Raw genomic sequence first — 57,671 nt, 5'->3', positions numbered from 1 at the left:
GAAATGCCTGCCAAAAAGAAAGGAATATAGTTGCTGGTACACGAAAGTAAAAATGTATAAAAATCTTTGTCTTTGCGTTTTCGTAACTAAATCGGAATATGCCGGCGCTACCATTCAATTATCTTTGTAAAAAACCTTGTTTATGTGGCTCAACAATATTCTGGAAACCATTGGCAATACACCACTGGTAAAGCTGAATAAAATAACGGAAGACCTGCCTTGTACAGTGTTGGCTAAAGTGGAATATTTTAATCCTGGCAATTCCATCAAAGACAGAATGGCTGTAAAGATGATTGAGGTAGCGGAGCAGGAAGGAAAGCTAAAACCCGGCGGTACCATCATAGAAGGTACGAGTGGTAACACCGGAATGGGCTTGGCGCTGGCAGCCATTATCAAAGGCTACAAATGTATTTTTACTACTACCGATAAGCAAAGCAAGGAAAAGGTAGATATATTGAAGGCGGTAGGTGCTGAAGTAGTTGTTTGTCCTACCAATGTAGAGCCCGAAGACCCGAGAAGTTATTATTCTGTCTCCAAAAGATTAGCCACCGAAGTTCCCAATTCTTTTTATATAAATCAATACGATAATCTGGCTAACCGGCTGGCGCACTACGAGCAAACCGGTCCTGAAATCTGGGAGCAAACCGAAGGTAAAGTAACGCATCTCGTTGTAGCTACCGGCACTGGCGGAACAATAAGCGGCGCAGGAAAATATTTGAAAGAAAAAAATCCAAATATTAAAGTGTGGGCAGTGGATAGCTACGGCTCTTTGCTAACCAAATACTTTGAAACCGGTGAGATTGATATGAAAGAAGTGCACCCATACATTACCGAAGGAATAGGGGAAGACTTTGTGCCTCAGAACTACGATATGAGCGTGATTGATAAGTTTACAAAGGTAACTGACAAGGATGGTGCGGTAATGGCAAGGCGCATAGCTAAGGAAGAAGGTATATTTGTTGGATACAGCGCCGGCAGTGCATTGCAGGGCTTATTTCAACTGAAAGACAGCTTGAAAAAGGATGATGTGGTCGTAATTATTTTCCATGACCACGGCAGCCGCTATGTAGCAAAAGTGTACAACGACCAATGGATGATGGAGCGGGGCTTTTTGGATGTAAAAACATTTAAAGACATTATTAATGGGCGCGGTACAAAAAGATTAATAACTGTGCAGCCAACCAATACGGTTGCCGAAACCGTAGAACTGATGCAGCAATATGATATAGAACATATCCCGGTTATGAATGGCAATGGACCAATTGGTTCGGTGAGTGAAAATGGCTTGTTTCAAAAAGTGTTTAATAATCCGGATATTAAAAGCGAAGCAGTTGAAAATGTAATGGAAAAGCCATACCCGCTGGTAGCTTTTGAAACGCCGGTAGAAAGATTAAGCAGCCTTATTACTAAAGAAAACGGAGCAGTGTTGGCAAAAGACGAAAAAGGCGATTACCACATTGTAACGAAATATGATGTGCTGCAAAGCCTGGCGAAATAGCGTATTATTAATACAGTTTTACATTCAGCCTGTCATTCCTCAATTGCTGCCAGCAGGAAGACAGCTTCAAAATCACCGCAACGGCGGCTTTGTGCGGAATTTGTGGACTGTAGACTGTAGTAAATTCAAATTGGATGCTACAGTTAAGTGCACATTTTAGCGGCATTTGTGCAATGATGGGCTGATTGCGCTGAGACTACTTTTATTAAAGTGTATTCAGGGGATGTTTTATAAAACATTCAGTATGGTAAAACGATGTACCCCATTAGTTGCATCATAAGTAATATGCAGATTATTCGTATCCACAATTTTCTTTACAATGGCTAACCCAAAACCATTGGACGGTTCTTCGCTGTTGTTGGCACTGTTAAAACGGGTAAATAATTTTTCTTTTGGAATAGATGGTTGCATACTGGTGTTGCTGATAGAAAAGCTATTTGTATTGGTTTTAATTTCAATTGTTCCACCTTTATAATTGTATTTAATAGCATTACCCAAAAGATTGGAGATGAGTGAGTCTGCCAGCAATGAATGCAAAGCTGTTTTAAAATCTTCTTCAAAGTTTGTCTTTATTATTATTTGTTTATCCTTAATAAAAGCATCAAAAAGTGATAAATATTTCTCACTTACTGCTTTAAAAGATACGGCTTCGCCCGTTTCGTATTGATTATTTTCAATTTTTGCCAGTAGCAGCAAGCTTTGGTTTAATTTACTTAACCGGTTTAAGGCATCCGTAGCCTGCAAAATAGCTTGCACCTGCTCTTCTTTTAAGTTGGCATCCTGCAGCAACAATTCCAATTTGCTTTGTGCACCTGCAATAGGCGTTTGCATTTCATGTGCTGCATTCTCTGTAAATTCTTTCATATTTACAAAATCCCTGTATATTCTGCCGGTCATATAGTTTAGCGCTGTATTTAACTCGTTAAACTCCTGTGTGCTGGTTTCTTCAAAGTAGATGGCTTGCATTTTTTGCAGTTCGGCGCCTCTTATTTTATGTAGCGAGCGCCGGAATGGCGCCCATAATTGCTTGCTGATTGCCCAATTGAAAATTAGAGTAGCAATAAACAGTCCTGCAAAAACGAAAAACATAATGCGGGTAACATCGGTCACCAAAGCTGCTTTTTGCTCCTGCGATTGCCGTATCGTAATGAGGTAAGGAATATTGCCAATAGCTATTACCTGCGACAACTGCCGGAACGGAATTTTTTCGCCTTGTGCATTATAGCCATATATGTTGGTAAGTGTGGCATAGGGAGTAGCGGCAGCATCGGTAGGGAAAATGGTGATATCGGGCGATTTTAAAATAAAGCTCGTTCCGTTTGCTGTTTCAGATTCCAGGTATTTTATCCATTCATATTCTTCGCTTATCAACTCTTTATCGCTGCGGCTGTTTATTTCTTTGCTAAATTTATTAAACAAATAAAAGCCGGCTACCGCCAATAAAGGAACCATAGCGGCTAAAAAATATAAAGTGGTTTTTGTAAGAAGCTTCATAAACGATGGAACTTAATGAAGTGAAAATGATGAAATACGCCCTTAAACCCACAGGACATAAAGCAGCACATTTTCTTTAAAGGATAGTTTATACATTAAGATTCTAAATACTTATTATACAAGCCTGTAAGCCTTTGTTCTTTCTGCCAAACGTTATCTGTTAGCTATTATCCTGATATCCAGACTATTATATTGATTTCAGATTAATGGCCAAACATCATGTATCTGTAAAACGATAGCCCGCACCATACGCCGTTTTTATATAATCGCCGCTGCCGGCATCTATCAGTTTTTTTCTTACATTTTTGATGTGGGTATAAATGAAGTCGTAATTACTTACGTGTATGTATTCATCGCCCCACACATGCTCGGCAATAGCTGCTTTGGTAAGCAGGCGGCGCTGGTTGGCAATAAAATATTCCAGCAACTGATATTCTTTATCGGTAAGCTCAACCGGCTTGTCGTTTACCATTACCCTTCGCGCTTCCGGTTCCAGTTTTATTTCATTAAATTTTATTGCTTTGCTGCCGCTAAATGTTCGCCGCCGGATAATAGCATTAATACGTGCCGTAAGTTCGGATAAATAGAAAGGTTTGGAAAGATAATCATCGGCGCCCAGGTCTAACCCATTCAGTTTGTCTTCCAACGAATTTTTGGCTGAAACAATAATAATTCCGGCTTTCGATTCCATGTACTTCAGTTCTTTTACAATATCCAAACCGCTGCCATAAGGCAAGCCAATATCCACTACAATACAGTCATATACAAACTCAGCCACTTTTTCTTTTCCTGTTTTAAAATCACTTACTGCCTCGCATACAAAACCCTGGTGTTCTAAGTATTGCACCATAGATTCCCGCAAGGTTGTATCATCTTCTATAATTAGGATTTTCATCAGTAAAAATTGCTTCGTTTCTCAATAACAAAAAACCCGCCTTTTATAGGCGGGCTTCATGGTTGCAGTATTCCTGTTTAATAAGAAAACCAATATTGCTGTCTTTACCTATTTCATCTTGCTATCGAACAAAGCCTTTAAACAAAGAATGAAACTGCTCATTTATTTATTCATCTCCCTCGCTGTTGAATTCATTTCTACCTCTATCTGGCTGCTGTTGATAATTGCCTGCAGCACCTTGCAAGGTAACCGTAGTTGTATTTTCGGCACCATTGCGCTTATAAGTTACTTCTATCTTATCGCCAGGACGAAGCGAAGAAATCTTGCCAACCATTTCAGTTCCGGTGTTAATAGCAGTGCCGTTGATAGCTGTAATAAAATCACCTTTTTCAATACCTGCTTTTTCGGCGGCGCTGCCTTGCGCAACTTCCATTACATATACGCCGTCACCATCGGGAATATTGTATTTTTTACGATCAGCATCGCTCATCTGGTCGCTACCAAATTGCACACCTAAATACGCTCTTTTCGCGCTGCCATATTTCACAATATCACTTGCAACACGGCGTACCAGATTGGATGGAATAGCGTAAGAATAACCTGCGTATGAACCCGTGGGCGAAGCAATAGCGGAGTTAATACCAATTAATTCACCACCGGTGTTTACCAATGCACCGCCACTATTGCCGGGGTTAACGGCAGCATCGGTTTGAATGAATGATTCTATAGGCGCCTCGCTATTTCGGCCGTTAATACCAATACTTCTTGATTTGGCACTTATAATGCCCGAAGTAACGGTGGTTTCGAGGTTTAAAGGATAACCAATTGCCAATACCCATTGACCAACCTTCACATCATCGGAGTTGGCGAAAGAAAGATAAGGGAAGTTGTTGCCTTCAATTTTGATAACTGCCAGATCGGTACTGGGGTCGGTACCAATTACTTTGGCTTTATAATCTTTTTTATCATTCAATGTAACGAGCAAACCATCGGCTTTCTCCACTACGTGGTTGTTGGTAACAATGTAGCCATCTTTGCTGATAAGCACGCCGGAGCCAGAACCTACCTGCCGTACATTGCTACCAGCATCAGCATTATCTTCTCCATCTTTGTACGACATGCCACCAAAACCATCAAAAAAACCGCTACCGTTTTGCGCAAAAGGATTAAAGCTTTGCTGCCTTGGCTGTTGCATTACTTTGATGTGTACTACGGCCGGCGTTGCAGATGCCGCTGCATTCTCAAAATTAACGGATGGCACTATGGCATCTTTTTCCGTATATTTTGCAGGCTGAAAAATGTAATTAGCCGAAGGTTTGATGGAAGCCAGCAAATCTCCATTTTCATATTTGCCATACACCCATACGCCGCTAATGGCAGTGGCTGCACTTATCGCGGATACAGCAATCAATTGTTTAAATGTCATGTTTCTAATAGTTTTTTGTTTTGTACACCAAAAGTGAGTGGCACTTATGAAGCAATTCTGTAGAAAACTGTAAAGCTGGTGTTAAACGTGGAGGGCAGGGAAATGAAGTGTTTGGAGAATAGGGTATTGATGCAAAAAGAGTTTGTAGTAAGAGGAAAGCGATTTATATAAAAATACAGGTAGATATATAAGTATTAACCCAGATATACCTGATGCCATCAGCTAACCCCCGAAGCATTTAAGTTCCGGATTGTTTTTGTTTAATAAAAAATGGTTTAGAAATTTTTGTTTGGCAATAGTTGGCGCATGAACATCATCCTGCTGTAGCAAAGCGCTGACAGGATTTAGAACCCTGTCAGCGTTTATTTTTTCTGAAAAACAGCTTTTTAGTTAGGCTTTATCCAAAGCCTGCATAATATCTGCAATAATATCATCGGCATGTTCCAGACCTGCGGATATTCTTATTAAACCGGGTGTGATACCTACTGCCAATCTTTCTGCTTCGGTAAGTTTAGAATGGGTGGTACTTGCCGGGTGCGATGCAATACTGCGCGAATCGCCGAGGTTAGATGTTAAGGAAAGCAGTTCCAAAGCATCCAGAAAATTTACGCCTTTTTCAATGCCACCCTTTATTTCAAAACACAAAATACCGCCACCTGCTTGCATTTGCTTGATGGCAATATCGTATTGCGGATGACTGGGCAGAAAAGGATATTTAACCCAGGCTACTTTATCATTTTTTTCTAAGACCTGCGCTATTTTTATTGCATTTTCGCAATGGCGTTGCAGGCGTACGTCCAGTGTTTCCAGGCTTTTGCTCAATATCCATGCATTAAAAGCCGACATCGCCGGACCTGTATTGCGGCAGAACAAATAGATTTCTCTTATTAAATCTTTATTACCAACTACAACGCCACCCAGCACACGCCCTTGCCCATCCATCCATTTGGTGGCAGAATGTACTACGAGATGCGCTCCATAAGCCATAGGCTGTTGCAACAGCGGTGTAACAAAGCAATTGTCCACATTGAGAATAATGTTGTGTTTTTTTGCAAATTGTCCCGCCCATTCCAGGTCTATAATTTCCAACTGCGGATTGGTAGGCGTTTCTAAGTACATCATTTTGGTGTTGGGCTTCACCGCTTTTTCCCATGCTTCTTTGTCATTTGCCGGCACCATCGTGTATTCAATGCCATAGCGCGGAAAATATTTGGTAACAATAGTAAAGGTGCTGCCAAATACCGAACTGCAACACAGTAAATGATCGCCTGCCTTTAGCGGCGCAATAAGGCTGGCAAACACGGCTGCCATGCCCGAAGCCATTGCAAAGCCCGCCTCTGCGCCTTCCAGCGCGCATACTTTAGCTACAAATTCATCTACTGTTGGATTGCTGTAACGACTGTAAATATTGGCATCATTTTCTTCGGTAAAGGCGCCGCGCATAGTATCCGCATCCTCAAACGTAAAGCTGCTGGTGAGATACATAGGTGCAGAGTGTTCCATGTGCTGCGTCTGGGTAGATCGCATGCGTACAGCTTTTGTTTGCGGATGCCAGTTGTTTTTATCCATTCTTTATTATGAGTTGTTAAATTGTGAATTGTTAGTTGTGAGTAGTGAATATGAGTGTGGAGTTGTGAGCAGTGAGTACTTTATGTGAATTGCCAATGGTGAATGGTGAGGAAAGCCTGTTCTCACTTTTTACCTTTTATTGCTCACCCTATTCTTTTACTTACAATTAATAATTCTCACTACTCACAAACCTGCCATTCCCGTTCATGCTGTTTGTACAGCAGCTACATCATTCACTAATACTTTGTACTGAATGTTGGTGCCGGCTGCAATTAGCGTAGCCGCTACGCTGCAATACTTTTCTATAGATAAGTTGGCTGCACGCTGTGCTTTGGCCGGTTCTACATCACCATAAATATGAAATTCTACTTCAATATCCTTCCACAAAGATGGTTCTTTGCCGTGTTCGCGCTCACCGCGCACTACCATTTTGTAGTCAGTAACTTTTTGTCGTTGTTTATTTAATATACTAATCACATCTATAGCGCTGCAACCTGCAAGCCCCATCAGTAATAATTGCATTGGACGCGCACCATAATTTTTACCCCCACTTTCGGGGCTGGAATCTATTTGCACGCGGTGACCATTGGCATCTGTAGCTACAAAGCCATACTCCAACTGCTCGCGTGTAAGTTCTATTGTTTGCATATAAATACAGAATTTGGTGTGCGAAGTTAGGCATTTAGCGCCTTTGCTCTTTTATCGTGCAAATGCTGCGCTATTTTTGCAGGCTTTTTTACAATTGTTTGATATGGATTGGCTTCTACTAATTATTGCGGGTCTCCTGGAAATAGGTTTCAGTATTTCGTTGGCAAAAATGAAAGATACCACCGGCTCTCCATTTATTTTCTGGACGGTACTATTTTTAGTATTCCTTTTTGTAAGCCTTTGGCTGATGTATAAAGCAGTGGATACCATACCGGTAGGCACCGCTTATGCAGTATGGACCGGCATCGGCTCGGTAGGTACGGTGATTGTTGGCATTCTATTTTTTAATGAACCCGCCGACTTCTGGCGGCTGTTTTTCATTTTTACGTTAATCGCTTCTGTTATTGGGTTAAAAGTCGTTTCAGATTAATGTTGTTTGTTCAGCTTTATTTCAAACAGCGCCGGCCAGCGCTTGCCGGTAATGTATAAAGCATCTTTAGTGCTGTCGTAAGCAATGCCGTTCAATACATCCTCATTAGGATCGTTGAGTGTAATGCCACTGTTTTGTACTAAGTTCTGCAAGTTTATTTGTCCAACTACCTGACCGCTTTGAGGATCAATTTTTAGAATAATATTCTCAAACCAAACATTGGCGTAAATGGCTCCGTTTACATATTCCAGTTCATTTATTTTTCCCACCGGACCATAATTGTTAGTAACGCTTACTGTGTTTACTATTTGAAAATTATCCGGGTTTACAATGTACAGATTGCTGCTGCCTGTGCTGATAATGAGGTGCTTGCCATCTGTAGTCATGCCCCAGCCTTCGTAGGGCCAATTAAACTCCTGAATTTTTTTGAAGGTTGTTAAATCGTACACATATACTTTGTGCTGCTGGTAAGTAAGCTGATAAATTTTACCGTTTAAAATGGCTATGCCCTCACCAAAATCTGTTGGCAGCATTTTAGATTCCTGTACAATTTTTCCATTGTTGAGGTCGGTTTTTACCAGGCGGCTTTTATTTTCCAGTCCCGTACTTTCGTACAGGTGATCATTATGCCATATCAATCCTTCGGTGAAGAAGGAAGTATCGTGCGGATACATTTTTACTACGGAATAATTAATAGCCGGCGGGGGCGGATTGCTGTTATCTTCAACAGAAATATTGCCGCTATTAGTATCGTTGTTGTTGCATGCAACAAAGAGGAGTATAGAAAGGGCTGCCAGAAATTTTTTCATACAAAAAAATGAACGGGGCAAATGTAGCAATGCAAGTATTAATATAATGTTGGAAATTTATGGTTCTATTGAACTGAAGATTATCCGGTCATTCTTTACGAACAGGATTATTTTCTTTTTTCGATTCTTTCAATTTTCTCTTAGCTGCCAAAATGTATATGCTTAAGTTTAATTCATAGCCAATCAACAGCATTAATGAATTAAGAAAAATAAGCAGCATGATGATGATCAGCGAGCCAATCGAACCATATACTTTATTGTAATTGGACATGTTTTGCGCCCAAAAAGAAAAAAGAGAAGTAATTGCGATCATAAGTATGGCGGCAATAACAGCACCAGGTGTAAACAACTTGCGCCTGATGGTATAAGAAGGCGCATATTTATAAATATAACCAATAGCATATACAAACAAAAAGAAGCCGACCAGTAGCCGGGAATTTTGAATAATAGCTTGCAATGTGGCATTATGGATATTGAGCCACGACATGATTTTACCAAACATATATCCTTGTCCCACCGAAATAAGGATGGTGCCAATAATCAGTCCGATAAGCATACTGATCAAGCGAATGGCACGCAACCTTTTTTTGATGAAATTGGTCTTCCTTTTTTCATTTAGCGAACGGTCAAAAGCGCGAATAACGCCCATCATGGCGTTGGATGCTGTAAAGACCACCAGTAAAAAGCCTATAGAAATAAGTCCGGTAGTATTATTTTTAAAAAAGTCATTCAAAAGCTGAACCAGCACTTTTTTAGTGTCGGAGCTAGGTGTAAAATCTCTTACAAAATGCAGCAATTCTTTGTACACCTGCTGCGAGCCGGGCACAATAGGTACCAGGGTGCATAAAAAAAGCAGAATGGCCGGAATGGCCATTACTAAATTGAAGGAAATAGCTGCGGCGCGGATGTTTAAACCATGTTGTTTTATTTGTGCAGCCAGTACAGAAAATACATCGTATAAGCAGATGCCCTGAAAGCCTGGCAGCGTATGCCTTTTGCTCCATTCCCTGATGAATGAAACAGGACCCGAAGTGAATAATATGCGTTCCAGTTTTATCAAGGCTTATTGTGCTTTTTGCTTCGCGGCTACACGCTCGTTCAGCGCCTGCTGGTACTGCTTGGCATACTGCTGGTGCTGGGCATAATTGCTGCTGAACTGGTGATAGCCGCTGAAATCGCTTTTAGCTACAAAGAAAAGATAATCTGTGGAAGGAGCATTCAATACCGCATCAATCGTTTTTTCCGAAGGCGTGCAAATTGGCCCGGGCGGCAAGCCAGCATTGCGGTACGTATTGTAAGGCGATGCTACCTGCAAATGCCCGTACAAAATTCTTTTCAATGCAAAATCTTTTAGCGCAAATTTGATGGTCGGGTCGGCACCCAGTGGCATGCCTTTTTTGTAACGATTGATATAAACAGAAGCAATTTCGCCTTTCTCATCATTTTTATTGGTTTCTTCTTCCACAATAGATGCAAGCGTATAAACCTGTTTTGGTGATAATCCCAGGCTATCGGCTTTTGCAAGGCGGCGGTCTTCGTGCCAGAACTTGTCTCTTTCTTTATCGAGGCGCTGCAATATTTTTTTTACCGAACTATTCCAGTTGATAATGTAAGTATCCGGGATAATAAGCGTAAACAAGGTATTCGTATCCACACCTAATGGCTGCAAAGAGTCATTACTGGTTAAAAATTGTAAGGCTTGCGCCGAATCGGTAGAAAAATTTTTGCCAACCAGTTTTGCCAGGTCGTTTGAGGTGCGCAATTTATTAATGACCAACCGGGCAGGCGCCTGCACATTGTTGCGCAACCGGCGTGCAAGGTCTATCAGGCTTTCCCCTTTTTCTATTTCAAAGCGTCCGGGCTTCAGCCGGTTCCAAACATTCATCCGGTCGGCGAGTATATTGAAGAGCCACAGGTTTCTTATATAATTACTATCCTGCAACTGCTGCTCAATTTGCTGCTTCGGCGGCAGAGAATCGTACGCATATATGTACTTCGATTTTGCATCAAATGTAGTGGCACTGCCAAACACCATCCAGGCGAATATGCAGCCTGCGATAATAGTTACAATAAACAGTAGGAGAATAATTTTTTTCATGCTAAAAAAATATAGCAAATAACAGGCAGTAAAAGTAAATTAGTTGTTATACATAAACTATTTATTGCGCTAATGTAACAACACATAATAATGCAGGTAAATAAAGCTCCGGCAACTAATAGTTTATAGACCTATATACCTGAATACCGCAGCATCCGGACTAGTGAACCTGTAAACTTATGCTTACTGCTTATTTCCATAAATAGATTGCCGTACGGGTTCGGGTACAAAGGAACTGGCGTCGCCGCCGTGGCGTATTACGTCTCTTACCAGGGTAGAGGCAATTGAAGTAAACTGTGGTGCGCAGGTAAGAAAAATAGTTTCGATATTGTGGTCGAGGCTGCGGTTCATATCAGCAATTACTTTTTCGTATTCAAAGTCGCTTACATAGCGAATGCCGCGGAGTATGTAGGTAGCATTTACGCTTTTGCAGCAATCCACAGTTAAACCTTCATAAATCAAGGCATCTACACGCGGCTCGTCTTTATAAATTGTTTTTATCCATTCCAGCCGCTGCTCCTCACTGTACATGGGCTGTTTATTGGCATTTTTACCAATGCCAATAAACATTTTATCAAAAAGGCTAAGGCTACGGTTAATAATATCTATATGCCCCAAAGTAATGGGATCGAAAGTGCCGGGAAATAAACAGATACGCGACATGTGATGAGTTTGTGAATGGTGAATTATCAGTTGTGAGTAATAATGGTGAATAGCGAATGGTCAATAGTGAATGAAAATGGATAAAATGCTATTGTAGATGTGGGACATTTGGTTGAATAAAAATGTAAATCAACCATTAATTAAACTAACCTTCTAAGCGCGCTCCTGTGGAGCGGACTTGGGTGAGGTCTTAATCTCTGTCTGCCAGCAAATACAAAGCCGCCATGCGCACCGCTACCCCGTTTTCTACCTGGTTGAGAATAATGGAATGTGGGCCATTGGCTACATCGCTGTCCAGTTCCACCCCGCGGTTGATTGGTCCCGGATGCATAATCACAATTTCTTTGTTGAGGCTGTCCAGCATTTTTTTATTAATACCATACGCCAAACTGTACTCGCGCAAGGAAGAAAACAAGGGTTGGTTCATGCGTTCTAATTGAATACGAAGCACATTAGCCACATCGCACCATTGCAATGCCTTTAGTACATTGTATTCTACCCGCACGCCCAAGGCTTCGCTAATGTATTTTGGAATGAGTGTTGGCGGTCCGGCTACGGTTACGTCAGCGCCCATTTTAGTAAGTAAATAAATATTGCTAAGCGCTACACGGCTGTGCATAATATCACCAATAATTGCCACTTTCAAACCTTCGAGCGAACGATTGAGTTTCTCCTGCATGGAATACGCATCGAGCAATGCCTGCGTGGGATGTTCATTAATCCCATCGCCTGCATTGATGATGGCTGCCGGTATGTGTTTTGCCAAAAAATGCGGTGCACCGCTGGCGCTGTGCCGCATTACTACCATATCTACCTTCATGCTCAAAATATTGTTGACAGTGTCCAGCAACGTTTCGCCCTTGGCAACAGAAGAAGCACTGGCAGTAAAGTTGAGCGAATCGGCAGATAAGCGTTTTTCTGCCAGTTCAAAAGACATGCGTGTGCGTGTAGAGTTTTCGAAAAACAAATTTACCACCGTTACATCGCGCAACGACGGGACTTTCTTTACAGGACGCTGTAAAACTTCTTTGAACTGTGCAGCGGTAGATAAAATAAGCGCAATATCTTCTTTGGCAAGATCTTTAATGCCCAGCAGATGTGGCGTGGATAGTTTCATTAAAAAGCGAAGATAAAAGATTTAAGAAAACAAGAAGCAAGATTCAGGAAACAAGAGAAATAATGAACAAGAGAGGAGACAAGATTTAAAACAAGGAGCAGGTGAAGAGGAAATATTATACAGGTTTTTTAATAATGGCAGAAGGAATTTTCCTTCTTTATTCTGCTTCATCAGGCAAGGCTGTTCTGTGCTTCTTCATATAATAAAATCAATTTTAGCAGTGTATGCTTTCCTTTTGCTTCACGGCGGCGATCCTGCGGTTCATTTTTTCATCTGCAATGCCTAAGCTATCAGCAGGTTCTATGTAATTGGCATCAGCAGAGTTACTAGCTCTTACCAGGTTTATTATATTCATTATTAATAATGTCCCATTTTAACTGCTGCAAAAAATGCTTATCCTTTCCGTGAATTTACAAAACCTGTCCTCCAACTCTTGTGACATAACTTTTAGCTGGTGAAATGTGTTAATTTTTAAATTTTATTTCTTTGACTATTTTCCCCGAACTGAACAGTCTTACACCTTATGACTTGCCTCTTGTATCTTCACATCAACACCACCTCATCTACCTCATGTTTTTCTTTCCAGTGTACCAGCACTTTTTGTGAAGGAAAAGTGTCTATGGTTTTGCCAACATAATCTGCCTGAATGGGAAATTCGCGGCTAAAGCGGCGGTCTATCAACACGCACAACTGCACTTTGGCGGGGCGTCCAAAATCCTGCAATGCATCCAAAGCAGCGCGGATGGTTCTGCCCGTCCACAGCACATCATCTATAATAATAACCTGTTTGTTTTCTATGCTAAAAGGAATATCGGTGGCATTGGGAATATGCAAATTGCTGCGCACATCATCGCGATAAAAAGTAATGTCCAGCTTGCCATAGTGAATAGCTGAAGGGGTTACTAAATTTTTTAATTCATACACAATCCTATCGCTCAGGTAAATGCCTCTCGGCTGAATGCCGATAAGCACCGTTTCTTGCAAGCTGAGGTGATCTTCCAACACCTGGTGCGCCAGCCGCTTTACGCTCAACGCTACCTGCTGTTCGGTTAATATTGATTTCAAAACGGTATAAATTTTTGGATAAAAGTAAAGGAAACAAGAGCAACGAGCAAACGAAGCGCCGCATAAATAAAACAGGTGTCATTTTTGTTCTTTCTACCAGATTACATGCATTTCTATTTTTACAGCATAAGTATTACGTTGGATCGTAAGTAGTTTTTTATCTACCTTATTACCTTAATAAAAAGGAATAATACACTATTCAATGCTTTATTGGCTTGTAGTTATTGGAAATAAGGTTGGTCTTCTTCTTTGTAATGGCATTTTACTAAGGCAATAAGGTCTTTTTCCTTATGAATTGCATCTTCAGGGAGAAGTATTAGAAACGTAATTGAAAATGCATACATTTTACACAGTTTATCACCTTATTTGCAATTACTTAAATATCTTCAACTAAATTTTTATCGTATGAAAAACATCATTCAATGGTTGCTTTGCCTTTTGCCAATTGCTGCTTTAGCACAGGACAAAGGGGTACATTTTGAGCAAGGGCTTACGTGGCAGCAGGTACAGGCAAAAGCCAAAGCTGAACATAAATATATTTTTATGGATTGCTTTACTACCTGGTGCGGTCCCTGCAAATATATGAGTGCGCAGATTTTTCCGCAGGAGGCAGTCGGCGATCTGATGAATGCCAATTTCATCAATGTAGGTGTGCAACTGGACACTACCGACAGCGATAATGAGGAAGTAAAAAGCTGGTATGCCGCGGGACACGATATTGCCAAAGAATACGGGATAATGGCTTATCCAACATTTTTAATTTTTGACCAGAATGGCAAGCTTGTTCACCGCATTGTGGGTGCTGCGCAAACGGGTGACGAATTTATAGCTAAAGCTAAAGAAGCATTAGACCCTGCAAAGCAATATTATCCAATGCTGGCTAAATACAAAGCAGGACAAAAAGATTCAGCCTTCTTATACAACCTTGCTATGGCTGCCTTACACGCTTACGACGATAAAACCGGTTCGCAGATAGCAAACGACTATTTAGCAACGCAAAGCAATATTTATACCCCTAAAACACTTAACCTGCTGCAGGCTTTTACACAAAGCAGCAAGGACAAAGGTTTTCAGATAATGCTTCAAAACCCTGAAAAAGTAGATGCAGTATTGGGTAAAGGCGTTGCTGAAAATGGGGTTAACCGTATTATTTTTTATGAAGAAGTGGTGCCCGTATTATTTAACCGGTATGCACCTATTGCCGGCGAGCCGAACTGGAATAAGCTGAAAGATAGTGTGCAGTTAAAATATCCCGCCAAGGCCAATGAAGTGATTGCCTATTCAAAGGTGCTTTTTTATATGAATCGCCAGCAGTGGAATGACTTTGGCCCAGCCATCGTTGCATATATGAAAAGCTATGGCGATAATGTATCGCAAGGCAATTTGAATGAATATGCCTGGACTGTTTTTCAAAACTGCAGCGATGAAAACTGCCTGCAAAGTGCGCTGGAATGGAGCAAACGTTCTTTTGAGAAGGAACAAAACCCGGCATATATGGACACATATGCCAATATCCTGTACCGTTTAGGACGTAAAGATGAAGCGATAGAATGGGAACAAAAAGCAATGGATTTGGTGGTAAATGAAGCCGAGAAAAAAGGCTATCAGCAAACTTTAGACAAAATGAAAGCCGGCGAGAAAACATGGAATTAAGTTTTTTCAAACCGCAATGGCGCTGAGGTGCAAAGGTGTGTTTGGAACAAAAGGCAAGTTGCTTTTTCATAAACGAGTCTATGGGCTGAGTTTTGCCCGGATAATTATTCTCGTATTCTTATTTACTGAATACTTGAATACTTGTTCCTTGTATCTTGTTTCCCGACTGTTATCTTTGCGGCTCTCAAATATTATTGCATGAAAATATTAGTTTGTATAAGTAAAACACCGGATACTACTTCAAAGATTGCTTTTAAAGAAAACAATACAAAGTTTGACGAGGCTAGTGTGCAATGGATTATCAATCCATACGACGAATGGTATTCGCTGGTGCGTGCTATTGAGTTAAAGGAAAAAGATGCCTCTATAACTATCACGCTTGTTCATGTAGGCGGTGCAGATAGCGATCCCATTATCCGCAAAGCATTGGCGTTAGGTGGCGATGAAGCCGTTCGCATCAATGCGCAAAGTGATGATACCTATTTTGTAGCAGCACAAATAGCCGAAGTGGCGAAACAGGGCAACTATGACTTAATTTTTACCGGTAAAGAAACAATAGATTATAATGCTTCTGCTATTGGCGGCATGGTAGCAGAATTATTGGATTTGCCCTATATATCATTAGCTACCAAATTTGAATTGAACAGCACAACGGCTGTGGTGACCCGCGAAATTGAGGGTGGCGAAGAAGTGGACGAAGTGGCTTTGCCTGCTGTTGTTAGTTGTCAGAAGGGGGTTGCCGAGCAACGCATCCCCAATATGCGCGGCATTATGGCTGCCCGTACCAAACCGCTAAAAGTGGTAGAACCTACCCCCATAGAAGCACTCACCAAAATAGTAAGCTACGAATTACCGCCTGCCAAAGCCGGTGTTAAAATGGTGCCTGCTACCGATATGGCAGAACTGGTGCGGCTGCTGCACGAAGAAGCAAGAGTTATATAAAAATGAGAAGCAAGAAAAAGATATTTAAGTTACAACTTATTTCTCACCTCTTATAATTGGCAATTCACTATTAAATACGCTCTTTTCATTTCCTTCACCATCTGCGGAGAAGAGTAGGGAAGAGGGCACAAATTCACAAAAAATGTCTGTTCTCATATTCGTTGACCAAGCTGAAGGTCAGATAAGAAAAGCATCATTAGAAGCATTAAGCTATGGCGTGGCCTTGGCTAAACAGATAGGCACTACCGCTAATGCTGTAGTACTGGGTAATTTGGCAAAAAATGCAGCCGATCTTGGCAGTTATGGCGTATCCAAAGTATATCACGGCGAAAGTGATACCTTCAACACAATGGATGCTCAGGCTTACACAAATGCCATCATGGAAGCTGTACAAAAAAGCAATGCAGAAGTAATCGTTTTCTCCCACAACCAAACCGGACGTGCTGTAGCGCCGCGCATAGCTGCAAAACTCAAAGCCGGGCTTGTTGCCGGTGCAGTGGCTTTGCCCGATACCAGCAATGGTTTTGCGGTGCGTAAGTCGGTTTTTTCTGGAAAAGCATTTGCCAATGTAGCCATCACTTCACCGGTGAAAGTAATAACCGTTAATCCAAATAGTTTTCGCATTGCTGAAACCGGCAGCGAAACCGCACAGGTAGAAAAATTGGATGCTACCGCCGATAATGCTAAGGTAAAAGCAGCCACCGTCAATAAAGTACAAGGCGAAGTACCACTTACTGAGGCAGAAATTGTAGTAAGCGGTGGTCGCGGAATGAAAGGGCCTGAAAACTGGGGCATCCTCGAAGACCTTGCGCATTCATTACATGCAGCATTGGCCTGCAGCCGCCCGGTAGCCGATGCACACTGGCGCCCCCACCACGAGCATGTGGGACAAACGGGTATTCAGGTATCACCAAATTTATATATTGCCGTAGGTATTTCTGGTGCCATACAGCATCTTGCCGGCGTAAACAGGAGCAAAGTGATGGTCGTGATTAATAAAGATGCAGAAGCACCTTTCTTCAAAGCGGCGGACTATGGCGTAGTTGGCGATTTGTTTGAAATAGTACCAAAACTTACAGAAGAAATCAAGAAGCTGAAAGGAGTATAACAAACATGTGAATTTATTCATTTTTAATAAGCGGTACTTTTCATTAAGTATCGCTTATTTATTGTTTAAAAGTATATAAAGTAGTATTTATTTTTATAATAAAACAGACATTTGACTTTTAAAACAAAACCAAAACATAAACAGATTTTATGATTCTTTTTGTAGTTGCTTATTTTGCTTACATCATTGCGATGGTGGTAGCCACCTGGAAAATTTATGAGAAAGCCGGTCAGCCAGGCTGGGCTGCTATTATTCCCTTTTACAACATTTATATTTTACTGAAAATAGTAGGTAAACCTGCATGGTGGTTGCTGCTGTTATGTATTCCTGTGGTAAATATTGTTTTTGGTATTTGGACGTATAATATACTTTCTAAAAGCTTTGGCAAAGACGAACTAACCACCTTGCTCATGTTTATCTTTGGTATAGGCATACTGCAACTGGGTTTTGGCGATGCGCAGTATCAGGGACCTTATGGCGATCCAATTGCTTTTCAAGCTTACAGCGGTGAGCATACCTTTGATTTTGAACAAACCGCTATGTAATAATAGTGTTTTACTGATACAAAAAGCAGTGCCTTTGCACTGCTTTTTGTTTTAAATATTGCTGATAAAACTTATTATAATCACACCTCTAAAACAAGTATTACAAAGTGTTTATTATTCGTCTTTGTACCCATTTGTGTATTTATAATATCAAAAGCAGATTATAAATTAGGTAATCATTAAATTAATTCCGGTCAGCATATCAATATCGCACATTATCTTCATCGCGTTTTAAAATTGTGAAGAACTGAATGAAAAATTTATTGTTACTGCTCTCCGTTACCGGATTAATAGCAGGATGTGCTACGCAAAAAAAATCCACTACAACTGCTGCTGCTAAGACCAATGTTCGCGCTACACCAGCCGGTGATACCACCAAACGATTGCCACCGCAAAAGATAGGCGCACCGAAACCTTACAACGAAGTAATTACCAGTAAAGCCATCACTAAGCCTGGCTTGTTTACCGTGCATAAAGTAGAGGAGAAATGGTATTTTGAAATACCGGACAGCCTGATGAACCGCGAAATCATTGCTATTACGCGCTACAGCAAAGTGCCCGGCGGCGCCGATGTGTATGGTGGCGAACTGGCTAATCAACAAACCATCGCCTGGGAAAAAGGTCCTAATAATAATGTCTTTTTGCGTGTAATTACTACTATTAATGTAGCTGATTCTTCCAATCAGATTTATAAAGCAGTTACCAATTCCAATCTCAACCCGATTGCGGGCGTGTTTGATATCAAAGCTTACGGCAAGGATACAACCGGCAAAGATTCTGCAACCGTAGTAATTGATGTTACTGATTTTTTCAGAGGAGATATTCAGGTGGTAAGCATCAATCCGTTTGATAAACGCGCTTATAATTTGTCCGGTCTCATCAGCGATAGGTCGTACATCGCTAACATCAACAGTTATCCTATCAATACCGAAGTGAAGACGGTAAAAACGTTCAATTCGGCGCCCAATTTTGGTGGATTTAGTGCCGGCCCATTTCCTTCTACTACTTTTCCGGCAGCCAGCGCAGCGGGAGCCGTTACTTTAGAAATTAATAATTCTTTTGTCCTGCTGCCTGCCACGCCCATGAATAAGCGCATGTTCGACCCGCGTGTAGGTTATTTTGCTGATGACTATACCAAGTATGGCGATGAACAACAGAAAGTAAAAAATGAAGTATTTGTGGTACGCTGGCGCTTAGAGCCAAAAGCCGAGGAAATGGATAAATGGAAGCGTGGCGAACTGGTAGAGCCAAAAAAGCCCATTGTGTATTATATTGATCCGGCTACGCCTAAAAAATGGCGTCCTTACCTGATAGCGGGTATCAACGACTGGCAAAAAGCATTTGAAAAAGCTGGTTTTAAGAATGCTATCATAGGCAAAGAATGGCCGGAAAACGATAGTAGCATGAGCCTGGAAGATGCCCGCTTTTCGGTAGTGCGCTATTTTGCTTCGAATATTGAAAATGCATACGGTCCCAACGTACACGACCCGCGCAGTGGTGAAATCATTGAAAGTCATATTGGCTGGTATCACAATGTAATGAAGCTGGTGCACGACTGGTATATGATACAAACTGCCGCCGTTGACCCCAAAGCCCGTAAAATGGAGTTTGATGATTCTTTGATGGGACAACTGGTACGCTTTGTTTCATCGCACGAAATTGGCCATACGCTTGGCTTGCGCCACAATATGGGCAGCAGCAGCACTACACCTGTTGAACTGCTTCGCAACAAAGCCTGGGTGGAAGCGCATGGACATACGGCTTCTATTATGGATTATGCCCGCTTTAATTATGTAGCCCAACCCGAGGACAGCATTACTGAAGCCGGCTTATTCCCGCGCATTGGCGATTATGACAAGTGGGCTATTCAATGGGGCTATGCTTATACGGGTGCTAAAAATGAAGAAGAGGATAAGAAGATTGTAAACAAATGGATTGTGGACAGCCTGAAAGCTAATCCGCGTCTATGGTTTGGTACCGAAACCAACCCCTACGATCCGCACTCACAAACTGAGGATTTGGGCAACGATAACATGAAAGCCAGTGCTTATGGCATTAAAAACCTGCAGCGCATATTGGCTAACCTGCCCGAATGGACAAAAGAAGAAGCAGATACATACGAGAATCTGGAGGACATGTACACGCAACTGGCATTGCAATACAACCGTTATATGTTTCATGTACTGAAAAATGTAGGTGGTGTGTATGAAGTTCCCAAAAGTATAGAGCAAAGCGGCGATGTGTATTCTCCCACACCAAAAACCACGCAAAAAGAAGCCATTGCTTTCTTAAACAAGCAGTTGTTTGAAACACCTACCTGGCTGGTAAACAGGGAGGTATTGAATAAATTTAGTAATCCTGTAACAGCAGAAACGGTAGGTAATATTCAAACGAACGTTATCAATAGTTTGGTTTCCAACTCGCGCCTGGGCCGGATGGTGTATAGTAGCTATCGCTTTGGTACTGCCAATACGTACAGCCCCGATGATATGCTCACCGATGCGGAAAGTGGCATCTGGAGCGAACTGGCTACTAAGAAACCAATAGATATGTACCGCCGCAATTTGCAAAAAACATACGCGGAAGCTTTGATAAATATATTGACGCCTTCTACCGGGATGATTACCATTAGTTTCGGATCCAGACCTGCTATTGGCGGCGGCGGCGTCAAATCAACCGATGTGGTATCCATTGCACGGGCACATTTAGTAGCATTGCGTAGCAGAATACTGGCTGCGGTACCGGGCACTTCTGATAAAATGAGCAAATATCATTTGCAGGATGTAGCTGAGAGAATCAAACAAGCATTGGAACCTAAATAATTGTATTTTTTTATATACAAGAGCCTGCCTTGGATAATGAGGCAGGCTCTTGTATTTGAATGATCATTTGTAAGTAAGTGCAGTAATGCATTCTCGTAACTTAGGATTTTATCTATTCTCTCTTAAACTTCCCAAACAAATTATAAAACAATCTCCTGCAACAAAATTACCTTTGTTCACTATCCATTTTTGCCCTACCTTTGCCGACCTTAATTTTGTGACCATGAATAACCGGAGAGCATTTGAAATTCCGTTTGTGGGTTTAAAGCCGGGCGTTCACGAGTTTCAGTACGAGATAGATGATAAGTTCTTTGCACCTTACGACGAACAGGATTTTACCAATGTGTACGCAAATGTAAAGCTCACATTGGACAAAAAAAATGGCTTCATGCTGCTGAAGTTTGATATAGACGGAACAGCAGATGCTGCCTGTGACCGTTGTGGCAACCCGCTCACCATGCGGCTTTGGGATGAGTTTAATATTGTGGTGAAAATGGTGGACGAGCCGCAAAAGATGAATGAGCAGGAAGAAGATCCTGATGTGTATTACATCAGCAAAACAGAAAGCCATTTGCATATTGCCGACTGGATTTACGAGTTCATCAACCTGAGCATTCCAACGCAAAAATATTGTCCTGAAGATGCAGAAGGTAAAAGTACCTGTAATCCGGAAGTGCTGAAGAAGCTGGAGCAGATGGAAAATGATACGGAAAAAGGAGCCAATCCGTTGTGGAAAGGCCTGGATCAGTTTAAAAACTTACAATAAACATTATTAGATATTTTAAATTTTAGGTTATGCCAAACCCAAAACGCAGACATTCGCAACAACGCAGCGCAAAGCGCAGAACGCATTATAAAGCCGAAGAAGTAACGCTGAGCAAAGACACCACTACCGGTGAAATGCACGTGCGCCACCGTGCGCATGTGAGTGAAGGAAAACTGTACTACAAAGGAAAAGTAGTATCGGAAAAAGCACCGCTGAAAGCATAAGGCAACACTTTTATTTTTTCAGCAATTATTATTAGCTTGCCGGCTATGAATATTGGACTGGACATGATGGGCGGCGATTATGCTCCCCTTGAAGCCGTTAAAGGCGTACATCAGTATTTGTCTGCCAGTGCACAGCCGGCAACACTATTTTGTATAGGCGATGAGCAGCAGGTGCAGCCATTACTAATTGAACACAACATTCCTGCAAACACTATACGGCTTATTCATGCGCCCGAAGTGATTGGCTACCACGAGCATCCTACCAAAGCGCTCAAAGAAAAACAGCAATCTTCCATTGCAATTGGTTTTCATTTATTAGCCTCCGGCAAAATTGATGCTTTTCTTAGTGCAGGCAATACCGGCGCCATGCTGGTCGGCACTATGTACACCATCAAAGCTATCGAAGGCGTACTTCGCCCCACCATTTCTACTATTGTTCCCAAACTCAACGGTGCTACCGGCTTGCTGCTGGATGTAGGCTTGAATGCCGATTGCAAACCGGAACAATTGAACCAGTTTGCCGTACTCGGCAGCTTGTATGCACAGTATGTACTAGGTGTTGATAGCCCTAAAGTGGGTTTGTTAAATGTAGGCGAAGAAGAAGGTAAAGGCAATTTGCTGGCGCAATCCACTTACCCGTTATTGAAAGAAAATGCCACCATCAACTTTGTGGGCAATGTAGAAGGCAGAGATGTGTTTAAAGATAAAGCAGATGTAATGGTGTGCGATGGCTTTACCGGCAATGTGGTACTAAAAATGGCAGAATCGTTTTATGATATTGCTGTTAACCGGCAACTGGATAATGATGAATACCTGCATCGCTTTCATTACGAAAATTATGGCGGAACGCCGGTTTTAGGCGTAGCCAAGCCCGTAATTATTGGTCATGGCATCTCTAATGCAGCAGCATTTAAGAATATGATATTAGTAGCTGAAAAAATGCTGCAGACCAATTTTTGCGGTATAATAAAACATGCATTTATGCAGGCGGTATAACCGGAGAATTAGCCACCAAAATACGAATACAAAAATTTTTTTATAAGACAAAAGCACGAAGGTTATTTTCTTCGTGCTTTTATTTTTGATGAACTATTGCCTGACAAATGAGTAATTGTTTATAGTGTTCCGGAATGTAAGATGGTCAAAAAAAGATCTATGCTACTTAAAAAAGCTTTTATTTCTATGGTATTGATAAATTTAGAAAATAAGAATGTCTGTTCACCTTATTTATGGTTCCTTTTAAGCCATCTTACATTTAAAAACACTACCAAAAGTGCTTTGTATATTAGCACCTTTGTGGCAAAAAATTATAAATCAAACTGATACACATCTTCCAATGTGGTACCTGCAGGCATTTCGAATATGGGCTTTATAACTCCATCTTTCAGCCCATACACCCAACCATGCAAATGCGGGCGCTGTTCATTTTTCCATGCACGCTGAATGATAGAGGTTCTTGCCAAATGTTTTACCTGTTCTATCACATTTAATTCTACCAGCCGGTCGCATTTAGCTTCCCTGTTTGTTATTGCATCCAGCTCATTTTTATAAATATGATACACATCTTTTATGTTTCGCAGCCACATATTCAGCACATGCTCATAATCGTTATTGGTAAGTGCTGCACTTACGCCGCCGCAGCCATAATGCCCGCATACAATTACGTGCCGTACTTTCAGGTGATTTACGGCATAATCCAGTACACTCAGTAAATTAACATCGGTAGTGATGACCAAATTGGCAATATTGCGGTGTACAAATATTTCGCCGGGCTGTGTATTGGTAATTTCATTAGCCGGCACACGGCTGTCGCTGCAGCCTATCCATAAAAACTCTGGTTTCTGCAGCTTTGCCAATCGCTGAAAATATTCGGGGTCCTCTTCTATTTTTTCGCTTGCCCAGCCCTTATTTTCGAGCAACAATTTTTCGTAGGATTTCATAATGTTATGGTGCTTTATTAATAATACTATGTTGTTTAAAGTAGGTGAACGGTGAAAAGGGAAACGGTGAGATGTTCCCTTTTCACGCTTAACTTAATGGTTATTTAAACAGTTTCCAATTCCGGTACTTCGTCTTTTGCTCTGATCATCTGGTGCGAAGGCCGCATTGTACTTCGCTTTACTTCCACGCTGATGTTTTTAAGCTGTGCGTGTTTATTAAAATCATTAATCACTTCCACTACATCTTTATCTATAAAATCAGCACGCATAATGTCTATCAGCACAAACGAATTTTCCGGTACCTTTTCCAGTTTGCTTTTGAGCAATGGTTTGTTTAAAAAAGATACATCTTTTCTAAAGCGAAATAAATACCGGTTGCTATCGTGTACCACCATCAGCGAAGATTTAAAATTGCTCCTGATTACAAAGAACAAACCGATGGCGATGCCAATTAATATTCCTATCAATAAATCTGTAAAAATAATAACACCTACCGTAGCAATAAAAGGAATAAACTGGTCAATGCCTCTTTTGTATAAGTCTGCAAATATACTTGGCTTTGCCAGTTTATAGCCGGTATAAATAAGAATAGCTGCTAATGCAGATAAAGGTATTAAATTGAGAACACCGGGAATAAGCGCTACACAAAGCAAGAGCAATATACCATGAAAGATAGCCGCCATTTTTGTTTTAGCACCGGAGTTAATATTGGCACTCGTACGTACCACTACGGATGTAATGGGCAAGCCACCAATCAAGCCCGAAACAAGATTGCCAATGCCTTGCGCTTTTAACTCGCGATTGGTGGGTGTTACGCGATGGTAAGGATCCAAGTTATCGGCAGCCTCAATATTCAGCAAGGTTTCAAGGCTTGCCACGATAGCAATGGTAAGCCCGGTTGTCCACACGATGGGCAAATTAATATAACTGAAATCGGGCATGGTAAAGAAGGAAATAAACTCCTTTGGAGAAGACGCAATTGGTATGCTTACCAGGTGCTCCTCTTTCAGCATCAGAGAAGAACCGTTTTGTAAAAATACATTTAATAAAACACCCACTATTACCACAATAAGTGGTGCAGGTACCAACTGAAAAAAGCGGCTTTTTTTATACAATACTTTATCCCACACTACATACACCGCCAGGCACACCACACCAATAACTACTGCCAAAGGTGTAATTCCGCTAATAGCATTTACAATGCTGCTAAAAGTATTATTGTTGTCTGCCTGCATAAAAGCAGTGTCGCCTTCAAAGTTTTTGTCGTAACCTACAAGGTGTGGTATTTGTTTCAAAATTAAAATAATACCTATTGCCGTAAGCATGCCTTTTATTACACTCGAAGGCACATAATCGCCAAATACACCGGCTTTTATAAAGCCAAAAATTAGCTGTGTGACGCCAGCTACTGCTACTGCTAATAAGAAGGCTTCGTACGCTGGCATTTTACCAATAGCTGTAACTACAATGGCGGTTAAGCCGGCTGCTGGTCCGCTTACACTTAATTGCGAACCACTGAGGCTGCCAATTACCATACCGCCAACAATACCGGCAATTAAACCCGAAAATAAAGGAGCGCCGGAGCCTAAAGCAATGCCAAGGCACAACGGCAATGCTACAAGAAAGACCACTACAGAAGCAGAAAAGTCTGCACCTGCACTATTCAAATATTTTTTCATAATGCTGATAATTTGGATAACGGAAAAGAAAAATGATTGCGGCTGATACGCAGCCAATAATAGATAAATAGCAATAATAATAGTTGATGTTAACGACTGCAACACATGCAGTCCTTCACCTATTACTAATACATACACATTTGTAGTATGCTATGCTAAAGATGGAATAATATTGGGAGGCGGCGTTTGTATATCGCCCGCCTGAGAGAGTGGTAAGGCAGTAGCAAAATGAATATAAGAGGTTGCGTTGGTATAGATATAATTTATTCCGGCAAAATAGTGTGTGCAGCAGAAGTCTTTTTTAAAGTCAGGCTTACCCTTCATATATTTTCCTATCTCGGTTCCGCCGTGAGGGAGTTCTTCCTGTATTTGATTGTTGTAAAGCATACTGCCCAACTGCTGCACTGGCAACACCTGAAACAGGAGCACGATAATGCAGAAAAGCGATATGACTGTTTTCGGTTTCATTGGAATAGATGCAAAATAACAAAGCAAACTGCATTCGGAAAGGCAAGCAGAAAAGTTTAACAGTAAAAATTTAGGCCAGGAATACCGAACTATGAGCTTGGAGCTACGAGTTATGGAGGATAAAGCAGCTTTGTTACTGTCAACCGTCATCCAGCATCTATCAACACTCCTTAATCACCTAACCACCAAATTTTTTTCTTTATTTTGCGGCAATCAACAATCAACTATGCAAAAAATACTGGTTACCGGTGGCTGCGGCTACATAGGCTCACATACCGTAGTAGATTTAATAGCAAACGGCTACGAAGTTATCTCGATAGATGACAACTCCCGCTCTACTACTTACCTGCTGGATGGCATAGAAAAAATAACAGGTAAAAAGCTGAAAAATTATAAAGTAGATCTTAAAAATTTTGATGATACGCTGGCTGTATTTCAGGAAAACGAAGACATTACCGGCATCATTCATTTTGCGGCCTATAAAGCAGTAGGCGAGTCGGTTGCCGAACCATTGATGTATTACGAAAACAACCTGTTTTCACTCATTAACCTGCTGAAGTGTGTAAAGGAATTTAATATCCCAAGTTTTGTTTTTTCTTCTTCGTGTACCGTGTATGGCAACCCCGATGCTATTCCAGTAACGGAACAATCACCCATCAAAAAAGCAGAGTCGCCGTATGGCGCTACCAAGCAAATGGGCGAACAGATACTTTGCGATTTTGCACAGGTTGCGGGTACAAAAGCTATTTTACTGCGTTACTTCAATCCGGTGGGTGCGCATCCATCTATAAAAATTGGGGAGTTGCCGCTGGGCAAGCCCCAAAACCTGGTGCCAGCCATTACACAAACTGCTATTGGCAAACTGCCACAAATGACGGTGTATGGTGCTGATTATCCAACGCGCGACGGCTCTTGCGTGCGCGATTATATTCATGTAAGTGACATTGCCCATGCACACACGCTGGCATTGGAATACCTGGAAAATAATCGCAACAAATCCAATTGCGATGTGTTTAATCTGGGTACCGGCAACGGCGTAACGGTGCTCGAAGCGATTCACGCTTTTGAAGAAGTATCCGGTGTACAATTGAATTATAAAATTGGTCCGCGCCGTCCCGGTGATGTAGTAGCCATTTATGCCAATAACCAGTTAGCTGTGGATGAATTGGGCTGGCAAATACAATACAATCTCAAAGATATGATGCGCACCGCCTGGGAGTGGGAGCAAAAAGTAAAACAGGATGAAGAACTGATGAAGAAACAAAACCCGGTATTGAATTAAGAAGCTACAAGTTGCAAGCTGCGAGCTCAAGCTTTGGACAGAAGTGTTTTAAACAAGAGCATGAAGCAGAGGCTTCGTGCTCTTGTTTTTAAAGGAAAACTGTTTTATAATAAAGTATGAAAGTAAACATAAGTCAGTAGCTTACTATTTACAAGTAATTACATACAGCTCAAAGCTTACCGCTTCATCTTACACCTCAACACTGCAATTCACCCATTCACCATCAAACTTTGCATTGTATTTTTTATAAAAATTAATTGCCGGTTCATTCCACTCCAGTACCTGCCATACAATACCATTGAACTTTTTTTCTTTTGCTTCTTCTACTATTTTATCAAACAACAACTTGCCAACGCCTTTGCCGCGTGCCTGCTCTGTTACCACAAAATCTTCGAGGTACATGCGCTGTCCTTTCCAGGTAGAAAAGCGAATGTAATACAAAGCAAAGCCAATGATAATGTTATGCTCTTCGGCTACAAACGCCCACCACACGGGTTGTTCGCCAAAACCACTTTCGGTAAAATGCTCCAGTGTAACGGTTACTTCTTCCGGTGCGCGCTCGTACACCGCGAGTTCTTTCACCAATTCTAAAATTTGCCCGCAATCCTCTTTTTGTGCCCTGCGTACAGAAATGTTATTCATGCGGTAAAAATAAAAGCCTTTGCTGCAATGGACAACTGCTGTTTAAAATCAGCAGGTATTTGCAATAAAGGCTTTAGTATAAAATAAAATGTTTACTGCTCCAGCAACTTATACAATTCATCGAGTTTAGGCGATAAAATAATTTCTGTTCTGCGATTGGCGGCCCGGCCTTCGGGTGTGGAATTGGTAGCAACCGGATCGTATGAGCTATGACCAGATGCGATCACTCTTATAGGATCTACCTGGTAATCGTTTACCAGTATTCTTACTATAGAAGTAGCGCGCGCTACGCTCAATGCCCAGTTATCTTCGTATTTGCCGTGAATGGGTATAGAGTCGGTATGCCCTTCAATATTTACCGAAATATCAGGATTTACATTCAACACCTGCGCCAGCTTTGCCAGTGCCTCCTTGCCTTTAGGATTCACTACTGCACTGCCCGAAGGAAAGAGCAAACTTTCCTGCAGGCTTACATACACACGCCCGTTTTTTTGCGATACGGTTAGTTCGTTGGAGTTGAAGCCAACCAGCGCATCGGACATACGCTTACGCAGCTCGTCACTTTTTGCTTTTTGCTGGTCTATCAGCGATTGCAGTTGCTTAAGGCGCTGCTGCTGGTCGGCCAATTGCTGCTGACTTTGTTGCAACTGGCTGCCCTTGTTTTGCGCTTCCTGCGCGGTTTGGTTTAGCCTATTTTGCAGGTCGGTAATATTGCCTTGCTGGGTAGTAATTTGTGCCTGCAACTGGGCAATGGTTTGTTGCAAATCGTTTACCTGGTTAGCCAGCCTTACACTATCGCTTTTAGAATAACGAAGCGCAAGCTGGGAGTCTAAATATTTTTTTTTGGCTACGCAACTGCTTAGCAGCAATAGAACGAGCGCAACAGCGGGCATTAACAACCTGGATGATAGCTTTTGCATGTGTTGTGTTTTGATGGTGTTGCAATATGCAATAAAATAAATAAGCCTGTTTATTTGTGAGTAATAAATAAACTTACAATCCGATTAGCACTTATACTGAACGGAAGCTCAAATAAACAACATAGATGCCAGATAAACATCTAAAATTGGTGGTGGTTTATAAAAAGTGATTGGTATAGATAAAAAGGTAGGCTGGTTTAGATGACTATAATGCTATTCTTTTTTATAAACTAAACCGCACTATAATTCTTACTTAGTTCAGCGTGAAGGTGTATGTTTATTTAACTATCGGAGAAAAACAGTTAAGAACAGGAATGCGGGCTGCTGACGTAAAGAATGGTATAACCTGTTCATAATATACTTTGTACTTTTAATTGCCGCTTCATCAGCTCTCCATTTTTATCGCGCACCATTACCGATATAGTAGTATTAATTGTTTGCAACATGGCTTTATACACTTGTATGTTGCCGCTAAAGTTTTTGTTCATGCCTATTACTACATCGCCCTCCTGAAAGCCAGCTTTCTCTGCCGGAGAGCCCTTCATTATATCCAGCACTGTTACTTCATTATTTATCAGGTAAATGCCGAGACCAGTGTAAGCATAATCAAAAGAATCTCTATAGCGGTTATTGGGTTTTATAAAAATTTCCTGCTTGCCATAGTTCAGCACCACATTAAAGCGGCGCAATATATCATTGCCAATCAGCCCACCACTTGCCGGATAGGAGGTAGCATTGTATTCGTCATTAAAAATATAAGTCGGAACTTTTCTAAAACGATAAGGTCCTAATCTTATTTCTTTTATTATGGTAAGGCTCATTTCTGCCTTGCCGCCAAGCCCTTGCGCCTGCGTTTCAAACATTTTTTTCTTAGTGTTAAGAAACATACTGTCTGTTACAAAACTCTTAGACAGCAGCATACATAAGCCGGCGCCCATATCGTAATAAAATTTAGCAGTTATGCCCACGCGGTCTTTTACATACAAGCGCTGCATGGCCAGTGTGCTGAATTGGGGTTTTAACAGTGTGCCACCACGCGGGTATTTGATAGCGCCGGGTGTCAGCACTTCCATTTGCATTTTGTCATAATCAATCTTTATAATGTACCGCCTGAAAAAGCTGTAGCCTATAATGCCATCTATTTTTACACCATATACGCTGGTAAGAATGTCATAATCATTTACATGAAAATCCAATTTCTCCACCGACAGATCGGGCAGGTTCATTGTATGCCCGTAAGCAAAATCAACTGTTTTAATGCCTGCGATACCGCGAATGGTGCGGTTGCTATGCTGCAGTTTTATTCCTAGCGTGCTGCACGTGGTAGAATCGAGCGAGATACCGCCACTGCCGGTATCGAGTATAAAGTTGAGTGAGTCGGGGAGCGAATCGAGTGTTGCCCGTATAATGACGATACCCCCCGTAAGCATAGTAAAAGGTACCGTAGTAATATGCCTGGCAGGCCCTATCGGTTCTGCATTTTGCTGCGTAAGGCTGCGTACCGGCAACATGCAAATCCATGCTATCAAACAAAACAATAAATTTCTCCGTATGGCAGCAAACATAGATGATTGATAAGGTACTAATTATGGTCAAGATACGTTCCTTTTTGCAGCAGGACAAACCGTTTATAGTTTATTTTTTACCACACGGTCAGCTAATGATTAGCTGTATAATAATGCAATTGCTCACTTCGCGCTTTATCCAAACATAATAAAAAGTTTTAAGCAGATGAATGAAATTGATATAACAGGAATGTACCGCAGAAAAAGGCTCTGGAACCTCCTCCTACGATAGATAGTTTATCCTATTATTCCTTCAGGCTTTTTAATCCGCAAATTGAATGAAGTGGCTATAATATGTTAGCAATACAATCCTATCTATTCGCCGGATGACTGTTGGAATAAATATTTTATTATAAAATAGTTCTTTCCTTAATAGGCGGCAATAAAAACAAATATCCGGCATTTACTTAACAGCAATTTCACCGATAACTGCTGCTTTTCACGAACTTTTTTAATGCATAACCTGCGGCCATCTTTGTAAGAATTTTTATAGGCTTTTTATTCATACAAGCGGAAAAGCACGTCTTTGAAGTGGCTGTATTACATTGTTTTAAGCATACATTTGTATTGCAAAATAGCTGTGTATGACAATTGATACAGATGCAAAAGATGGTTATGTAAAAACAGAAGTGCATAACAATATCCTGATCATTGAATTTTATCATCCGCAAAGCAATTCATTACCATCACCTCTTATTGCCAGCCTGGTGCACGAGATAGACAGTGCCGCACGTAACATAGACATTCATGTTATTGTATTACGTGCGGCCGGCGGTGGTGCTTTTTGTGCCGGTGCTTCTTTTGATGAACTCCTGACCATAGAAGATGAACAACAGGGTGCTCAATTTTTCAACGGTTTTGCCAGCATCATTAATGCTATGCGTAAATGCCCCAAGTTAATTGTGGCGCGTGTGCATGGCAAATGTGTTGGCGGTGGCGTTGGGCTTGCCGCCGCTGCCGATTACACCATTGCGCTCGAAGGCGCTGATGTAAAACTGAGTGAACTGTCTATTGGTATTGGCCCGCTGGTCATTGGTCCTGCGGTGGAAAGGAAGATTGGTCTATCGGCATACAGCGAGCTGGCAATTGACAGTACGGCATGGCGCAGCAGCGACTGGGCAAAAAGAAAAGGTTTATATGCCGGGTTGCATCCAACACCCGAAAGCATGGATGAAGCTATTGCGCGGCTTACCAGCGCACTGGCGCACACCAGCCCCGAAGCGGCGGCAGAGATGAAAAAAGTTTTCTGGCACGATACGGATCATTGGGATATGCTGTTGCAGGAGCGGGCTGCCATCAGCGGCAAACTGGTATTAAGCAGCTATACCAAAGAGTGCCTGAGAAAGTTTAAAGAAAAAAAACTGTAAAAGCGTGATGAATTAAACCGCAAAGGCGCGAAGGACTAAGAAGGAAGATAACATATTAAATTCTTTGTGTTGATGCAGTTAAAAAACTATTGCAAATCACTCAGCATTTTTCTGCCTTCTTCTTTTAGTGCTACATCATCGGCGGTACGCGTTGGCAGCTTTACCATTTTGGTTAATACTTCTATTTGTTGCGCCGGGCGGTTCTTGTAGCCGTATGCTTTAGCTAGATCCAAATAGTTTTGCACAAAATATGGCGATAGTGTTTTACATTTTTCCATGTAGGTAATGGCAGAATCAATATCCGGCGTTGCCAAGCCTTTGCCAAAAAAAGTTTTCAGTGCTGCTTTTTTAAACCAATTAAGCGCCAGCATTTCGTAGTGCCATTTGCCTGCTATATAATTTGCAAGGGCATGATTGGGATTTGCGGCCAACGCTTTATCGGCATATAGTTTCATTTGCTTTACATCTTCTACTATTTTCTTATTTTCCTCTTCTGTTGAAGATAATTTGGCATACGCCAATGCTTCGGCATATAACGCATCGGCATTGGTGCTGTCGGCTGCAAGTGCTTTATCGGCGTATTGTTTGGCAGTAGTAAAATAAGTGACTTTTGCCCCTTTATCGGTTTGTCGTTCGCCTATGCTGCAGTTGAGTTCTGCGCACTTTACAAGCACTGCAACATTTGTGTCTTGCTGCGCCGCAATTTGCTGGTAAATAGCTAATGCTTCCGGCTCTTTAAATTGTTTTAGTAATGTATTAGCCTGTTGTAATTGTTCGGTAGTGCCGGTTTGTGCCTGCGCAAAAAATGATATAGATAAAAAGCAAATTGCTAATAATGTTTTCATGCTGTAAAATACTGTTATCTGCAAATTATTGTATATGGGTAAGATGGGAAAAGGGCAGTTTTGTTTAAAGGTTAACAAACGAAACTTTATTCCGCGCTTGTTTGGTGTTTTAACCCAAACTATAGGCTTAGTGTTGAACAGTAAGAATTTAACTTATAAATTACTACCGCTTCGCCGAATACTGCACGCTTACACTGCCCTGAAAACCGACTATCGGGGGTGTAATTTTCTTTATAGAGATATTCACTTCATCGGCTAATGCAAACGTATCCAGTATGTCTTTAGCCAGCATGGTGGCAACTGCTTCGAGCAAGTGCCTGGGGCGCAGCATGTGTCTTTTTATCAGGTCATATACTGCTGTATAATCTATTGTTTCATCAATATGCAATACCGGTATTTTTGCTTCGCAGTGACTTACCGATACATTCACTTCGTACTTGCCGCCAATGGCTGCTTCTTCTTTGTACAAACCATGATAAGCATAAAATTGGAGGTTAGTTAAATGTATTGTAAGCATGGGCGCAAAATACAACTATCGGTGCAAAGCCTTTAATCCATTAATGCCTGGTACACCAACGCTTTAAACTTGTTAGAGATTTCCCAGTGCGTTAACGGCGTTTGCTGCATATAAATTTCGCACACTATATTTTTCTTTGGGTCTGCCCAATAGGTAGTACCAAAAAATCCGCCCCATGCAAAGGATCCTTGAGACCACGCAGCCTGCGCCTGCCCTGCAGCAGTAACAATTTCAAAGCCTAATCCAAATTTATCAACACCCAAATTAAGGTCGCCAATCTGGTTGGAAGTTATCAACTCAATGGTGCGTGGTGCCAGCAGGCGATGTCCATTATATATACCGCCATTCAGCAGCATTTGCAAAAAGGTGGCGTAGTCTCTTACGGTAGAACTCAATCCTGCACCACCGGCAAAGTAAGTGCCGTGTATTTTGGGATAATTGGAAGTGCCAATAGACGTTTTTTGGCTTTCCCAGGTAACGCGCTTGTGTTGTTTGTCTTCGGTGTAAGCTGTTACAAGACGGTTGTATTTATTTTCGGGCAGATAAAAGTAAGTATCATTCATCCCCAGCGGCTGAAAGATGCGTTGCTGAAAAAACTGGTCGAGCGGCATGCCGGATGCAATTTCTACTAGGCGGCCTAATACATCTACATTCAACCCGTACGTCCACTTTTCGCCGGGCTGATGTCCCAGTGGCAGGGTTGCCAGTTTATTCACCATATTCACCAGTTTCATCGTATCGCTGCCAAAGGCTGGGTTTAAACCTGCTTTAGCATAAATCGCCTTCATTTGCGGCGAGCCAATGAGCGCGTAATCTATGCCTGACGTATGCGTGAGCAAATCGCGGATGGTTACTTCGCGCTTCGCAGGCACGGTTGTAAAAGTGCTGTCTTTCTCAGTAAATTCATATAATACTCTTGCATTCGCAAAGGCGGGAATGTATTTGGAAACAGGATCGTCCAGTAAAAATTTCCCTTCTTCGTACAGCATCATTACGGCAACACTGGTAATGGCTTTTGTTTGCGATGCAATACGGAAAATATTATCGGGTTGCATCTTGGTTTTACTTTCTACATCGGCATATCCAAAGCCTTTGTTATACACAATTTTGCCATTTCTTGCAATGAAGGCAACACAGCCGGCAATCCAGCCGCTGTCCACTGCCTGTTGCATTACTTTATCAATGCGTTGCAGCCGTTCATCGGAGAAATTGGCAGCTGATGGAGCAGCAGTTTGTAGTGTTTGGGCAGCGGAGAGCAAGTAAGTTGCAGTAAGCAGTAGTAAGCAGGATAGTTTTTTCATTGCGCAAGGTTGTGTTGTTGAAAACGAAAATAATACTTTCGATTTTTAATAATAATGATGTTTCCTGATATTTTTGCTGGTGAAACTGATGGTCTGAACCGGGATTTGCGAGATTGTTGGGATGAACAGGATGGAAGAATTTACTACTTTCTTAGTGTTCCTCTGTGTTTTACTTCATTGCCTCTGTGGTTCAAAAACGTATTTGCATACATACTCAATAATTATTCTACAGTTGAAATGTACGATCATTGCCTGTGGCGGCGCACTGCGCAAGAGACGATTCATTATAGCATTGCAGCCTGCCCACACAAAATAAAAGACACCGCCAGGTGTTTCAATATGCTTCTAATCAAAATCTGCTTGCTATTATACTTAAATTCTCAATGCTTTCCCTTTCTGCTGTGTTTTGTGCACTTACCTTTGTGTACAATAAATGCTAACAACTATGACAAAAATTGCTGTGGCTAAAGGAGATGGAATTGGTCCTGAAATAATGGACGCTGTATTGCACATATTTACTGCAGCTAAAGTGCCGCTGGAGTACGAAGTGGTGGAAATGGGAAAATGGGTGTTTGATAAAGGCTACAGCAATGGCATGACGCCCGAAGCAAAACAAACCATTGAAACTTTGGGTATTTTGTTTAAAGGTCCAATGGAAACGCCTAAAGGAAAAGGTGTAAAAAGTGTGAATGTAACAGCCCGCAAAACCTGGAACACCTACGCAAATAACCGCGTATTTCAAACGCTGCATGGGGTGGATACCGTGTTTAGTAAAGCAGGCATACCCATAGATATTACGGTGGTGCGCGAAAATATAGAAGATACGTACGGCGGCGTGGAGCACATGCTTACACATGATGTGGCGCTGAGTCGCCGCCTCATTACACGCCCCGGCAGCGAGCAAGTGATACGCTATGCTTTTGAAATGGCGAAGAAAAAAAGAGCTCGCCGCATTACCTGTGGGCATAAAGCCAACATTATGAAAATAACGGATGGTTTATTCCTTGAAGTATTTTACGAAGTAGCTAAAGAATATCCTGCCCTGAAAGCCGATGATGTAATTGTAGATGATCTGTGTATGAAACTAGTAACCCGCCCCGATACGTTTGATGTAGTAGTACTTACCAACCTGCAAGGGGATATTGTGAGTGACTTATGCGCTGGCTTGGTGGGTGGTTTGGGCTTTGCGCCCAGCGCCAACATTGGCGACCATATTTGCATATTTGAAGCTGTACATGGCACTGCGCCGGATATTGCTGGTAAAAACATTGCAAACCCGACAGCCTTGCTGTTGAGCGGCATTGCTATGCTGCGCCATCTGGGATTGATGGAAAGCGCAGCTATCATTGAAAATGCATTGCTATATACGTTGGAGCAAGGAGTACATACCGGCGATTTTGGTAATAAAGCAATACCGGCTTTAAATACTACGCAGTTTGCCGATGCGATTATCTCCAATTTTGGTAAGCAACCCGAACAGGGCGCTAAACCAATTATTGCCAACCTACCGAGAACACAAACGCATTTTAAGCTGGAGAAAAATGAAATGATGGAAACGAAAGATTCTGCGCCGGAACTGATTGGCGGCGTTGATTTTTTTATTGAAAGTAATGAACAGCCGATTGCGATTGCAAATAAATGTATGCGTCATGCGGGCGTTAAGTTTAAGCTGATAAATATCAGCAACCGCGGTACGCAGGTGTGGCCAACGGGTTCTGTTTATACCAATCTTGTAAACCTGTACAATGCACGTTTTGAAAGCCTGGATGATCGCCCGCTGAACCAGCAGGATGTACTGGGCTTGTATATAAGCCTGAGCGGCGATTTTAAAATTTGTTCATCTGAATTATTGTTGAAGTTGGGAGAGAAGAAAGTATATAGTTTGGCGCAGGGGCAATAGGAGAGCAGATAGCAGGAGAAGAGTTGACAGTTGCTAATTGACAGATGATAAGAAGGAAAACAAAAGCGTCTTGCAAAGCAGCAAGACGCTTTTGTTTAAGCATATTTGTTATAAGTAATTTCTTTCTGTTAACTGTCAACTCTTCTCCTGTCATCCTGCATCTTTACTTCCTCAAGCCATCAAGCATTATAGTAATCATGTTTTCTTCTAATGCCTCGTCGTTTATCTTTTGCCTGCTGCGGTGCCAGCTTTCAATGCCGCTAATGGCATGCAGCATGATTAATACAGCCGTAGGCGCATCAATATTTTTTATTTGGCCTTGCTCAATCCCTTTTTCAATAATAGCTGCAAAACGCTTGCGATAGCTGCGTCGCTGTGTTTGAAAATTGGATAAATACGGCTCTGCCAAATGACGCCATTCACGGTCGCTTACATGCACTTCTGCATAATTATATATCATCTGGTTTATTTGGAAGCGCAGCAACGCTTCAATTTTATTGATGATGGGGCTTTCGGTAGATTCTACCTGGCTCATGTGCTCCCAATAGCGGTTGGCTACTGCAAAGCAGATGTCGTGCAGGAGTTCGGTTTTGGAGCGGATATGATTGTACAAACTGGCTGCTTCTACGCCTACGCGCTCGGCAAGGTCGCGCATACTTGCTGCTTTATACCCTTTTTCCAAAAACAAGTTGGCGGCTGCCTGCACAATAACGTCTTTGCGCGAGATATCTTTATTGGTTTGTATGCGTGCCATACTACAAAAGTAAAGATGATTAGGTTTTTAGATAAGGATTTTTCTGATGCATTATGTTTTACAGATAATGATTGTACTAATGTATATGGAAGAGGTAAATATTTCGCCTCTGTTGGTGTTCTTCGCTAACAGATAACTATTTGCCGGTAAAGGACACCAGCAGAAGCAGGAAATTTGCTATCCTCTCACTTATAAAATGGGAATTCCTTTCGGGCACAGAGAGCATTATTTACAATCCATAATAATCATTCCTTAATTCCTGTTCTCGCCCTTTCTATAAACTAATTTTGTTAGTAAATTGCGTGGTATGCATTTTCAGATAAAAGCACCTTACCAGCCCAGCGGCGACCAGCCCTCGGCTATTCAACAATTAACAGAAGGAATAGTAAGTGGTGAAAGATACCAGACCTTACTCGGCGTTACCGGTAGTGGTAAAACATTCACCATGGCAAATGTTATTCAAAATGTGCAACGCCCAACCCTGGTTTTAACCCACAACAAAACACTTGTGGCACAGTTGTATGGAGAGTTCCGGCAGTTCTTCCCCGATAATGCAGTAGGCTACTTTGTAAGTTATTACGATTATTATCAGCCGGAGGCTTATATACCGGTAAGTGACAAATACATTGAAAAAGATTTGAGTATTAACCAGGAACTGGATAAGCTGCGGCTACAAGCTACGGCGCAATTGCTTACCGGCAGGCGCGATGTGATCATTGTAGCGAGTGTGAGCTGTATTTATGGCCTGGGAAATCCGAAGGAATTTGAAAATGGCATTATCCGCATTCGCAAAGGTCAGGTAATTTCAAGGCAGGGCTTTTTACATTCGTTAGTCAACTCGTTATACACCCGCACACAAGGCGATTTTACGCGTGGGTATTTCAGGGTAAAAGGAGATACAGTGGATGTGAACCTGCCGTATGCAGATTATGGTTTGCGCGTTACCTTTTTTGGCGATGAAATAGAAGAGATAGAGTCTATTGAACTCAGCAGCAACAAGCGCATCAGCAGAATGGAAGAAGCTACTATTTTTCCGGCTAACTTGTTCTTGGCGCCAAAAGATATGCAGCAGCAAATCATTTATGAAATTCAGGATGAAATGCGCATGCAGGTAGAGTATTTCAAAAGCATCGGCAAGTTGTTAGAAGCACAGCGCATAAAAGAGCGTGTGGAATACGATTTGGAAATGATACGCGAACTGGGTTTTTGCAATGGCATCGAAAATTATTCCCGCTTCTTTGATCGCCGTACACCCGGCAGCCGTCCATTCTGTTTGCTGGATTATTTTCCTAAAGACTTCCTGACGATACTGGATGAAAGCCATCAAACCGTACCGCAAATAGCAGGTATGTATGGCGGCGACAGAAGCCGTAAACTGGTGTTGGTAGATTATGGCTTTCGCTTGCCCAGTGCATTGGATAACCGCCCGCTCAACTTCCATGAATTTGAAAGTATGGTGGGGCAAATGGTATTTGTAAGTGCCACACCCGGCGAATACGAACTGGAAAAAACCGGCGGTGTGGTAGTAGAACAGGTAGTGCGACCCACAGGTTTATTAGATCCTCCAATTGAAGTGCGCCCAAGTGTAAACCAGATTGATGATTTGCTGGATGAAATAGACAAGCGCGTGACCAAGGGCGACCGGGTGTTGGTAACCACGCTTACCAAGCGTATGGCAGAAGAAATGGACAAATATTTAGGTAGAATTAATATAAAAAGTAAATACATCCACAGCGATGTAGATACGCTGGAAAGAGTAGAAATATTACGGCAGTTGCGGCTTGGCGAAATAGATGTGCTGGTAGGCGTAAACTTGTTGCGTGAGGGTTTAGACCTACCCGAAGTATCGCTCGTAGCTATCCTTGATGCGGATAAAGAAGGCTTTTTGCGCAATGAACGCTCGCTTACGCAAACAGCCGGACGTGCAGCACGTAATGTGGATGGGCTGGTGATTTTTTATGCAGATAAGATAACAGAAAGCATGCAGCGGACAATGGATGAAACAGCCCGCCGCCGCGAAAAACAGATTGCTTACAACATGGAACACGGTATTGTGCCAAAAACTGTGAAGAAAAGTATTGAGCAGGTGATGGCACAAACCTCTGTGCTGGACATTAAAGGCTATGACACTAAAAGCCCGTATGCACTGCAGGGAGATGAAGATATTGTGAAGCCTGCGGTAGCTGCCGAAGAACAGGTGGTATATAAAACCATCCCCCAAATGGAAAAGGCAGTGCAGCAAACAAAGAAGCAAATGGAAAAAGCAGCCCGCGATCTGGACTTTATTGAGGCGGCAAGACTGCGCGATGAGATGTTTAGATTGCAGAAAGAGTTGGATGTAATGAAAGCATAGATTGTGGAAAACTATGTGTATAACCTGTGTATAATCATTAACTTATAACAGCTATTTTTTTGATTTCATAATTACTGTAAAATCAAATATTTATAAGCAACTTTTCTATCAAAACTTATTAATTTTCAATGCTTTAAACTTCTAAAAACGTTATGATTTCTTTATGAAAATATAGCTAATACTTTTAGTAAAATGTAGTATATTTGGTCATTCAATTAAAATTTTAAAGTCAAGTAAGTTTATGGAAAAGTCTCCCTCAATTGTGAATCTGGCGAAAGCGTTGAAGCAATTTCATGCAAGCGTTGGCAAGATTACTAAAGACGCTACCAATCCTTTCTTCAACAGCAAGTATGCTACGCTGTCTACTATTCTGGAAGCTATTAAGCAGCCGCTGCTGGATGCGGGGTTGTCTTTTACGCAGTTTCCTACAGGGCAGAATGGTTTAACTACAGTACTGATGCACGGCGAAAGCGGCGAATACATGCAGTGCGATTACTTCATGCAACCGCTTAAAAACGATCCGCAGGCCCAGGGTAGTGTTATCTCTTACATGCGCCGTTATGCCTTAGCTGCTGTGCTGGGCTTAAACCTCGATGAAGATGATGATGCTAACCGCGCTACACACGGTGCAGCCAACCCGCAGGAAGCAGCAGTAAAAGCTTCTACGGTAGCCGAAAAGCCATGGCTGGATAAAAACAGTAAAAAGTACGATTTGGTTGTAGAGCGATTGAAGAATGGAACCACTACTATTAGCCAGGTTGCACAGTTCTTCAAACTGAATAAAGAAGTTCGTGCTGAATTACAGGGCATCGTAAATGAAACCGCTGCATCTAACTAATACGATCGTTTAGATTCTATTATACAATAGCCTGTTTAGCAAGTGCCCGTGCACTTGCTTTTTCATTTGTTTTTTTTGAAGCCTGCTGTTAATGATTTTACGCTGATTAACCAGGTAGAAAAAGGAGCGGATATAATAAAGGGAAGTAGAGAAATTCGTTATGTAATAAACAAATTCTCTTTTAATCCATCGGTTTAAAAATGCTGGCGGTTTAGAAATTAGCACATCAGCGGTTTCAATCATTTGTTTTGATATAAACCGTATGAATTGTGAGGGCGAAGCCTTTTTTAACTCTGTTTTCTTTTCGATAAAACTCCCGTTCCTTGCGGCAAAAACGTACTCGTGTAAATGCCCAGCCTTATTCTTCAATTACACCAGTAGCTTAATAGTAGCACCTCAACTCGTCCCTACAAAAAGAAAAATTTCCGCAGGTGTTTTTCCATCTCTTTGCTGCTATTCTTGATAATTGTTTTTCTCCTTTTTATTATACAACAACTTTTCAATCCGCGGATCAGGTATCAGCCACATAGCAGCTACGGCGGCATACAATATAAGGCTGATAGCCGGTGCTGTAAAAGATAGGATGATGCCCACAGCATATACAACAATTGAAACAATACCTTTTTTATCCCCTCCAATTGCATGGGCAAGCAGCGAATCTTTGCCGTGCAGACGTATGAGTGTATGCAGTAAAATATAATATGCAAAGCCTGCCATAAATAATATAATCCCATACACAGCTACCGGCAATGCGGTAAAATGGTTTTCACCCATCCAATGGGTGGCAAAAGGTACCAGCGAAAGCCAGAAGAGAAGATGTGTATTTGCCCATAAGGTACTGCCATTGATATGACGAACCGTATGCAACATGTGGTGGTGATTGTTCCAGTAAATACCGATGTAAATAAAGCTGAGCACGTAGCTTAAAAGCGCAGGAAGCAGTGGCTTCAAAGAAGCTAATGTATCGCTATGCGGTACCTTTATTTCGAGCACCATAATGGTAATAATAATGGCGAGTACACCATCGCTAAAGGCTTCCAAACGTCCTTTGGTCATACAAGCAGTTTGGGTGCAATATATGGCAAAAGCAAAAGCAGAAAGGCGCGATATATAAGCTGCAGGCTTTGAGCTGCGAGCAGGAGACATGGCATATTACTCAATTAATACTGGTATGAGATGCGCATTAAGCAATGTATAGTATTGCTGCGCCTCATACTAAAGGAAAAGTGATGGGTAATTCCTGTATTTAGCTGCCGCAATAAGTAGTATCCTGTACAACAGGAAAAATAAACAGGCTTTTAGCCTTCCAGATTCCGGGCATTGCTGGCAAGGTATAAAGCAAAAGCTGCCAATGCGGTATCTTTTAAAAGATTTACAAAGGCAACCTGGCGCATTTCGGGACTACCTGAATTTAAGTAATTGGGCAAATGAATAGTGAGCACAAAAATAACGAGCAACAGTGCCAATAAATAACCTGCTATGTTTACCTGCTTATGCAAAATAAACGCTATACCCGCCAGTATAAAAGCAGCACCTGTAATGTACACCCATAACTGACCTCCCGGCATGAATGCCGGCACATATCCAACCAGGTTTTCCGGATTGAGAAAATGGTACAGCCCAAAGCAGATAAGTACGATGCCTAAAATAATTACGGCAATTCGTGCGATAGTGTGATGATGTGTCATAAGGCAAGCTTTAATGAGATTAAATTAGTAGCTTTTTTTAGTATTGCCAAATAAACTTGACACCAACTGATTACCTGAGAGAAACTAAAATAATAAGTTGTGTATTAAATGTTTAAAAGAACTGTAGCACTAACCCATACCTGCTAATGGCAATAATTATTTACTACAAAATCTATACTATAACTGCTCTGATAAACACATTTTCCTTTTATACATAAAGATTTAATTGCTTATGCAGCCATAAGTGCTTGTAACCGGCTTCCAATATCTACTTATCTATAGAGGAAAAACAGCCAGCCGGATAAAACAAAGCGAATAAACCTGCTATTGTATGTATAATTTTACGGGTAAGGAGTTGTTTACCTCTTTTCATCTATAGTATTACATAATTGACCTACTTCCGTATTAAACATTATTTCAGCACCATGGTTTGTTTATTTGCTCTTAAACACCGGACCTTGATGTGGTGTAAAGCTGGGTTCTTCATTTAGTATATAGGGCCAATCATTTATCCATTCTATTTTATCCAGCAGCATCATGCGCTTATAGCCCTGCACTTTATCAAAAGCATGATACAACATCCAGGTATTGCCGGCATCATCTGTAAATATATCGCCGTTATGTCCCGGACCTACAAAACCCGTAGTGCCGGCATTGCCTTGCAACAGCAGTGTGCCGCCATTCTCCAGCAGCGGTTTTCCATCCTTATCTATGTATGGTCCTTTGAAGGAAGTAGCCCTGCCCACCTTTACTCTGTACGTGCTTTTTACGCCCTCGCAACAAGTGCCGGTGGAACCAAAATAGTAGTAATATTTTCCTCTTTTATACACAAAAGAACCTTCATAGGCATTGCCTGCAATCTGAAATTTATCGCCTGTTACACTTGCGCCATCATCAGACAATGGAACGCCATAAATACCATGAAAGCTGCCCCATATAAGGTACAGTTTGCCGCCGTCAATTATCAGCACCGGATCAATAGAATTATCTACCCCTATTTCTTTACTTAAAAATAATTTGCCTTTATCGGTAAACGGACCTTCGGGCTTATCACTTACTGCAAAGCCAACGCCGGGGTTGGGATCGCCCCAGGTAGAAAAGGAGTAGTAGAGGTAATATTTGCCCTTGTAATAAGTAGCATCAGGCGCCCAAATGCCGCCTTCGCTTTTCCAGTCAGGCTTTTTTTGTAAGGCATTGCCAATAAATGTCCAGTGTATTAAATCGGCCGAGCGCAGGATAGGGATAAAGTGGGTTGCATCTTCTAAACTGTCGCGCTTCCAGTTGGCTTGTGTGGAATAAGCATAAAAAAAGCCATCTTTTGCTTTCACCAAATTAGGATCGGGAAAATCGTGGCGGAACACCGGATTTTGATAAATGCTTGTTTCATTAGAAGCAGCAGATTGCGCATACGTAAATTGCCCTGGCAGGCAATATAAAACAATGATACTTAACAACCGGCAAACAAACTTAACGGCAGGCAACGATGATTCTTTCATAAGCTATCGTACTCTCTTTTGGCAGCACAGTACGTCAACAAATATATTGGTTAGCCTTTAATATTTGTATTGATGTTTATAACGCTCACACAATTGTTAAATGCTGCATAACAGCGATAGCATGAATAGATAATGCGTACAAAAGAGAATTCACGGATAATAAAGTAAAAAGGGGGTCAAAACCTTTATAGATTCAGAATTCCTCATTATAGAACAATCAAAGCATTGCTTGCTTCTTCTATCTTATTCATCTCTAAATTCCAGTGTTAAAATCATGGCTCAGTTTTAATTTCAGCTATTTCCCGCTCTGTAGCAGAAGTCCAATACCGGCGGTAATTTTCCTCAGCAGCGGTTTGAGTTTTTGGCATATTTCCGGCAACCTGCTCAAAAGCCTGCAATAAAACTGCATAAGGTTTATAACCCGTAAGCAGCACCGAAGGATAACCCAGCCGCCTGAATAACAAAGCCGGAAACCGCTGGATGCTTTGAATTTGCACTGTGTGCATATCACTGCGAAAAAGGGCTAAACCATTGCCATTAACCAGGTCTTGCTCAAAACGTTGTATCTCAAATTGCGGCATCTCGGCAGCCAGTTGTTCTGCTGTAGCTATCAGTACTTCCTGCCGGCTGATGTTGTTGCCATGCAACATCAGGCTTTCGCGTAGCAAGCGCAAATACCGCGCACCGGCAGCCGCCGATTGCAGTTGCGCACACTTCACTGCAATGCAGGCAGGATAAGAAGACACCGGTGGGTCTGTATGCCATATTGCGCTGCTCATAGGCATACCCGATACCTCACTTGCCTGCATCCAAAGCGGGCCCATTTGTGCCGGCCGGGTTATATTGTTGATGCTGTCTTCAAAGCTTGTCCAGTCGGGCAGCAAGCCGCCCATTATATACTGCACATCTATACTGTTTGCGTACTCGTATTGCAGCCTGCGCCATTGTGGCTCCATAGCCCAACTATAGCAGCACAACGGATCGGTAAAATAAGTGATGGATATTTTATCCTGCAACGGTGTTTTTATGCTGTTTTGTACCGGTGCCGCAGTCGTTCCTTTTATCGTTTCATCCATTAGTTATAATAAAAACTGAAGGTATATTTTAAAAAGCAACACTGCAATAAACAGGCATTATACTTATTTATTGCAGTGTTGTTTATATCAAAGCTTAAGCTTATGCAAATAAGTGTTCACTCAAATCTATTTTTAATCTATTGCAACCATGGTTTCCGCACTACTTGTCCCGATTCATCGGAAAAAGCGCCTGTAAGTTGTAAGTAATAATACCTCCGTGTTGGGCGCATGGGCTACAGACGCCACAGGCTTGCGAATAGCGGCTTCGATTAGTAAATTTAAATTTGACAGGCTACTTGCTATTTACAAATTAAAATTCTTGTTTTTAGTATCAGCACCATAGTTTGGATCATTCCATTGTTGGGGACCTGCGGGTGCCATTTCTTTTATATGTGCGCTTCGCATTTTACCTAGTTTTTCATTCATTTCCGATACCTGGTCTTCGGTGCGATCGGTACCTGCAATGGGCTGCTTTAGTAACCCATTCGTGTCCATTACATGCTGAATCGGATCTTCAATATACTGCCAGGTTTCGCCCAGTTGCGTGCTTACGCCCTGGTTCCATGCGCCACGTATGTTGTTGCCGTTCGACATGTTGAAATACAAATTGCTGTAACGCGGGTCGCTTTGCAATATGCCCGGTGGAAAATTGGGTTGTATGGTGCTGAGCGCAGCTTCAAACATCTGGTAGTGGGCAACTTCCCTCGTCATCAAAAAGCGCAATGTTTCTTTTACATATTCATCATCCGTAAACTGCATTAAATATTCATATACAATTTTCGCACGCGATTCTGCAGCAATATCCGAGCGAAGATCAACGGTTAAATCACCATTTGCATCGCCATTGATATACGAAGCTGTCCAGGGCACACCCTGGCTGTTAGCCAGCATTGGTCCGCCACCACTGGACACTAAAAACTGCGGTGCCACCATTGCCTGATGTATAAAGTTCTCCTTGGCGCTCTTACCATTCAGCAATTGCATAATTTCTGCCTGATCAGCGGCTTCTTTCAACTCGCCATTTATACCGGTGAGTAGCATCTGAATGGTGGCGCCCACAATTTCCAGGTGGCTAAATTCTTCGGTAGCAATATCCATCAGCAAGTCATATTTATCAGGATGCGTCATCCGGTTGCCAAAAGCTTGTAAAAAATAGCGGAGGGCTGCTGCCAGTTCGCCATTTGCGCCGCCAAACTGTTCGAGTAGCATGGTTGCAAAAGCCGGATCGGGCCTGGATACACGTGCATTGTACTGCAAGTCTTTTACATGATAAAACATAGAGTTGATTATTTAGGTTAACAATAGTGCTATTGCTGTAAAAGATATGCCATACCAACTTTCTGGTATATCTCTGTAAAATGTGAATGTGTAATTGTTTAATAATAAAATAGCAACAGCACAGATATCAAAATAAATTTAGCAGAAGTGCTTAAAATATTATAATCAGCAATAGCTAATGGGGTTATTATACCTCAGAAGGTAAGCTGTAAAAGGCAGCCAGGTAATTATTAGTTATGTAATGCAGGATAAATTTATTCGCCCGTATATTCAATTATTACTTTGGCATTTTCCTGCAGGTTAGCTCTGGTAGTCAACTCATATTTTTTATTGCCGGCTCTTATGCGCATCAGCGCTGTATTTGGCGGAATGCTTCCTAAGTTTTCGGCTACCAATACCAGCTCATGATAAGTATGTTGTTTATCTGCCTTAAAGCTATATTTGATAACTTCTTTACCAAGCGTTTTATGGCTCAACACTTCTACATTATTGTGATACAGCGATACAATATCCCCATCAATTTCAGCATCATCCAGCAATATTACTTCTATGTATGGCGAAGTGATTTGCAGCGTTTGCGCCAGCTTGTTTTTCCGCTCGTGCAATACTGTTGGTAGAGCATTAATGTTTAATGAGACATCTGTTTGCAAAGTATCCTGTTGATCCAGTGTAGCAACATTTTTTTTATGTGTATTGATCAGTTTGTAAGATGAAGATGTTATTAAACTACTGTAACGCAACTTGCCATACAAGCTTATTAATTGCTGTTGTGTAATGTTGTTGAAGCTACTCAAATCTCTGTAATAAGCAACTGTACTGTTGCAGGCACTATCACCTGTATTGGTAGTAACCAGCAATATTATTTTCTCCTCTTCTACATACAAACTGCAAAATCCTGCTTTATATCCTGCACAATCGTTCCACTCATAGCCTCTATGGTTGCTATCCTTTTTATACACTACATCTCCTCTGTAAAACTGTTTTTTGCTTTGCGTAAGCAAACCATTGCAGGCATACATTTTTCTTATGTTGGTGTCCTTTGCAAAATAAGTAGTTTGTATGCCGTTAAAAGTACTATCATCTGCTGTGGTAATCTGCAAGGTATTGATACATTGTACAGGTGGTACTAAAAATGGAGTGCCGCTATGCCCTTTCCATATTCCTTTCATCCACGATATATCCTGGCAAAAAGTACCAACTGAACTGCCTTGTAGTACAATACATAATAGTATAACTCTCACCAATAATTTTGTTGCTGGCATGGCAGTATAGTGTTGGCTGTATATAGAAATACGCACTGTTGACCTGCAAATTATGAAAGCTGTATTATACTGCAGGATTATATTTTGCTTATAGTTTTACCGATACCATAAAGCAGGCAACAAGCAACATTAAAATCCCGGTAAACTTTTTGAATGCCTACCTTGTGCCGTGCCGCTTTTGTTTGGTATAAAAATCTTTATTAAATAGTGATATAAAATGCAGGAAGAACTGATAAAAAAACTGAGTAAAACATACGAGCCTTCATCCATGATAGATATGCGTTTCAGAGAAAAAGATATTGCTTTTAAAACAGATGAAAAAGGCAACCCCATCTTCTTGTTTATTGGCAAAAGGGGAGAAGATGGCAACATTAAAGGCGAACGCTATGCGCGCACGCTGAAGTATGATAATAACGGCAATAAAATAAAAGATCACTGGGAAATGAAAGGAAAGGCGAGTTAGGATCGCAGACTAGGCTGATAAAGTTATATAACTATTGGACTGGTTTAATAATAAAGGATTAAACAGATTGCACTGAATTGTGCAGATAAGATTTTATGTGTTGATGCGGATAATATCCGCATACTTTTTTACATCATTACAAATTGCATTTGCTGGTAGCAATAGAATAAAATAATTTCAAAACATGAGTACAACTATTCGCATCAAAGCTTTACTGCTTGATATTGGGGGTGTGTTTCTTACCAATGGCTGGGGACATCAATCGCGCAGACTGGCAGCACAAAAATTTAATATAGATTATGATGAAATGAACGAACGCCACAAGGTAGCTTTTGATGCGTATGAGACCGGCAAAATAAACCTTAATGAATATTTACAGCTAATCGTATTTTATCAAAAAAAAAGTTTTACAAAAGAGGATTTTAAGGATTTCATGTTTGCACAATCGCAGCCACTGCAACCCATGATTGATTGGATTTACCGCCTGAAACAGCAATATAAAATTAAAACTGCCTCGGTTAATAACGAAGGCAGAGAACTGAATGATTACCGCGTATGTACATTCCAATTAAATCGCTTTATTGACGTGTTTGTATCTTCTTCGTATGTGCACCTTCGCAAGCCCGATAAAGATATTTACAAGCTGGCAATGGATATTTTACTGGTGAAGCCCGAAGAAACTGTATATATAGATGATCGTCCTATTTTTATAGAAGTGGCAAAAAGCCTTGGTATTCATGCTATCCACCATGTAAATCTGGAGCAAACGAAGTTATGTTTGGATGAGTTTGGATTAAGCATGGAATGATTTTGCTCACAAATAGCACGGATGAGTACAGATAAAGGGAAGAATTTTCATGTAGTAATATTATTAATGCTTTAAGTGTAACAAAAACTAAACAAGCAGCCACACTACTCACAACTCATTCACAAAGTTTATTATTCATCTATACGCTCTGTGAGCAACTTTTGGCTTCCATAGTTTTTGCATAATCCAGTGGCTTGCATACGCACTTGCAACGCCTATGGCTGCACCGCTTAATACCTGCGAAGGCAAATGATATCCTTTGTACATGCGCGAGTAGCCAACTGCACTTGCCCAGGCATAAGCCGGCACAGCAATGTACCATTTTTTATATTCCAATGTAAGGCTTGTAGCCGTAGCAAAAGCCAGCGTTGTGTGGCCTGATGGAAATGCCCTGCCATGGTCGGGTGCGGTTACGAAAATCTCGTTTGGATATTTATCTGCCGGCCGCGTGGCATTAATAGTTCTTTTCAGTGCTTCCGAGATAATGCTGCTGATGCCAATACTGATTGCCGTTTCTATTGCATCGTGCTGTGCCTGTTTATCTTTTTCTATCAAACCATAGGCGAATGTACCTGCCGGAACAGCAGCCGTAAGCCAGTAGCCACTGCCACTTATGCCAGACCATATATCGGATGTAGGATAACGGGGATTGATTGCTTTTAAAATATTAACATCAAGATTTTGTGCATTAACTTTTAAAACAAAAAAGAAAATAGCTGTAAGAACAATAGGAAAAATTCTCTTTAAAATAGATAACATGGCGCTGTATAGTAGTTTACTAAAGTTGGTAAAGATAACAGTGCTGAACTGCATTTATTCTTTGGTAAACGGGAATGCTTAATGCTGAATATAATTTTTCAATACTTACTTTTGCCGCCAAATTTTTATACTAATGAATAACAGAACATTTACGATGATTAAGCCGGATGCCACGCAAAAAGGACACACCGGCGGCATTATAGATATGATCATTAAAGCAGGTTTTACTATCAAAGCCATGAAATGGACAAAACTGACCAAAGAGCAGGCAGGTGCGTTTTATGAAGTGCATAAAGAGCGTCCTTTTTACGGCGAATTGGTTAATTTTATGAGTAGTGGTCCTATTGTAGCCGCTGTTTTAGAAAAGGAGAATGCAGTAGCAGACTTCAGAAAACTCATTGGCGCTACTGACCCTGCAAAAGCCGACGAAGGCACCATCCGTAAATTGTTTGCTGCTTCGGTAGGCGAAAATGCAGTGCATGGCAGCGACAGTGACGAAAATGCAGCTATCGAAGGCAGCTTTTTCTTTTCGGGTTTGGAACTTTTTTAATGGCATGTATTATAAATTGTTATAAGTCAGCGTAAGCTCATTACTACTTTATTCAACAGTTTTGTTGGTATAGTTTTTGTCAATAAGTAATGTTTTTTAAGGGTTTAGGGTTGAAAAAAGGGGCACTGGTTTTCCGGAGCCCCTATTTTTTAGTTATTAGTTACTTACTATTGAAGTTTCCTGATTTATACAGATGCTGCTGATGTCTTTTATTGAATGTAATTTTCATAACCGGCAGCTCATTATGCAGGTTTCGTACTAAATAAATGGTAATATTTTTAATGGAAGAGTAGCAGTTTTTACCACAATCGAAATATAAATATAGAAAGAAAAATATCTTGCTTTTGTATCTATATGATTTATCGTGCAATTGAAAATCAAATCAATAAATAGCGTCAGATATCATATAAACTTCCCCCTTTTCTAAACAACTTCTCAATTTTACTTTCTACACCAGCATCCTTTTCTACCGGTGGCGCATGATGCGGTTTGATGCGTGCATCAATAATTACATTGCTACAACCCCAGTGTTTGTTTTTTACAAAACTGTTTATACCATGTATATCATGCGATGGATTACAGCGTGTAAATGTTATCCATAAGAAGTTATTCAGCGTAGATACGGCAAATGTTGCATCATCGCACAACACGATGAATGGTACACCTGCAATAGCTGCTGTTTTACTTTTTAATTGTATATTCAACACTTCTATTGCTTCTTCTGCCTGCTGTTGAGTTGTAAAAGGATCCATTTGCATACATACCACTCCGGGCATTGCCAATCTTGCATTTTTAAATTGCTGCAATTCGGTTAAGGCTGCCGGCACTTCTGTAGTAAGATTTCTTTTTACATCTCCATAAGCCGCAAATACCACTTTGCTGCCACTGTTAAGGCTCGTACCCGAGTAATCGAGCGTATCAATGGTAGTATTTGTGTAAAAATGAACGTCGCGTCCCAGGTCTATGCGCGATAATACATATTGTAAAAATGCTACTACATCGTGTGCATGCACGCTGTTGTCATCATCGGCAGTGATGAACAGAAATTTGGCTAAGCTCAGTTGCCCGGTGCCTAAAATATGATTGGCAATGGTGAGCAGTTCGGCGGGCTGCTTTGCAGGAGCGTATGGCGTGTATCGCTCACTGCCCACCGCCAGCAACAACGGATGTACCCCCGCCGCATCTACCGCGTGTACTTCCTTTACACCCGGTATTTCGTTGGGTATTGCATCGCCGGTCATATCGTGTATCAACTGACCAAAGCTTGTATCTTCCTGCGGCGGACGACCAACTACTGTAAACGGCCAAATAGCGTTATTGCGCGCATATACTTTATGCACCTTCATTACCGGGAAAGGATGCTGTAAACTGTAATAACCCAGGTGATCGCCAAAAGGACCTTCAGGTTTATTATCGCCGTCATGCACTTCGCCGGTAATTACAAAGTCCGCATCGGTGCTAATGCAATAACCATCTTTATACACATAACGAAATCTTCTGCCTGCCAGCACACCGGCAAAGGTGAGTTCGCTTAAACCTTCGGGCAAAGGCATTACTGCAGCCAACGTATGTGCTGGTGGGCCGCCTACAAACACACTTACTTTCAGGGGCTGGCCTTTTTCATTTGCTTTGGTTTGATGCACCCCAATACCGCGATGCAACTGGTAGTGTAATCCTGCTTCTTTATCGGGCACATATTCATTACCTGATAATTGTATGCGATACATACCCAGATTAGCGTTCATTACGCCGGGTTTGTCTATATCTTCGGTATATACCTGCGGTAATGTTACAAAAGCACCGCCATCCATTTTCCAGTGATGAATTTGTGGCAGTTGATGAATGGTTATTTCATTTTGCAAAACAGGCTTATTGATGGGATTTTTCAGTGGTAATGCGTGCAAAGCTCCTATTGCAGCGCCAGCATGTTTGATGGGTTGTTTAAAAGCTGCAGCCGGATTGTTTTTTAATACTATGAGTTTTTGTATAGTGGTATAAGTATCGCGAAAAATAAAACGGCTTCTTTCCAGCGTACCAAAAATGTTGGATGCTGCGCGATAATTGCAACCTTTTACATGCTCAAACAGCAAAGCCGGACCTTTAGCCTCATGCACGCGCAGATGAATAGCCGCCATTTCCAGATAAGGATCTACTTCTTCTTTCACGCGCACCAAATGACCATGCTTTTCCAGGTCAATCAAACAGGCTTCTAATGATTTGTACATTTTGCTTTACTTAGGATAACTGATATTACTGACTCTTATTAATCGCAGATCTTACTGATAAATGAATGGCATTACTGATAGTCTGACGCTTACATAAAAGGCATCAGGCTAATCAGTTGGCTGTAGGGAAGCATCATTATTCAAAATGTAAACATCTTTTCGTAATTATCTGCAATATCCATTGCTAATTTACCCGGCTCGTGGCACATAGGATGCTCCGCAATTTTTACATCATGTGTGCCGGCAAACCATTTCAATACATCAGCCTTGATAATAACATCCCTGGATTTTGATAATGATGTTTCCTGATAAAAAGCTGCTGGTACTGGTAGATCAATTTTTCTTGCCGCATTTTCGCCATATTTATAGCCGCCAACATCGTACGAAAACTGCCTGCCGGGTGATTTGGCTACCGCAGAAGTGCCTTCCAGCTTTGCCATGATATAGCCGGTATTCCATACCCAATACATGCCTTTGGCCGGATCTAAATCGCCCGTTTGTACGCCGGTTGTATTTGTAATGCTATCCACACCTAATAAAAATTGAATGGCTGTAATGTTGCCTGCCGGTGCAATAAAGGAAAGTTGTTTGGTAGTACTGTCTCTCTCGTTTACTAAGTGCGGAGTTAGGTTTGTTTTGTAAATAGTACTATCTGCATATTGCAATTGCATATCGGAGATATAATATTTAAAAGCCCTTACCATAAAAGGTTCACCAAAAGCATTGGTGTACTCAATGCCTGTTTGCAGCGAAGCATCACCTACCATATTTTGAAAAATCAAACGGATAGTTTGCGATGCCGGTTTTTCTTTTCCCTTTTGAGAAAAAGCGATACAAACGCTTATTATTACAACAATCAATAGCAAACACTTTTTCATCAACAATCTCCTCTTCTTATTTTTTGACGACCTTCTTTTACCTGCGAAAGCTTTTTCTTATTTTCTATCCGTTTTTCTTTAGCCGCTTTGGAAGGTTTGGTAGCAATGCGGCTTTTCTTTTTTTCTAACGCCTGTTGCACTAGCGCATTCATCTTTTTAATTACCAACTGACGGTTGCCCAACTGCGTTCTTTCTGCCTGCGATTTTACCAGCAAAGCGCCATCGGCAGTTATTTTGTTGTACAGCTTTTGTAAAATCAGTACTTTTTGTTCTTCGCTTACAAGCTGCGAAAGTGCAACAGGCCAGCGACCTTCCACCATTGTCTCTACTTTATTTACATTTTGTCCGCCTTTGCCGCCGCTGCGTGCGGTTCGAAAAATTATTTCGGGCGTAATGTCTATCTTCATTACTATTGTTAATTGGTGAAAAAGAAGTAGTGAAACCTGCAAGTTTACTTCCTTTGCAACAAATTAAAAGGATAAAAATTAAAGGTAACAATTAAGAGCTTATGCGTGCAGTGATACAAAGAGTTTCGGAAGCAATGGTTAAAGTGAATGGTGAAATAACCGGCAGTATTCAAACGGGTTTGCTGGTATTGGTAGGTATTGAAGATGCAGATACGGCAGAAGACATACAATGGTTGAGTGGCAAAATTGTGAACATGCGCATTTTTGATGATACAGCCGGCGTAATGAATGTAAGTTTAAAAGATGTTGACGGTGATATTTTACTTGTAAGCCAGTTTACATTACATGCCAGCACCAAAAAAGGTAACCGTCCTTCGTACATACGTGCCTCCAAGCCACCTGTTGCTATACCAATGTATGAAAAGCTGATTGATCAGTTGAGTGCTGATTTGGGTAAACCGATACAGACCGGCATTTTTGGCGCGGATATGAAAGTGCGTTTATTGAATGATGGGCCAGTAACGATTGTGGTGGATACAAAAAATAAAGAATAGAACCTATAAACGTAACCGTTTTCTTACAAAAGTATTACTGCGTTTTGCATGTACAACGCCAATAATAAGAATTTTTTCCCGTTCAATAAGATAAGACACTTTGTAAGGAAACCTGATCACCATACACCGTGAACAGAGAGATATGTAAAAGTATAATGGAGCGGATGAGATTGAATGTTTTGTAAGGTAGTCAAATAATCATCATAAAAACGCTAACTTAAACCTTTCGCTTACTGTTCATAACAGTTATAGCGTCCTCAATATCTAAGAAAACAATCGGGTTAATAATTAACCTGAAAGCCCTACTTATCAGCAAAATATTTTTTAAGCATATCTGGGCTTATACCTTCTTTTGGATTTTCTTCGTGCAATTGGAGTCGCTCTTTTGCAAACGCAATCTTTTCGCTTGTAGCCGGCATTAATTCGTTTTCTATACTACTCCGGAGTTCCTCAGCCAAGGCTATCTTCTCGGCTGCCGGTAATGCAATTAATTCCTCCTTGTTGTACGGCATAACATTAATTTTATATACGGTAAATTAATCTTACAATATCCAGAAAACAAAAGGGAATATCCGGTACGGATATTCCCTTTTTACAAAAAGAAAAAATATATTATCCTACTGCTACTCTTTTGAACTCAGTAACTTTTACATCGGCACCGGCGCTCTTTAAATAATCAGCAACAGATTTGCTGTTGTCTTTTACAAAAGGCTGAGCCAATAAAGTTTGCTCTTTAAAGAATGCTTTCAGTTTACCGTCTGCAATTTTAGCAATCATTTCGGCAGGTTTACCAGCCATCTTCGGATCTTGCTGAATCTGCTCGGTTACAATGGCTCTTTCGCGATCAATGGTTCCGGCAGGAACTGAATTTTCATCCAATGCCACGGGGTTCAATGCCGCAATTTGCATAGCCACATCTTTACCAACTTCCGGAGCATAAGTGGTTAAACCTACCAATACGCCTATACGGTTTGTACCGTGAATATAAGAAGCTACATAAGGCGCTTCCACTCTTTCAAAACGGGTAACGTCTATTTTTTCGCCAATAGCAGCCAGCTTATCGTTGATAAGGTTGGATACTGTAGCGCCGTTTACGGTTGTATCTTTTAATTCTTCTGTACTTTTTACATTGTTGGCAATGGCTGCATCGGCAATACTTTGTACAAAAGCGACAAAATCGGTGTTTTTAGAAACAAAATCGGTTTCGCAGCTTACGCATACAATGATGCCAACATTATTATCGCTGTTGGTTTGTGCGATTACAACACCTTCTTTGGCTTCGCGGTCGCTGCGCTTGGCAGCTACTTTTTGACCTTGCTTGCGCAGCCAGTCGATAGCTGCTTCAAAATCGCCACCGGTTTCGGTTAATGCTTTGCGGCAATCCATCATACCAGCGCCGGTTGCCTGGCGCAGCTTATTAATATCTGCTGCTGTTATTTGAACTGTTGATGACATAATCAAATGTTTGCCCCCGTCCCCTAAAGGGGAGTTATAAAATTGAATTGTTTGTAATGCTAAAGGGGAATTAGCACTAATTCTTTATTGCTTATAAACACAGAACCCAACTATTGCTGCAGTTGGGGTGTGTAGGCTATATATTAAGTTGACAGTTGTTGGATGATAGTTGACAGAAAGATGAACAAACTTATCATCAGTCAACCAACAGCTGTTGTTTACAAAGCTCCTATCTGCGTGGTCCACCTTGTCCGCCACCACCGGCCGGTCTGCGGCTTGCACCACCAGGTACACGGCGTTTAGGCTGATTGGTGCCATGTGCTGCTCTTTCGCCACGTGCGCGACCACCTTCTGCTTCGGCTTCTGCCTGCAGGCGGGCTGCCTTCTTTTCTGCTTCATTATCCACTTCTTCTACTTCTTCGTCTTTACTCTGCTGACGCTCCTGCAAACCCTCGGCAATAGCGGCAGTGATGTAGTTGGTAATGATAGCGATAGATTTGGTGGCATCGTCATTGGCAGGAATTGCAAAGTCAACCTTGTTGGGATCGCTGTTAGTATCTACCATACCAAAAGTAGTGATGCCCAAACGCTTAGCTTCTGCCAGGGCAATGTGCTCGTGACCAATATCTACCAGAAAAAGAGCTGCCGGCAGGCGACCCAACTGAGCGATACCGCCCAGTACTTTTTCCATTTTCTCTTTATCACGGCTTAATGTAAGGCGTTCTTTTTTAGTAAGATTTTCGGCGGCACCGGTTTCGCTTAGCATTTTATCAATGCTCTGCATTTTCTTTACGCTCTTGCGCACGGTGTTAAAGTTGGTAAGCATGCCACCCAACCAACGCTCGGTTGCAAAGGGCATATTTACGCGGTTGGCGCATTCGCTTACAATTTCTTTTGCCTGCTTCTTGGTAGCTACAAACATGATCTTTTTGCCACTCTTTGCAATTTGCTTCATAGCGGCAGCAGCTTCCTGCAGGTGATCTACCGTTTTGTTTAAATCTATAATATGAATACCTTTCTTTTCGGCAAAGATGTAAGGCAACATTTTAGGATTCCACTTCTTCTTCAGGTGACCAAAGTGTACACCTGCATCGAGCAATTGTTGCTGTAAAGAAGGAACTTGTTCCATTTGTATAAAAATTTTAATAATGATGTTTCTGATAAAGTACTGATAATACCGGTTTGAGAAAATGCTTTCGGTATCAGCAGCATCGGTAATAAGTCCGTATTATCCGGGATCCAAAAACTAACGCTTGCTGAACTGGAAGCTCCGGCGTGCTTTTTTGTGACCGAACTTCTTACGTTCTACACTGCGTGGATCACGCTTGAGGTGACCGGCAGCTTTTAAAGCCGGGCGCAACTCAGGATTGACTTCCAGCAGGGCGCGGGCTATACCTAATTTGGCGGCTTCTGCCTGACCTTTTAAACCACCACCCTGTGCATTAATGAGCACATCAAATTTATCTAACGATTCAACGGTTTTCAAAGGTGCTTCTACCTGGTTTTGCAGGTATGGCAGTGCGAAATATTGTTTATAGTCTTTGCCGTTTACAGTGATTTTGCCTTCCCCTCTGCTAAGGAATACGCGGGTAACGGCTTCTTTACGGCGACCAACTGCGTTTTTTTGTTTTTCCATTTAAATAGCTTTATGCTAATAATTTAATTATATTACCCCTTTAGAGCCGGGGCTTTAGAATTTAAGTTCTTTAGGTTGCTGTGCAGTATGCGGATGCTCGGCACCAGCGTACACAAATAACTTTTTAATCATTTTGCGACCGAGACGGTTTTTAGGCAACATGCCTTTTACTGCTCTTTCTACCACCATTTCGGGGCGACGGCGAAGCAGGTCTTTAGCGATCTCTTCTTTTTTGCCGCCGGGGTACCCGGAGAAATTAATGTAGGTTTTTTCTTCCATTTTGTTGCCGGTGAAGACAACTTTGTCGGCGTTGGTAACGATGATGTAGTCGCCGCAATCTACGTGCGGGGTGTAGTATGCCTTGTTTTTGCCACGCAGTACGGCAGCAATCTTGGCACACATACGTCCCACGGTTTGATTAGTACCGTCCACAACATACCAGTTGTGCTTAACGGTAGCCGCATTCGCATGCTTGGTGGTGAAATGTAATTTGCTCATTATTAACTATTAAATTGTTTACCGGCGCTATCCCGCCGCGTTTTTAAAAATGGCTGCGAAGGTACGTGAAACAGGCTTTAATTACAAAGCTTTTAAGGAATAATTTTGAAACAGAGTTTTGTAATTGGTTGATTTACAATAAAAATTTTGCACGGGAATTTTAGAGGGTATAAAAAAGCGAAGCAAATATTTATAAAGCTGCACTGTTTGCTGCAATGATTGCTGAACAGAACATTAAGCTTTCCATTGCTGCTTTTGTATTTTTGCCTGAAATCCTGACTTTGCTTTGACTACACTTATCCCAGGCTTTGGGTAGGCTTTACCTACGCTTTACTATGTAGTAAGAGTAACGCATGACTCGTCCTAAAATAGCTATACAGATTATTAAATAAATCCTGATTCGGTTATACAAATATAATTTTTAGTCCTGTAATTGCTATACAGTTGCTTTTTGATGGCTATAAGTTCGGTTATAATTTTTCCATTTCTTATTCA

At 41.4% G+C, this 57,671-nt stretch carries 55 protein-coding genes and 1 pseudogene; 19 read left to right on the top strand and 37 right to left on the bottom strand.

Going from position 1 to position 57,671, the window contains the following annotated elements; all coding sequences use genetic code 11:
* Positions 1 to 142 precede the first annotated feature (142 nt).
* Positions 143 to 1,498, top strand: coding sequence for a pyridoxal-phosphate dependent enzyme (locus tag FC093_RS03565; protein WP_137260384.1), 1,356 nt, complete (start codon positions 143 to 145; stop codon positions 1,496 to 1,498).
* Positions 1,499 to 1,726: 228 nt separating this feature from the next.
* On the opposite strand, the gene FC093_RS03560 is transcribed toward FC093_RS03565, so the two are convergent.
* The 5 genes from FC093_RS03560 to FC093_RS03540 form a co-directional block, all read right to left on the bottom strand.
* Positions 1,727 to 2,992 carry a sensor histidine kinase gene (locus FC093_RS03560; protein ID WP_137260383.1) on the bottom strand — a complete coding sequence of 422 codons (1,266 nt, stop codon included), beginning with the start codon at positions 2,990 to 2,992 and terminating at the stop codon, positions 1,727 to 1,729.
* Positions 2,993 to 3,209: 217 nt separating this feature from the next.
* On the bottom strand, positions 3,210 to 3,887 hold the full coding sequence (locus tag FC093_RS03555; protein ID WP_137260382.1) for a response regulator transcription factor: 678 nt from the start codon (positions 3,885 to 3,887) through the stop codon (positions 3,210 to 3,212).
* 166 nt (positions 3,888 to 4,053) lie between these two features.
* Positions 4,054 to 5,313 (bottom strand): S1C family serine protease, encoded by a 1,260-nt coding sequence (locus FC093_RS03550; protein ID WP_137260381.1) that lies wholly within the window; start codon positions 5,311 to 5,313, stop codon positions 4,054 to 4,056.
* 390 nt (positions 5,314 to 5,703) lie between these two features.
* The gene (locus FC093_RS03545; protein WP_137260380.1) at positions 5,704 to 6,882 is read right to left on the bottom strand and encodes a trans-sulfuration enzyme family protein; all 1,179 of its coding nucleotides are present in this window, start codon (positions 6,880 to 6,882) and stop codon (positions 5,704 to 5,706) included.
* A 204-nt stretch (positions 6,883 to 7,086) separates the two neighbouring features.
* Positions 7,087 to 7,530 (bottom strand): OsmC family protein, encoded by a 444-nt coding sequence (locus FC093_RS03540; protein WP_137260379.1) that lies wholly within the window; start codon positions 7,528 to 7,530, stop codon positions 7,087 to 7,089.
* A 103-nt stretch (positions 7,531 to 7,633) separates the two neighbouring features.
* Here FC093_RS03540 and FC093_RS03535 point away from each other — a divergent pair, with 103 nt between their 5' ends.
* Positions 7,634 to 7,960: a DMT family transporter gene (locus FC093_RS03535; RefSeq protein ID WP_137260378.1), complete on the top strand. Its 327-nt coding sequence runs from the start codon at positions 7,634 to 7,636 to the stop codon at positions 7,958 to 7,960.
* Here the strand turns inward: FC093_RS03535 and FC093_RS03530 are convergent.
* The 7 genes from FC093_RS03530 to pyrR all read right to left on the bottom strand — a co-directional run bounded on the left by FC093_RS03530 (position 7,957) and on the right by pyrR (position 13,712).
* Positions 7,957 to 8,769, bottom strand: coding sequence for a glutaminyl-peptide cyclotransferase (locus FC093_RS03530; RefSeq protein WP_137260377.1), 813 nt, complete (start codon positions 8,767 to 8,769; stop codon positions 7,957 to 7,959). The two genes, FC093_RS03535 and FC093_RS03530, sit on opposite strands and share 4 nt — an antisense overlap.
* Positions 8,770 to 8,857: 88 nt before the next feature.
* Positions 8,858 to 9,829, bottom strand: coding sequence for a YihY/virulence factor BrkB family protein (locus FC093_RS03525; protein ID WP_137260376.1), 972 nt, complete (start codon positions 9,827 to 9,829; stop codon positions 8,858 to 8,860).
* A gap of 3 nt (positions 9,830 to 9,832) precedes the next feature.
* Positions 9,833 to 10,867 carry an endolytic transglycosylase MltG gene (gene mltG / locus FC093_RS03520; RefSeq protein ID WP_137260375.1) on the bottom strand — a complete coding sequence of 345 codons (1,035 nt, stop codon included), beginning with the start codon at positions 10,865 to 10,867 and terminating at the stop codon, positions 9,833 to 9,835.
* A gap of 183 nt (positions 10,868 to 11,050) precedes the next feature.
* The gene (coaD, locus tag FC093_RS03515) at positions 11,051 to 11,530 is read right to left on the bottom strand and encodes a pantetheine-phosphate adenylyltransferase (protein ID WP_137260374.1); all 480 of its coding nucleotides are present in this window, start codon (positions 11,528 to 11,530) and stop codon (positions 11,051 to 11,053) included.
* 190 nt (positions 11,531 to 11,720) lie between these two features.
* Positions 11,721 to 12,647, bottom strand: a complete 927-nt coding sequence (locus tag FC093_RS03510; RefSeq protein ID WP_137260373.1) for an aspartate carbamoyltransferase catalytic subunit — start codon at positions 12,645 to 12,647, stop codon at positions 11,721 to 11,723.
* A 214-nt stretch (positions 12,648 to 12,861) separates the two neighbouring features.
* Entirely contained in the window at positions 12,862 to 13,002 is a 141-nt protein-coding gene (locus tag FC093_RS23660; RefSeq protein ID WP_170970983.1) for a hypothetical protein, read from the bottom strand.
* Between the two features lie 188 nt (positions 13,003 to 13,190).
* The gene (gene pyrR / locus FC093_RS03505) at positions 13,191 to 13,712 is read right to left on the bottom strand and encodes a bifunctional pyr operon transcriptional regulator/uracil phosphoribosyltransferase PyrR (RefSeq protein ID WP_137260372.1); all 522 of its coding nucleotides are present in this window, start codon (positions 13,710 to 13,712) and stop codon (positions 13,191 to 13,193) included.
* A 405-nt stretch (positions 13,713 to 14,117) separates the two neighbouring features.
* On the opposite strand from pyrR, the gene FC093_RS03500 reads away from it, so the two are divergent.
* The 8 genes from FC093_RS03500 (at position 14,118) to plsX (ending at position 22,768) form a co-directional block, all read left to right on the top strand.
* On the top strand, positions 14,118 to 15,365 hold the full coding sequence (locus FC093_RS03500; protein ID WP_137260371.1) for a thioredoxin family protein: 1,248 nt from the start codon (positions 14,118 to 14,120) through the stop codon (positions 15,363 to 15,365).
* A gap of 198 nt (positions 15,366 to 15,563) precedes the next feature.
* The gene (locus FC093_RS03495; RefSeq protein WP_137260370.1) at positions 15,564 to 16,307 is read left to right on the top strand and encodes an electron transfer flavoprotein subunit beta/FixA family protein; all 744 of its coding nucleotides are present in this window, start codon (positions 15,564 to 15,566) and stop codon (positions 16,305 to 16,307) included.
* Positions 16,308 to 16,449: 142 nt separating this feature from the next.
* Positions 16,450 to 17,415 carry an electron transfer flavoprotein subunit alpha/FixB family protein gene (locus FC093_RS03490; protein WP_137260369.1) on the top strand — a complete coding sequence of 322 codons (966 nt, stop codon included), beginning with the start codon at positions 16,450 to 16,452 and terminating at the stop codon, positions 17,413 to 17,415.
* Positions 17,416 to 17,564: 149 nt separating this feature from the next.
* A complete protein-coding gene (locus FC093_RS03485) occupies positions 17,565 to 17,960 on the top strand; it encodes a DUF5684 domain-containing protein (RefSeq protein WP_137260368.1) in 396 nt (131 codons plus the stop codon).
* A 251-nt stretch (positions 17,961 to 18,211) separates the two neighbouring features.
* Positions 18,212 to 20,782 (top strand): zinc-dependent metalloprotease, encoded by a 2,571-nt coding sequence (locus FC093_RS03480; protein ID WP_137260367.1) that lies wholly within the window; start codon positions 18,212 to 18,214, stop codon positions 20,780 to 20,782.
* Positions 20,783 to 21,005: 223 nt separating this feature from the next.
* Positions 21,006 to 21,548, top strand: a complete 543-nt coding sequence (locus FC093_RS03475) for a YceD family protein (RefSeq protein WP_137260366.1) — start codon at positions 21,006 to 21,008, stop codon at positions 21,546 to 21,548.
* Positions 21,549 to 21,577: 29 nt separating this feature from the next.
* A complete protein-coding gene (rpmF, locus tag FC093_RS03470; RefSeq protein WP_137260365.1) occupies positions 21,578 to 21,772 on the top strand; it encodes a 50S ribosomal protein L32 in 195 nt (64 codons plus the stop codon).
* 45 nt (positions 21,773 to 21,817) lie between these two features.
* On the top strand, positions 21,818 to 22,768 hold the full coding sequence (gene plsX, locus FC093_RS03465) for a phosphate acyltransferase PlsX (protein WP_137260364.1): 951 nt from the start codon (positions 21,818 to 21,820) through the stop codon (positions 22,766 to 22,768).
* Positions 22,769 to 23,079: 311 nt separating this feature from the next.
* Here plsX and FC093_RS03460 read toward each other — a convergent pair whose 3' ends face one another.
* The 3 genes from FC093_RS03460 to FC093_RS03450 form a co-directional block, all read right to left on the bottom strand.
* A complete protein-coding gene (locus FC093_RS03460) occupies positions 23,080 to 23,712 on the bottom strand; it encodes a carbonic anhydrase (protein ID WP_137260363.1) in 633 nt (210 codons plus the stop codon).
* 104 nt (positions 23,713 to 23,816) lie between these two features.
* The gene (locus FC093_RS03455; RefSeq protein ID WP_137260362.1) at positions 23,817 to 25,391 is read right to left on the bottom strand and encodes a SulP family inorganic anion transporter; all 1,575 of its coding nucleotides are present in this window, start codon (positions 25,389 to 25,391) and stop codon (positions 23,817 to 23,819) included.
* Positions 25,392 to 25,541: 150 nt separating this feature from the next.
* Positions 25,542 to 25,859, bottom strand: a complete 318-nt coding sequence (locus FC093_RS03450) for a hypothetical protein (RefSeq protein ID WP_137260361.1) — start codon at positions 25,857 to 25,859, stop codon at positions 25,542 to 25,544.
* A 226-nt stretch (positions 25,860 to 26,085) separates the two neighbouring features.
* Between FC093_RS03450 and galE the strand changes: the two genes are divergently transcribed.
* A complete protein-coding gene (galE, locus tag FC093_RS03445) occupies positions 26,086 to 27,141 on the top strand; it encodes a UDP-glucose 4-epimerase GalE (protein ID WP_137260360.1) in 1,056 nt (351 codons plus the stop codon).
* Positions 27,142 to 27,330: 189 nt separating this feature from the next.
* Here galE and FC093_RS03440 read toward each other — a convergent pair whose 3' ends face one another.
* The 3 genes from FC093_RS03440 to FC093_RS03430 form a co-directional block, all read right to left on the bottom strand.
* A complete protein-coding gene (locus FC093_RS03440; RefSeq protein WP_137260359.1) occupies positions 27,331 to 27,783 on the bottom strand; it encodes a GNAT family N-acetyltransferase in 453 nt (150 codons plus the stop codon).
* 92 nt (positions 27,784 to 27,875) lie between these two features.
* Positions 27,876 to 28,703 (bottom strand): OmpA/MotB family protein, encoded by an 828-nt coding sequence (locus FC093_RS03435; RefSeq protein WP_137260358.1) that lies wholly within the window; start codon positions 28,701 to 28,703, stop codon positions 27,876 to 27,878.
* A gap of 350 nt (positions 28,704 to 29,053) precedes the next feature.
* On the bottom strand, positions 29,054 to 30,232 hold the full coding sequence (locus FC093_RS03430; protein WP_170970982.1) for an aspartyl protease family protein: 1,179 nt from the start codon (positions 30,230 to 30,232) through the stop codon (positions 29,054 to 29,056).
* Between the two features lie 620 nt (positions 30,233 to 30,852).
* Between FC093_RS03430 and FC093_RS03425 the strand changes: the two genes are divergently transcribed.
* Positions 30,853 to 31,635, top strand: coding sequence for an enoyl-CoA hydratase/isomerase family protein (locus tag FC093_RS03425; protein WP_137260356.1), 783 nt, complete (start codon positions 30,853 to 30,855; stop codon positions 31,633 to 31,635).
* An 86-nt stretch (positions 31,636 to 31,721) separates the two neighbouring features.
* Here FC093_RS03425 and FC093_RS03420 read toward each other — a convergent pair whose 3' ends face one another.
* The 3 genes from FC093_RS03420 to FC093_RS03410 all read right to left on the bottom strand — a co-directional run bounded on the left by FC093_RS03420 (position 31,722) and on the right by FC093_RS03410 (position 34,298).
* Positions 31,722 to 32,480 carry a tetratricopeptide repeat protein gene (locus FC093_RS03420; RefSeq protein WP_137260355.1) on the bottom strand — a complete coding sequence of 253 codons (759 nt, stop codon included), beginning with the start codon at positions 32,478 to 32,480 and terminating at the stop codon, positions 31,722 to 31,724.
* 163 nt (positions 32,481 to 32,643) lie between these two features.
* Complete coding sequence (locus FC093_RS03415; protein WP_137260354.1) at positions 32,644 to 32,997, bottom strand: dihydroneopterin aldolase; 354 nt, start codon at positions 32,995 to 32,997, stop codon at positions 32,644 to 32,646.
* Between the two features lie 32 nt (positions 32,998 to 33,029).
* Complete coding sequence (locus FC093_RS03410; protein WP_137260353.1) at positions 33,030 to 34,298, bottom strand: serine hydrolase domain-containing protein; 1,269 nt, start codon at positions 34,296 to 34,298, stop codon at positions 33,030 to 33,032.
* 445 nt (positions 34,299 to 34,743) lie between these two features.
* Between FC093_RS03410 and FC093_RS03405 the strand changes: the two genes are divergently transcribed.
* Positions 34,744 to 36,198 (top strand): NADP-dependent isocitrate dehydrogenase, encoded by a 1,455-nt coding sequence (locus FC093_RS03405; RefSeq protein ID WP_137260352.1) that lies wholly within the window; start codon positions 34,744 to 34,746, stop codon positions 36,196 to 36,198.
* A 163-nt stretch (positions 36,199 to 36,361) separates the two neighbouring features.
* Here FC093_RS03405 and FC093_RS03400 read toward each other — a convergent pair whose 3' ends face one another.
* The gene (locus tag FC093_RS03400; RefSeq protein ID WP_137260351.1) at positions 36,362 to 36,952 is read right to left on the bottom strand and encodes a TetR/AcrR family transcriptional regulator; all 591 of its coding nucleotides are present in this window, start codon (positions 36,950 to 36,952) and stop codon (positions 36,362 to 36,364) included.
* A gap of 307 nt (positions 36,953 to 37,259) precedes the next feature.
* On the opposite strand from FC093_RS03400, the gene uvrB reads away from it, so the two are divergent.
* Together uvrB and FC093_RS03390 are read left to right on the top strand one after the other, a co-directional pair.
* Positions 37,260 to 39,305, top strand: a complete 2,046-nt coding sequence (uvrB, locus tag FC093_RS03395; protein ID WP_137260350.1) for an excinuclease ABC subunit UvrB — start codon at positions 37,260 to 37,262, stop codon at positions 39,303 to 39,305.
* A 241-nt stretch (positions 39,306 to 39,546) separates the two neighbouring features.
* Positions 39,547 to 40,143, top strand: coding sequence for an ERF family protein (locus FC093_RS03390; protein WP_137260349.1), 597 nt, complete (start codon positions 39,547 to 39,549; stop codon positions 40,141 to 40,143).
* 453 nt (positions 40,144 to 40,596) lie between these two features.
* Here FC093_RS03390 and FC093_RS03385 read toward each other — a convergent pair whose 3' ends face one another.
* From FC093_RS03385 to FC093_RS03360, 6 genes are all read right to left on the bottom strand, one after another.
* Complete coding sequence (locus FC093_RS03385) at positions 40,597 to 41,199, bottom strand: TMEM175 family protein (protein ID WP_137260348.1); 603 nt, start codon at positions 41,197 to 41,199, stop codon at positions 40,597 to 40,599.
* A gap of 242 nt (positions 41,200 to 41,441) precedes the next feature.
* Entirely contained in the window at positions 41,442 to 41,831 is a 390-nt protein-coding gene (locus tag FC093_RS03380) for a DoxX family protein (RefSeq protein WP_137260347.1), read from the bottom strand.
* Between the two features lie 434 nt (positions 41,832 to 42,265).
* Positions 42,266 to 43,327 carry a family 43 glycosylhydrolase gene (locus FC093_RS03375; RefSeq protein WP_137260346.1) on the bottom strand — a complete coding sequence of 354 codons (1,062 nt, stop codon included), beginning with the start codon at positions 43,325 to 43,327 and terminating at the stop codon, positions 42,266 to 42,268.
* Positions 43,328 to 43,599: 272 nt separating this feature from the next.
* Positions 43,600 to 44,403 carry a DsbA family oxidoreductase gene (locus FC093_RS03370; protein ID WP_137260345.1) on the bottom strand — a complete coding sequence of 268 codons (804 nt, stop codon included), beginning with the start codon at positions 44,401 to 44,403 and terminating at the stop codon, positions 43,600 to 43,602.
* A gap of 303 nt (positions 44,404 to 44,706) precedes the next feature.
* Positions 44,707 to 45,681 carry a manganese catalase family protein gene (locus tag FC093_RS03365; RefSeq protein WP_137260344.1) on the bottom strand — a complete coding sequence of 325 codons (975 nt, stop codon included), beginning with the start codon at positions 45,679 to 45,681 and terminating at the stop codon, positions 44,707 to 44,709.
* A gap of 254 nt (positions 45,682 to 45,935) precedes the next feature.
* Positions 45,936 to 46,943 carry a hypothetical protein gene (locus tag FC093_RS03360; RefSeq protein WP_137260343.1) on the bottom strand — a complete coding sequence of 336 codons (1,008 nt, stop codon included), beginning with the start codon at positions 46,941 to 46,943 and terminating at the stop codon, positions 45,936 to 45,938.
* A 217-nt stretch (positions 46,944 to 47,160) separates the two neighbouring features.
* Here FC093_RS03360 and FC093_RS03355 point away from each other — a divergent pair, with 217 nt between their 5' ends.
* Positions 47,161 to 47,406 carry a hypothetical protein gene (locus FC093_RS03355; protein ID WP_137260342.1) on the top strand — a complete coding sequence of 82 codons (246 nt, stop codon included), beginning with the start codon at positions 47,161 to 47,163 and terminating at the stop codon, positions 47,404 to 47,406.
* A gap of 184 nt (positions 47,407 to 47,590) precedes the next feature.
* Entirely contained in the window at positions 47,591 to 48,214 is a 624-nt protein-coding gene (locus FC093_RS03350) for an HAD family hydrolase (protein ID WP_137260341.1), read from the top strand.
* Between the two features lie 135 nt (positions 48,215 to 48,349).
* Here the strand turns inward: FC093_RS03350 and FC093_RS03345 are convergent, their stop codons facing one another.
* Positions 48,350 to 49,027 carry a phosphatase PAP2 family protein gene (locus tag FC093_RS03345; protein WP_137260340.1) on the bottom strand — a complete coding sequence of 226 codons (678 nt, stop codon included), beginning with the start codon at positions 49,025 to 49,027 and terminating at the stop codon, positions 48,350 to 48,352.
* 79 nt (positions 49,028 to 49,106) lie between these two features.
* On the opposite strand from FC093_RS03345, the gene FC093_RS03340 reads away from it, so the two are divergent.
* On the top strand, positions 49,107 to 49,523 hold the full coding sequence (locus tag FC093_RS03340) for a nucleoside-diphosphate kinase (protein WP_137260339.1): 417 nt from the start codon (positions 49,107 to 49,109) through the stop codon (positions 49,521 to 49,523).
* Positions 49,524 to 49,918: 395 nt separating this feature from the next.
* Here FC093_RS03340 and FC093_RS03335 read toward each other — a convergent pair whose 3' ends face one another.
* From FC093_RS03335 to arfB, 3 genes and pseudogenes are all read right to left on the bottom strand, one after another.
* Positions 49,919 to 51,748, bottom strand: a complete 1,830-nt coding sequence (locus FC093_RS03335) for a UbiD family decarboxylase (protein ID WP_137260338.1) — start codon at positions 51,746 to 51,748, stop codon at positions 49,919 to 49,921.
* A 140-nt stretch (positions 51,749 to 51,888) separates the two neighbouring features.
* The gene (locus FC093_RS03330; RefSeq protein ID WP_137260337.1) at positions 51,889 to 52,626 is read right to left on the bottom strand and encodes an MbnP family protein; all 738 of its coding nucleotides are present in this window, start codon (positions 52,624 to 52,626) and stop codon (positions 51,889 to 51,891) included.
* A pseudogene (gene arfB / locus FC093_RS03325) lies at positions 52,626 to 53,033 on the bottom strand (alternative ribosome rescue aminoacyl-tRNA hydrolase ArfB); the annotation flags it as partial. The gene FC093_RS03330 and the pseudogene arfB, both read right to left, overlap by 1 nt.
* Before the next feature lie 101 nt (positions 53,034 to 53,134).
* On the opposite strand from arfB, the gene dtd reads away from it, so the two are divergent.
* Positions 53,135 to 53,587 carry a D-aminoacyl-tRNA deacylase gene (dtd, locus tag FC093_RS03320; protein WP_137260335.1) on the top strand — a complete coding sequence of 151 codons (453 nt, stop codon included), beginning with the start codon at positions 53,135 to 53,137 and terminating at the stop codon, positions 53,585 to 53,587.
* A 302-nt stretch (positions 53,588 to 53,889) separates the two neighbouring features.
* Here dtd and FC093_RS03315 read toward each other — a convergent pair whose 3' ends face one another.
* The 5 genes from FC093_RS03315 to rplM form a co-directional block, all read right to left on the bottom strand.
* Entirely contained in the window at positions 53,890 to 54,099 is a 210-nt protein-coding gene (locus tag FC093_RS03315) for an addiction module protein (protein WP_137260334.1), read from the bottom strand.
* A 100-nt stretch (positions 54,100 to 54,199) separates the two neighbouring features.
* Positions 54,200 to 55,042, bottom strand: coding sequence for a translation elongation factor Ts (gene tsf, locus FC093_RS03310; RefSeq protein ID WP_137260333.1), 843 nt, complete (start codon positions 55,040 to 55,042; stop codon positions 54,200 to 54,202).
* Between the two features lie 229 nt (positions 55,043 to 55,271).
* Complete coding sequence (rpsB, locus tag FC093_RS03305; protein WP_137260332.1) at positions 55,272 to 56,171, bottom strand: 30S ribosomal protein S2; 900 nt, start codon at positions 56,169 to 56,171, stop codon at positions 55,272 to 55,274.
* Positions 56,172 to 56,288: 117 nt separating this feature from the next.
* On the bottom strand, positions 56,289 to 56,678 hold the full coding sequence (gene rpsI / locus FC093_RS03300) for a 30S ribosomal protein S9 (RefSeq protein WP_137260331.1): 390 nt from the start codon (positions 56,676 to 56,678) through the stop codon (positions 56,289 to 56,291).
* Positions 56,679 to 56,732: 54 nt separating this feature from the next.
* The gene (gene rplM, locus FC093_RS03295; RefSeq protein WP_137260330.1) at positions 56,733 to 57,176 is read right to left on the bottom strand and encodes a 50S ribosomal protein L13; all 444 of its coding nucleotides are present in this window, start codon (positions 57,174 to 57,176) and stop codon (positions 56,733 to 56,735) included.
* Positions 57,177 to 57,671: the final 495 nt, after the last annotated feature.

The organism is Ilyomonas limi (assembly GCF_005233845.1).
GTDB lineage: Bacteria > Bacteroidota > Bacteroidia > Chitinophagales > Chitinophagaceae > Ilyomonas > Ilyomonas limi.
The sequence above is the reverse complement of the archived record's forward strand: the minus strand, read 5'-3'. Positions and strand labels throughout refer to the sequence as shown.

What these genes read in the sequence shown, in the direction of transcription:
- FC093_RS03565 (WP_137260384.1), top strand. Translation starts at nt 143, where the DNA reads ATGTGGCTCAACAATATTCTGGAAACCATTGGCAATACACCACTGGTA.
- FC093_RS03560 (WP_137260383.1), bottom strand. Translation starts at nt 2,992, where the DNA reads ATGAAGCTTCTTACAAAAACCACTTTATATTTTTTAGCCGCTATGGTT.
- FC093_RS03555 (WP_137260382.1), bottom strand. Translation starts at nt 3,887, where the DNA reads ATGAAAATCCTAATTATAGAAGATGATACAACCTTGCGGGAATCTATG.
- FC093_RS03550 (WP_137260381.1), bottom strand. Translation starts at nt 5,313, where the DNA reads ATGACATTTAAACAATTGATTGCTGTATCCGCGATAAGTGCAGCCACT.
- FC093_RS03545 (WP_137260380.1), bottom strand. Translation starts at nt 6,882, where the DNA reads ATGGATAAAAACAACTGGCATCCGCAAACAAAAGCTGTACGCATGCGA.
- FC093_RS03540 (WP_137260379.1), bottom strand. Translation starts at nt 7,530, where the DNA reads ATGCAAACAATAGAACTTACACGCGAGCAGTTGGAGTATGGCTTTGTA.
- FC093_RS03535 (WP_137260378.1), top strand. Translation starts at nt 7,634, where the DNA reads ATGGATTGGCTTCTACTAATTATTGCGGGTCTCCTGGAAATAGGTTTC.
- FC093_RS03530 (WP_137260377.1), bottom strand. Translation starts at nt 8,769, where the DNA reads ATGAAAAAATTTCTGGCAGCCCTTTCTATACTCCTCTTTGTTGCATGC.
- mltG (WP_137260375.1), bottom strand. Translation starts at nt 10,867, where the DNA reads ATGAAAAAAATTATTCTCCTACTGTTTATTGTAACTATTATCGCAGGC.
- coaD (WP_137260374.1), bottom strand. Translation starts at nt 11,530, where the DNA reads ATGTCGCGTATCTGTTTATTTCCCGGCACTTTCGATCCCATTACTTTG.
- FC093_RS03510 (WP_137260373.1), bottom strand. Translation starts at nt 12,647, where the DNA reads ATGAAACTATCCACGCCACATCTGCTGGGCATTAAAGATCTTGCCAAA.
- FC093_RS23660 (WP_170970983.1), bottom strand. Translation starts at nt 13,002, where the DNA reads ATGAATATAATAAACCTGGTAAGAGCTAGTAACTCTGCTGATGCCAAT.
- FC093_RS03500 (WP_137260371.1), top strand. Translation starts at nt 14,118, where the DNA reads ATGAAAAACATCATTCAATGGTTGCTTTGCCTTTTGCCAATTGCTGCT.
- FC093_RS03495 (WP_137260370.1), top strand. Translation starts at nt 15,564, where the DNA reads ATGAAAATATTAGTTTGTATAAGTAAAACACCGGATACTACTTCAAAG.
- FC093_RS03490 (WP_137260369.1), top strand. Translation starts at nt 16,450, where the DNA reads ATGTCTGTTCTCATATTCGTTGACCAAGCTGAAGGTCAGATAAGAAAA.
- FC093_RS03485 (WP_137260368.1), top strand. Translation starts at nt 17,565, where the DNA reads ATGATTCTTTTTGTAGTTGCTTATTTTGCTTACATCATTGCGATGGTG.
- FC093_RS03480 (WP_137260367.1), top strand. Translation starts at nt 18,212, where the DNA reads ATGAAAAATTTATTGTTACTGCTCTCCGTTACCGGATTAATAGCAGGA.
- FC093_RS03475 (WP_137260366.1), top strand. Translation starts at nt 21,006, where the DNA reads ATGAATAACCGGAGAGCATTTGAAATTCCGTTTGTGGGTTTAAAGCCG.
- rpmF (WP_137260365.1), top strand. Translation starts at nt 21,578, where the DNA reads ATGCCAAACCCAAAACGCAGACATTCGCAACAACGCAGCGCAAAGCGC.
- plsX (WP_137260364.1), top strand. Translation starts at nt 21,818, where the DNA reads ATGAATATTGGACTGGACATGATGGGCGGCGATTATGCTCCCCTTGAA.
- FC093_RS03460 (WP_137260363.1), bottom strand. Translation starts at nt 23,712, where the DNA reads ATGAAATCCTACGAAAAATTGTTGCTCGAAAATAAGGGCTGGGCAAGC.
- FC093_RS03455 (WP_137260362.1), bottom strand. Translation starts at nt 25,391, where the DNA reads ATGAAAAAATATTTGAATAGTGCAGGTGCAGACTTTTCTGCTTCTGTA.
- FC093_RS03450 (WP_137260361.1), bottom strand. Translation starts at nt 25,859, where the DNA reads ATGAAACCGAAAACAGTCATATCGCTTTTCTGCATTATCGTGCTCCTG.
- galE (WP_137260360.1), top strand. Translation starts at nt 26,086, where the DNA reads ATGCAAAAAATACTGGTTACCGGTGGCTGCGGCTACATAGGCTCACAT.
- FC093_RS03440 (WP_137260359.1), bottom strand. Translation starts at nt 27,783, where the DNA reads ATGAATAACATTTCTGTACGCAGGGCACAAAAAGAGGATTGCGGGCAA.
- FC093_RS03435 (WP_137260358.1), bottom strand. Translation starts at nt 28,703, where the DNA reads ATGCAAAAGCTATCATCCAGGTTGTTAATGCCCGCTGTTGCGCTCGTT.
- FC093_RS03425 (WP_137260356.1), top strand. Translation starts at nt 30,853, where the DNA reads ATGACAATTGATACAGATGCAAAAGATGGTTATGTAAAAACAGAAGTG.
- FC093_RS03420 (WP_137260355.1), bottom strand. Translation starts at nt 32,480, where the DNA reads ATGAAAACATTATTAGCAATTTGCTTTTTATCTATATCATTTTTTGCG.
- FC093_RS03415 (WP_137260354.1), bottom strand. Translation starts at nt 32,997, where the DNA reads ATGCTTACAATACATTTAACTAACCTCCAATTTTATGCTTATCATGGT.
- FC093_RS03410 (WP_137260353.1), bottom strand. Translation starts at nt 34,298, where the DNA reads ATGAAAAAACTATCCTGCTTACTACTGCTTACTGCAACTTACTTGCTC.
- FC093_RS03405 (WP_137260352.1), top strand. Translation starts at nt 34,744, where the DNA reads ATGACAAAAATTGCTGTGGCTAAAGGAGATGGAATTGGTCCTGAAATA.
- FC093_RS03400 (WP_137260351.1), bottom strand. Translation starts at nt 36,952, where the DNA reads ATGGCACGCATACAAACCAATAAAGATATCTCGCGCAAAGACGTTATT.
- uvrB (WP_137260350.1), top strand. Translation starts at nt 37,260, where the DNA reads ATGCATTTTCAGATAAAAGCACCTTACCAGCCCAGCGGCGACCAGCCC.
- FC093_RS03390 (WP_137260349.1), top strand. Translation starts at nt 39,547, where the DNA reads ATGGAAAAGTCTCCCTCAATTGTGAATCTGGCGAAAGCGTTGAAGCAA.
- FC093_RS03385 (WP_137260348.1), bottom strand. Translation starts at nt 41,199, where the DNA reads ATGACCAAAGGACGTTTGGAAGCCTTTAGCGATGGTGTACTCGCCATT.
- FC093_RS03380 (WP_137260347.1), bottom strand. Translation starts at nt 41,831, where the DNA reads ATGACACATCATCACACTATCGCACGAATTGCCGTAATTATTTTAGGC.
- FC093_RS03375 (WP_137260346.1), bottom strand. Translation starts at nt 43,327, where the DNA reads ATGAAAGAATCATCGTTGCCTGCCGTTAAGTTTGTTTGCCGGTTGTTA.
- FC093_RS03370 (WP_137260345.1), bottom strand. Translation starts at nt 44,403, where the DNA reads ATGGATGAAACGATAAAAGGAACGACTGCGGCACCGGTACAAAACAGC.
- FC093_RS03365 (WP_137260344.1), bottom strand. Translation starts at nt 45,681, where the DNA reads ATGTTTTATCATGTAAAAGACTTGCAGTACAATGCACGTGTATCCAGG.
- FC093_RS03360 (WP_137260343.1), bottom strand. Translation starts at nt 46,943, where the DNA reads ATGCCAGCAACAAAATTATTGGTGAGAGTTATACTATTATGTATTGTA.
- FC093_RS03355 (WP_137260342.1), top strand. Translation starts at nt 47,161, where the DNA reads ATGCAGGAAGAACTGATAAAAAAACTGAGTAAAACATACGAGCCTTCA.
- FC093_RS03350 (WP_137260341.1), top strand. Translation starts at nt 47,591, where the DNA reads ATGAGTACAACTATTCGCATCAAAGCTTTACTGCTTGATATTGGGGGT.
- FC093_RS03345 (WP_137260340.1), bottom strand. Translation starts at nt 49,027, where the DNA reads ATGCAGTTCAGCACTGTTATCTTTACCAACTTTAGTAAACTACTATAC.
- FC093_RS03340 (WP_137260339.1), top strand. Translation starts at nt 49,107, where the DNA reads ATGAATAACAGAACATTTACGATGATTAAGCCGGATGCCACGCAAAAA.
- FC093_RS03335 (WP_137260338.1), bottom strand. Translation starts at nt 51,748, where the DNA reads ATGTACAAATCATTAGAAGCCTGTTTGATTGACCTGGAAAAGCATGGT.
- FC093_RS03330 (WP_137260337.1), bottom strand. Translation starts at nt 52,626, where the DNA reads ATGAAAAAGTGTTTGCTATTGATTGTTGTAATAATAAGCGTTTGTATC.
- dtd (WP_137260335.1), top strand. Translation starts at nt 53,135, where the DNA reads ATGCGTGCAGTGATACAAAGAGTTTCGGAAGCAATGGTTAAAGTGAAT.
- FC093_RS03315 (WP_137260334.1), bottom strand. Translation starts at nt 54,099, where the DNA reads ATGCCGTACAACAAGGAGGAATTAATTGCATTACCGGCAGCCGAGAAG.
- tsf (WP_137260333.1), bottom strand. Translation starts at nt 55,042, where the DNA reads ATGTCATCAACAGTTCAAATAACAGCAGCAGATATTAATAAGCTGCGC.
- rpsB (WP_137260332.1), bottom strand. Translation starts at nt 56,171, where the DNA reads ATGGAACAAGTTCCTTCTTTACAGCAACAATTGCTCGATGCAGGTGTA.
- rpsI (WP_137260331.1), bottom strand. Translation starts at nt 56,678, where the DNA reads ATGGAAAAACAAAAAAACGCAGTTGGTCGCCGTAAAGAAGCCGTTACC.
- rplM (WP_137260330.1), bottom strand. Translation starts at nt 57,176, where the DNA reads ATGAGCAAATTACATTTCACCACCAAGCATGCGAATGCGGCTACCGTT.